The organism is Desmonostoc vinosum, assembly GCF_059505385.1.
In genome coordinates, this window is record NZ_JCACKM010000025.1 from 1 (window position 1) to 48,211 (window position 48,211).

Consider the following 48,211-nt stretch of genomic DNA (forward strand, 5'->3'; position numbering starts at 1 on the left):
ATCAATGCCTGTAATGATTACAGAGCATAGCTTAGAGCTTTTCTTAGTGCCATTCCGTATTAGATGACTTAAGGCATTACTTGAAACTCTACAAACCCAAAGCAGACCGCGAAGGCTATCTTTTTTGTGGTCGCTGGGAGCGTGGTCATTTGCATGAAGATTATGCATCGCTGATTTTTCGCCAAGCATGTCAGAGGGTAGATATTGAAGGAGCTAGTACTCACAGTTGCCGCCGCACAGCACTTACTTTAATGAGCAATGCTGGCATCCCTTTACGGGTGATTCAGGAGATCAGCGGACACCGCAACTTGGAGCAACTGCAAAATTACCTGGAGGTGGAACCTTCACAGGTTAAAGGGGCGATCGCTGCCTTGTCGATGCTGACACCAGTTACAAGGAGTAGCGCTCAAGATGACAACATAACTAGCGATAACACTCAGTTGCTTACAGACCAATAGATCGGGAAATATAGATTAGCTGATCTAAACGCAAAACTATATTGCCAACGCCCCCAAGGCTCAAATCTAGGCTGAGCAGATGACTTGAGCAATTTTACTCCACTTGACCCCAGTCGCATCAAATTGCTACCGAGAAATGGGTAGAAAAACTGCTTAACTTTCATCCGATTTTCAATTCCTCAATTAGCCGTTCGCCCCCTCCATAGGCAACACTTCTTCACTGAGCAAGGTGTAAAATTGCGGTACTAACTCCTCTAGCCGTCGCAGTTGCTGGGCTGCTGTTTCTTCCAGTAACAGCACCGCACACCAGCGCAAATCTGTACTCCAGCGCTTAAGGATACCCTTGACTGCCTCCACTCCCTGGTGAATACCATCCCTCAACATCTGGGCACAGGCTTGAACGAGAGAGCGGTCACCATTATTTGGATCAAAATCCGTAGTATCCACCCCCTCACAATGGGGATTTCCTATACCAATATCGGGGGGGTGGATACCAAACAATTCGCAATTTCCAGTTCGCTGCTTTTCGCAGTTAAAACAATTGCGAAAAGCAGCGAAAAGCCGCGAGTTGCGAATTGCCTAGCGCGTTTCTGCTCCCGATGAGCAATTACATGAAGTGCAAACACCAATTCCCCTTTCGCCAGAGAATAAATCTTTACCTGTTCCCCACGAGGCCCTTCTTTGCGATTTGCCAGCTTCAATCCCAACTGCTCGACCAGAGTGGCAAGTAACCAAATAGGCTGACAGTCGGCAGGAACCGTAAACCCAAGAATCGCCTTGATATGAGCAGCACACTGAATGGCAATCTCTGTCATTCTCACCAATTGAGGATCGTCGGCGGTAATTTCCTCTCCCTTCACTAAACGCTTCAATATATCATGCAGTCCTAGATTGAATCGCGCTAACCAACGAGCTGAATAATTCCCCCAGTCCATAGATAAGGGTAATTTGTCTCGTTCGGAGCGGTCTTTATCCGCAACAATCTTGGGTGGGGAAGGGTATTCCCTATTGCTTTGGGGATCGACAACAGTACCACCTGGTTCTGATAATATAGCTTCCATAGACGCGATCGCCCGAATCAACTTCTCCACCAATTCCTCACTCACCTCCATCCCATAAGAGTCTCGAATCCGAAATTTCTCACATTCATAGACTTCTTCAGGTTTCAAGTAATCTTTGCTCTTACGAGCGCGATACTCACTTGCAGAAATATCATTAGACTTAGCAACAGCACTGTTGTAAGGAGGGTAACAGCAGCGCGATCGCCAAATCAACCTGACAACTCACCCCATCCACTGTACCCAATCGGGAACAGCTGCAAGTCCCTTGACCAAACTTTAGAGCGTCAACGTTCTCAAACTCCAGAATCACGCTCAAATAATATCAATTCAAATATTTATCGAGGGTGCTGCTAAGTTATTCATAGGGTTTAACACCGACCATTGTTTCTATTAACTTGCTTTGCTTAAAGAGCATGACAACGGGAATACCACGAATGCCAACATACCGATCTTTGCAATGAGCTTAATTGCTATTAGGATAAAATCAGGTATTGACAACGATACGGATGACACCACAAGACGCACGAAAATATGCAGCAGCTACCGAGCGCAACCGCGAACCAATTTTAGAAATACTTTTAAAGGTATTACCTGAGAGTGGTATGGTTTTGGAGATTGCTAGTGGTACAGGTGAACACGCAGTTTATTTTGCGGACAAGCTCAGAGAGGGAGGCGCTCATCTTAATTAGCCTAGAAATGCAAGTATTCAACGGCACTGTTCTAACTCATCTACTCACAGCAAAATTCTATGTCCTGCCAACATCTCAATGAACTAACTCTGGAAAACCTGATTCACAAAGCCAACTATCCCGTGTTTCGTTGTGAGGATTGTATTCGGCTCAATGAGCGTTGGGTGCATCTGCGTATTTGCCAGACCTGTGGTAAGATGCTGTGCTGCGACTCTTCCAAAAATCAACATGCACGCCGTCATTATGAACGGACTGGACATCCCGTTATTAGTTCAGCAGAATTAGGAGAAGAATGGCTGTGGTGTTTTGTAGATGAGCAACAGAAGAATTATTGATAAATTGGTTTGAGCTAACAACCCAAAAACTCACCTTATCCACTGCACCCAATCGGGCGCAATTGCAATCAGTTGACCAAACTTGGTCGGATCTATATCCTCGAACGAGAGCATTACACAAAGAGCGATGAGCGCTCTTTGTGTACTGAGTAATTCTTTAAACAACTGCACCCAACTCAAGATTGAATGATTAGGATACTTGACGCAATATGTATGTTGGGTTATCATTCAACCATATGGTTGAATCAAATGTTGCTCTTGACATGGTTTTTGGCGCTCTGGCCGATGCAACACGCAGAGATATTCTCAAGCGTGTATCGAAAAGGGGACACACGATCAGTGAATTAGCAAAACCATATGCGATGTCTTTCAATTAAGTAAATTGGCCTGTCAAAAGACCGATTATGTTTGGAAACACTCGCGGGTTCTGGGGTGTAGGGGGAAGAACTAGCCCCAACAAGGGAGCGATGCTCCAAAGTTAGATCGGGTTTTAATTCTCAATTAAAACAAGTTTTCTGCTCAAAATCCGTCAAGATGAAAGCCTCTTTCTAAGTTCGGCTTCCACGGCTTCACCACCTTTTACAACCACTCCTGGTTTTTCTCTCATTAATGATAAAAAATGCTGAAATGCTTCTTCATCTTGGGGATGGGTTTTGATGTATTGTTTTAATTTATCGTATGACAGACTTAAATAATCGCTCATCGGATCAATACCTCTCCACTGCTAAGTATTTCTACTTCAATTGTTTGTCCTACCAAAACAGCTATTCTTTTGTTTCTCTCATCGTATCTAACTAATTCTATATTTTGTAGAAGGTTGCTAGTACGAACGCAAAAATCAAAGAATGCTTTGAGTTGTTCGATGGTTGGTTCCATTATCGTCTTCAAATAGGTGTTTTTCGATGTTTTTGTCCATGAATTTTTGGCTCTTCGGTAAGTGTTATGCTGAAACACTCGTTAAGGTACTGAGAAACCCTTTAACCGCATTAACTTGATGGCATCAGTCGTCCGCTGGCACTTGGAACTCGGTAGTGAGGTCGTAGCCCAAATCGCAGATGCCAAAAACTACGACTTTCTCTGGACTTACGGCGTGCTGGTTGAGTCGCTCAAGTTCGAGTGCTTGAGGTCGTATTTCATCGAAGAGGATAGGCCAGACGACGACCCGGCCATCGAGGCGCTGTGCAACGAGGTACAATCGCGTGGCGGGTTCACCGCCGCGCGACTTCCAGACAGGGCAGGTGCATTCCAACTTTCGGCTCAACCAACGTGGGGATTGTGTGTGGTTCCGCATCGGGTAACGGTGAGCTGGTCGTTAGCTACCATTCGCATCTATACCTGCACCAGAATAATTCCACTTCCAGGTTAAAGCAGAAGGGTTTGAGGACTTCCAATCATCAATCCAGATGTGGCGACGAGTACTGTAGCTCCTAGCACTAAATGTTTCATCAGGTTGTTAATACGTATACTTGTAGCAGCTAAAGAACTAATTGTATTTACCAAAAGTCATGTTCAATAAGAGCGGAACCAACTAGAAAATCAAAATTCCCTCCACCTCTACTTTTGTTCAGTGTTTCAATTATTTTTTTGGAGTTATCGTCGGGCCACTAACATAACACGAATCTGGCTTCTATTAGTATCCTTCAGTGAACTACTCGCTCCCTACACCGTAACTAACCAATCGCACCCCACAGCCCGACAACCGTCCCCAAAGCTCACCCAGACTTGCCACTGTCCCAAATAGGAGTTCCATATTGGCTCACCATCAGCAACCCCAATAGCTTCACCAACTTTAGCGACTAACTCAGTGTAGAACCGACCAGCACTTTCTAACCCTTGCCGCAGCTTCAGTCTCAATCCCTTCCACCCGACAGCAGTTTCATTTAATGTTTGGGGAATATCGGGTAATGTTGTGTCAGTGATGCATGTTGGTATATCTATATTATTAGTGACTGACACCGAACAATTCGCAATGACGCTCGAGGACTCGCTACCGCTTCGCTAACGCAATTCGCAATTGTTTTAGGAGCAGTCTTGATGAGATACCGATGCTGTAGCGCGATCGCCTTCAACTCCTGCATCCTCTCATCAGAACCCCTCAACTGTTCCCCAGACGCGATCAACTGCAATAAGTTAAGTTTCTCCAACAATAAAGACACCACTCAACATCTGCCCCTTGTTAAAGTCGGGCTTCCAAATCGAATTCTCCCCAGCCTCAGCCTGTGCCTTGGCTCGTTTGGCATCACGTTTTGTCAAAAACTCCCGCCCCAGTGTCAGATAATAGTGCAGCCGCAGTTGAGGATACCACCCATCATCGTCCTTTTCTACTAATTCGGGTGTCACTTCAACTTCATAACGCCGGGACAATTCAGCCTTGCGCTGCTGATGTCGTTCAATAGGAGTTTTCGCACGTTTGTCTTGCAACTTCTTCAATTCGGCATCAGACACCTCAACAGAATTAGCGATCGCCTGACATTCAGTAGCATATAATTCCTTAGAGGCTTCTTTAACTGACTTGATGATTTCTCCACCCTCATCATCTTCTACGTCTTCTGCATCAATCACCGTATAGCCATCCGCAACCAATCCCTCAATCACAGACTCTCGATAGCGCCTCATTTCGGTATTAATTACACAGCCACGTTTCCCCCAGGTCTGTAATGACTCCGGCTGAAAGTTCTGGTCGATAAAACTGTAGTCACAATTGTCAGCTGGCGACAACAGAGCAATGTTAGCCTGTGTGGCAACGTGTTGACTCCGCAATAATCCTCCGATTGAGGTTGAACCATTACCCACAGTACCCATACCGTACTTGCTAACCCAAACGTGACGCTCAACAGTTTCGCGTAATCGTGCTAACATCTGCCGTACAGAATTAACAGGTTGCACTCCCTGGAAAATCCCCCACACTGCATCAAAATGTCCCTTGATGTCAATTGATACACCAGTTTCTAGACTGGGAGAGGCTATTACTAAATCATACTGTGTGAGAATTTCATTGAGATGGGCAATACACCCACAAGCCGGATGGGTGGGGTCAGCCACAGAACCACTGTCAATTCGTAGAATCTTAATGTGTGGGAATTTACGACGAAAACGTTCTTCTAGCGCCTGGGTTCCCCATTTAGATTTAGCTTTCTGAGCAGAACAGCATAATAAATAGTATCCTCCAGTGGCGATCGCCTTATCAAGAGCAGCAATCAAATTCTTGGGGTTATTGCCAGAATAGTTGTAGCACTTGCCAGACTGGGGCTGATAGTTATTTACAATCACAAACGGATTGACGCGATATTCTCCTGCCAAAGAAAGAACGTACTTGACATCGGTATCTGACAAGTCGGCAGAAGATAAGTAAATCTTTCCCTGATTGCTACCCAAGACATTCTGAATCAAAGATTTGAGGTTTTTGAGGATAGAGACACGTCGCTTTTGGACTTCTGTCCCAGAGTTGAGCAAATGCCAGAAAACTTGGTCGCACTCGTCAATAATAATGACATCATTTGACCAGTCGTTAGGGTTGACATGAGCTTGACTTTGTTGATGCAACGAGTCTACACAGACACCGTAGCCCAACAAATCGCCAGTTTCATTTGTGCGAACTTCAGTGACATAGTTAACACCGAAGCGATCGCACAATGCCTCACCCAATTGAATGCGATGGGTAATGATGAGTACCCGCAGCCCCTGGTCGTGTGCTTTGGCAACCTCATGGGTTAACCACTGAGTTTTGCCCGTGCCTTTGGGAGCTTTGAGGACAATTAGTTTTTCGCCAATAGGAGCAATTAGCCCTTCTAAGAATCGTTGGTTGAGTGCGATTGATGGCGGGTAGGTCAACAAAGTGAACAGCTTAATCTCCCATAACTCCAATGCTTCGGCAGTATTGTAGATAGCGTGAAAGGCATCTTGACCTTGAGCAACAATAAAATCATCAACTCCCTTTTCTGGCCCTGGTAAGTCTAGAACTCGAAGTGAACAACCTCAGCAACCAACAGCCGACCCATACGACTGATGGCAGTTCTCACCCGTTGAACAGTCTCCGGCTTGGTATCGCGGTCAAAGCAGATGTTGACAATTCTCCCCTGTGTTGCGAAATGCTTCAAGTCGGGAATTAGGTATGGTTTACCATTGGCTGTACCGTACTCATCAGTGGGTGTGCGATAGCCAGCGTTCACCCCAGGAATTGCGATCGCGGCATAACCAGCAGTGAGTAACGCCCCTGCTTTTTTAACCCCTTCGACAATTGTGACTGGCACATTATGCCGCCAAACCCAATGCCAGAAACCACCCGGATGTTCTAAATCTTCTTGGGTGATAGGAATACCACTACGATTTGAAACTTTCACCCAAATGCGATTCGGTACTAAGAGAAAGAAAGCTCGTGTTTCTTCTCTATATGGATGTTCGTACTTGATGAATTTGTGGATCTTCTGGCGATCGCGTCGGGGATGGTCGGGTTTGAAGCAACCCCAGATCATCAATTTGTAGTTGTTGAGGGGGTCAACGCCACTGCACCACCAGCCGCCTAGTTCAATGTGCTGGTATTTCTTTAAGTCCCTGTCTCGTAGCCGCCCGTCGTTACGGCGGGAGATGTTAGGGCTGTACAACAGATATTCGTATGGTACGTTACTGTCTAGCGATCGCACATTCAGATCAATCAATTCTTCGTCAACGCCACTATTTAACCATTCTGTTAAATGATGAGATTCAAGATTAGTCGCTGTTATAGTCATATTTCCTCCAGTAATAGGCGCATGAAAAAGTAAGCAGGTATGGAGGCATACCGCTTTGGAATACTCAAAAAATAGGCACTGGTTAAAAACCGTTAAAAGAAGTTCAGGACTTGTTGCGATCGCTTGTAAAGGGATTTAGTAGTACACCTGAACTAAGGCACTCAGATATTACACTATTTGGAAAAATTTAGTTGGAACTCAAAACAGAGCAACTGGCAATGTCAGAAATTTATTTGCCCCCAATGTGTGGACGAAAGGTTAGATTGATTCTCGTGGTAACAAACTTGCTCGTCTTGGGAACTTGATGCAGATGGGTGGACTGACAGCCTCTTTGCATCACGAGCAGGCTCCCGTGTTCCAACCAAAAATCAGTAGGCTTTTTCCCTATAGGTTTGATTTGGAATTTACGAACCGACCCCAGGCTCACTGATGCGATCACTGGCTCAAGCCCCATCGATGCCTCATTATCAGAGTGCCAGCCGATACCGTCTTGACCGCTCCTGTACTGATTGCCGATTACGATGCGGAAGCTGTACCCAGTAGCAGCGGTAATCTTGTCACGTAAATTGGCCAGTGGTTCTGTCCAAGGCAGGGGTTTGAGTAGTACGCTTTTAGAGTAGAGGTAATCACAGCCCTCATCCCCATACATCAACTCCAAACGAGGAACGGGCATAGTTTTCCCCAGCATTTTTATTTGGTTTTGTTTCCATTGCAGCCCAAGGCAGTGCTGATACAATTCGTTGGCCTCTTGTTTGCTCAAGAAATCTGGGTAGTAAGTGACTGGTAAAGCCGGGGTTAGTTCATTAAAAAGGGACATCTGAATCGTCATTTTCTTGTTCTCCTTGGGATAAAAGTTGGTGTAATGCCTTTTGTTTTGCTAGTTCTAAGCGCTGCTGTTCTTGGGGTGAGGTTTCGCCAACCAATTGTTCTACTTCCGCCCATTGTCGTTGCTTCAACTGTTCGGTGGTGGTAGCAGGTAACGCCAGGGGTTCATCTTGTCCATGTTGAGACGGACGAAAGCGACGGCGGCGGTACAAAAAGCGGAAATGTCGTTTGTCCTGTGGGGGTAGCTTCCGCCAGATTTCGATATCCCAACCGGGGGGCATGAAGTCGGCTGTTTGAGGCAGTAGATTTTGGATTTGGGCTTGGAGGTCAGCGTTAGCGGAGCTTAACGAAGTTATCGCCTGTTGTATAGCAGGGATAGCTTGGAGTAATGCCAACTGCTCTGCACTGAGAGTTTGTGGTGAATAACCAGTTTGCGACCAGATGAATACCCGCAGTCCTGCCCTGGCAATCATCCGATAATTGTTGAGGGCGACTTGCTTACCTTTGTATTTCCTTGCATCAACTGCGTAGTATTCCAGAATAGTGTGACAAAGTTCGTCAATCACGAACAAGCTATTTTGACTGTCGTTCGTTTCCAACCTCAAACGTTTACCAGCAAATGGTTTTAGCGTTTCTGGAAGGTGATTCGTTTCCGGGTCAGAATTCTCAATTTGTGTTAGCAGATTAGAAATGGCAGAGCTAGATCCTTCGGCTAGTCCACAGAAATTGGATAAAGCTCTCACCGTCATTCCACTGACCCCATCACTACTACGGGTACAAAATCCCAATTCGTCTTTAATTTGAAACGTGAGTGAATTCATACTTTCTCCCAGTTTTTGATGTGTGAAGCGATCGCATGTCAACGTGATTAATGCTTTGGTTATTTTTTAAACGGTTAATTACTGAAAAACATTCATGCCACCGCCCGTACCAAATCTTGTTGACTGACATAACTAAAGCGACTCGCTGCTGTGATCGGCTTGCCCAACAAAGGAGACATGCATTCGATGAGATAAAACCAATGATCGTTCTGCTGCTCAATCCCCAGAACTATGCGATGGTTTGGTCGATCGCCAGCAGTACTCAGCATCACTCTTTGTGTCAACACGAATTCAGGTTTAGCCAGAGTGTGAGCTTGTAGCCTACCCGTACCAATGAAATCGCATCCCCAGGCAGAAATGATTTCGTTGTCCGTAGCAATTGCATACATCCATCTGTCTTTGTGCCAATGGATACCGCAGCAATAACCAAATGTTCTGGAATTCTTGAGGTAGACTCTTTCAAAAAGATTGACCTCAAGGGGAGGGATTTGATTACCCCAAGGTGGGGACATATACCAACAAGTTTCGAGGATAGTGATTTGGTCAATCATGAGTTTTTTTGTTGTTGAGATAGAATCTGTTTCAATCGGTCAAACACGAGTGCAGCGCATTGAGGAACAATCGCGTTACCCAGAGCCATCAGTTGTTGTTTATGTTGTCTTCTGACGGCAAGGTATTGTGCATAGAGTTGGCCATATTCTCGTTGGCAAAAGAGCGTAAGCGCTGCAACTTCTCTACGACTGAGCCGACTGAAGCCGGGGATTGTGGCAGCACACAGCCAATCTGTAAGTCCTGTGTGGGTAAGGAGACATCCACCCAGCCCTGTGGGAAACCCATCATCGCCTCCACTAGATGTACATTGAGCGATCGCCCCATATTCAACTGAGGGGATTTGTTTCGGTTCCCTTGAATGTTGTCGCTGCAATCTGTTTGTTGAGGAGTTACCAACATCACCGCCGCCGACAGATGCAGCGTTTGTCCACTCTTTCTCGTACTGACTCCAGGATGTTCCCCGTCTTGAGCTTTGTGAGTTGGTAGCAATAATCCAGATTCGTTCTCTTTTATGAATGGCTCCCACGGAGGCAGCCGAAACAATTCCCCACTGTACATCAAACCCGCTCTGGGCAAACTCCCAGAGTACACCACTGAAAAATTCACCTCCCTCAGCAACGAGCAGTCCGGGTACATTTTCAACAACTGCCCACTGCGGTCGAATCTCGCAAAGGATTCTAAAGAACTCTCCGAACAGATTGCGATCGTCTTTTGATGCTTTTTGTTTTCCCGCAAGGCTGAAGGGAGGGCAGGGGAGTCCGGCGATGATGCCATCAACTTCTGTAACTCCGACTCTGGTAAGAGACTCAGTTGTAATGTCATGCATGTCGGGAATAATTGGAACTTGTGGAAAGCGCAGATTTAGAACTTGTTGGCAGTAAGAGTTAATCTCGCAAAATGCCACGGTTTCAAAACCGCCGCTGATTGTGTGACCAAGGGTGAAACCGCCAATACCAGAGCAGAGATCAAGGACTTTTTGGGTTTCAAGGGGAGTAATTTGTTCGCTCATCCTTTTCTCCCCACTAAATAATTAATGGCTTCGGAATCAAGAGATGCAATCCGTTTTTTAATTTGATGTGGTGGATTTTCTAGAAACTGTTTGAGATGCCCAGTCCTAACTTCGTAATACTTAGGAGAACGATTATCCGCCTTGAGCCAGCCGCGATTAATCCAGAGGCGTACAATTGATAAATTTAGACGAAGAATACTGGCGATTTGATGACAAGTATAATTGCTATAATCAGTCAAAATTTTAGCCATAAAACCTCTCCAAAACTTGATGCACAGAGAAGATTTAAAAATTAGAATTCAGGGGTCAGAAAAACTTTGAGATTCTTTGCTTATTTCCTACCCCCGCCTTCTTTCTTAACTTCAAGCCACCCCAGTTTTTACTGTTGCTAGCTGCTGCATCCATATCTTGATTGCTGTTAACTCATCAGTTCCATTAACAACAGCTTCAATAACCTGCTTTTGATATGAAGACTCTGCATAGTTGGGATGCTCACACTTGTCTGCTGCCCAAGCCAAACACATCGACTTGATAAGTTCATTCACCTTGGTAATATTAAGTAAGCTTGGACGTTCAACATCTTGAAACTGCAACCACTCTTTAACTAAATCCAATGGATAATCAAGTAAAGTACGAATATTTCTTATTCGTAAATCTTGTGGGTGGATTGATTGATTTACTCCACTAAGTTTCGGCGTTGGTGGAATAGTTGAGGATGTACCACCTAAAAGAGATTGGATGTCATGGATGATGCTTGCCCAGTCTACATCTTTATTCCATTCCCTTTTAATCTTAGTTTTGGTTGCAGCATCGTAAAGATTGCAGAAGACCGTGTTTTCTTCACCAGCAGTAGCAGCAATAATCAGGGGTTTATCAAAGTCTTGGACTAATGATGCAGCCAAAAGAAAGCTTTTAGCGAAGTTGGTTTCTAGCCCAGTTCTAATAACATAAAGTTCATCAGCGCTGACAACAATATCTAACTTCAGATTGTCCTTACCCTTTAATTCTCTAGTTGTCAATCGCAACTCTAATAAATATCCTGTTAACCCTCTTTGTTGTACAGGGATAGTTCTATCCTTATCGATGTCGTAGCGATACCAGAGATATGATTCCCCGCCTAATTCAGCGTTCTTGACATAGAGATAGATGGGTTCTGGTGGATTGCAAAGACCTAGTTTGATTTCAGTATTCATAGTTAATGAAGTGTGGAATAATGAGGTTTATGTAGCAATAGCAATCGCCCTACTAACGACACAATTGAAGGCGATTGCTTTTGTACTAAGCACAAGTCTCTGATTCAGTTCCAGTCTTTTGATTGCCGTCTAGTTCACATTGCAAATAAGACAGTGCAGTTTGAGCATCACCAATTGTCAAGTCAGGATGATAGTTAATAGCCTTGAAATCAGGATGTCTGTCAATCTCGCTGAGGATAAATTTTGCAGCAGCAACCAAAGTATGCAGATTGGGATGAGGCATTTTTCATTACTCCTAATTCTTATGTTTAATTCAACAATCTTCAGCAATCTCTAACAAAAAACCGCACCCGGTATTCTGTATCTGCACCAGTTTTTTATCTAACAAATACTGAATAATTGAATTAGTGAACTGAACGCGATGCAGAGGTGCTTTACCCCCGTTTTTATGCAGAGAGCGTAGTAATAGGGATGAGGAGAAAATACTGAAGTTATTCCAGCATTGGGTGGTTATATTTGAAACTAGTACGCTATTGGATAGGTAATGAGTGGGCTTAGATGCCCACTGTTTCCCTACGCCGCGACTAATTCGGGTACTGGTTCATAATTCTGTAATTGCTGCCAATCCAAGGTGGTCAGTTGGTCAAATGGCAGGTCTAACAGTTGTTCGCAGTCGGTTAACTCAGACACCATCGACAGCAACCGCACTGCGTCAAAAACTGAGTCAGAGTACTGCTGGTGGGCAGAATTACCCCGAATCACCCACCAGTTCCCGTTCGTGTAACCGACTTGTCCCAGCTTCACGCCGTTTTGGTAAATCCCGTCGTCGAGGATTTCAAACCCGTACTTCTGGCACTCATTGAAGATATGCGCCATGATTCGATTCTCGGAGGTGCAAGGTGTTGCTTGTTGTTCTTGCACTGGCAATGTGCCGTCTTTGTAGTGAGTGCAGATGTAGCGATGACAGCGCATTGGGGTGGTGGCACGAAATACTTCTTTATCGTTGACCATAACTACCCAGCGTTGCGTTAAGTGGGTGTCATCATGGGTTATGGAAGCGATTAGTTTGCTATTTGCGTAAATCTCATAATCGAAAGAGGAGATTTCTACAGTCGTAAGTTCTTTAACTTCAATCTTGGCGTTAACCTTAGTATCTGTGGTGTTCTCAGCTTCAGTCTTAAGTTCAGTGGCATCAGTGACTTTTTCAAGCTGGGCGGATTGGTGATTAATGATTGCGTTTACCCAAGTCTCAGCCACTCTCTTGTCCCCGGTGGGTGTAACGCCTAGTTCACTGGCAATTCTTTTGAGGTGAGGGAGGGTGTAACGGGAGAGTGCTTGCTGTGAATAGGTTTGATAGGTCATAATAGAATTTCCTTGAATATAAGGTCGAAAGGCGATCGCGTAAGTTTCTCAGGCTGTAGGCGGTCGTCTTTTGTTTTCCCTGTAATTATCATATTAGTCGCTACGACTAACAAAATCAAGGCTAAGACTAATATATTTTCTGCTAAGATTTACATGATAGTCGATGCTACTAAAGGGGCAAACGCAAGGAGGTGTAAGTTAGATATGCTGATACTTTTAGAAGAATCAATGCCGATCAAGTGGCGCTTGGCTGTATTAATGGCTGATAGAGAGATAGATTATAAAGAGCTTGCCGAGATGACAGGTATGCACCCTGTAACCATCAGCAAGCACAAAAATATTCGTGTAATGCCAGACAGGTTGGAGAGAGAGACATTAGAGAAATACTGCAAAGCTCTTAAGTGCCAACCTGGTGAGTTGTTAGTTTATGTACCAGATGAATCAAAAGACGAAGCGTCATAGCCTATTGCTTTTGACAGGCATTTCAAAGACATTCTTTTCTCTAAGCTTTATCCATCTCATGTGAGCGGGACTTTTACACTTAGATAAAAAAATGACAAACCCACAAGTATTACAGACAGCGATTAACGGAGCAAGCAACAAAAGATTTAAGATGCCTAAGTGGGGATTAGTAACAGAATTTACATTTAATAGCGCTCATTACATTAAAGATTATGATGGGTTATGTGGTAGAATGCACGGACACAATTACAAAGTCCGAATTGAAGCAACATCATCAAAACTGAACTCCTCAGAACATTGTCCTCATCCAGTCATGGTTGTTGATTTCAAAACTTTGCGTTGGGCAAAGCAAGATGTAACAAAAGGAGGACTTGATCATTGTGTTCTTAATGAGGTCATGCCTTCTGAGTATGAAACAACGGGGGATATGATTGCTAAATATATTTATGACGTAACCAAGAAGCGAGTGCCATCTGATTTGCAGTTAAAGGTTGCAATGTCTGAAACACCTAATTCTTGGGTAGAGTATGAAGATGACTAAATCCTCCTTAACAAAACCCTTGGTTTCAACTAACATAATTTCACGCCCTCGTATACTGATTATTACTTCTTGTACAGGAGAAAAGCGTTTTAAACCAGCAAACCAACTAACAATAGAAGATTTTAAAGACACAGAAAGATTAACAGAACGCACAAAATTACTTACAAAATTCTCTTGTCCGTCTGGCCAGATGTACACAGGGCTGCAACATCTACGGGTAATGGAGGGAGTAGATATCCTACGATCGCGCTTTGGAAAAGAAGCGGTAGATGTAAAAATCATCTCAGCAGGTTATGGGCTAATCACTGAAGACAAAGTTATTGTCCCTTACTCCGTCACTTTTAACTCAATGAAAAGTGCTGAAATTTATTCATGGGCAAATTTTATTAAAATACATGAAAGTTTTCAGCAAGCAATTGTTGAATATGATTTAGTGTTTGTATTATTGGGAGATAAATACCTCAGAGCTTTAAACTTACCTGTTGAGACTCATCAAAATCAGACTTTAATATTTTTAGCTTCCAATAAAAGTCTAGATTGTATAATTTCAGGCAATGCCAAATCAGAAGTATTAACTTTTTCTAATGCAGATGCATCGCGCTTTGGCTGTGCTTTAGTAGGATTGAAAGGACAATTACTAAAGTTAATTGCTACTGAAATCAGAGAAAAACCTGATTTATTGGAAGAACTACATAATAATCCCCAAACATTAGAGCAAATTTTAAATAACCAGCCTTATCAATTAGAACTGCCTTTAGAAATTCCATTATTAACAGAAAAAAAATCTAAAACAAAAAAGCAAGCAAAAAATAACAAATTGCTACAAGAAGATTTATCTACTTATTTAGAATTACCATTGGCAGTTAACACGCATTTAGCAATGCAGTATTTCATTCCTGAATGGGATGATAAAGTAGATGTTGGTTATGACTTTTTACAAGATGAATTTAGCCTAAATCGGAAAGCATATAGAGATGATATATATGCTCATGAAATATATTCAAAACCTAATTATCACGGAATTCTAGTATCTAAAGTAGTTGTTGATAAAAGAAAAAGTAAAAGAGCAGACATAGAAAATATAGGAGGTATTCATAATTTTATAAAATTTCAAGATAAAATCATGGGAGATTGTGGAGCTTTTGGATATATTAAGCAGGAAGAACCTCCTTATAACACAGTAGAAATTCTAGATTATTATGAAAAATTAAAATTTAATTACGGAGTAAGTATTGACCATCTAATTGTAGGCCCATTTGCAGAGCCTGGAGTTAGAGAGAAGCGCTACGATTTGACTTTGCGAAATGCAGAAGAATTCATATCAAAACATCAGAAAATTGGATACAATTTTACTCCTATTGGTGTAGCTCAAGGTTGGAGTCCTGAAACTTATGCTGATGCAGTAAAAACCCTGGTTGAAATGGGATATGACTATATTGCTATAGGAGGAGTTGCCAGGACACGAACCATAGAAATTTTAGAAATTTTGAAAGAAGTTTATCAGCATTTAACACCCAAAACTAGATTACATTTATTTGGAGTAGGGCGGATTGATGCTCTTCCTTATTTTCGCCATTTAGGAGTAACTAGTTTTGACTCAGCAAGTCCATTACGTAAAGCTTGGTTTGATGCAATAGAAAACTATCATACTTTAAGTGGTAAAGCCTACGCTGCTGTCCGTATTCCTTTTGTAGATAAGCAGTCACAACGAATTAAGTATTTGCTATCGTCAGGTTATGAACGCGAAACTCTAAAGCAGCTTGAGCAAGAAGCACTGAAAGCTATTCGGGAATACGATAAAGGCAATATATCACTAGATGAATCTCTTGATAAATTACTTGCTTACGATGAGTTATTAGAATTACCTCGCAACGGTAAAGTAAACCCAACAGCTAAAGCTAGACGTTTAAGGCAACACACTCGATTATATAGGGAATTATTAGAAGTAAAACCTTGGCAGGAATGTGAGTGTAAAATCTGCCAAGACTACGGAGTAGAAACAATAATTTTTCGTGGTAATGACCGCAACCGTAGACGCGGTTTTCACAATACTTATGTGTTTTATAAGCGTTTTCAAGAATTTCTCAAGACTGAAAATAATCTTGATAATTTTAATGTTGATAGTACTGAATAATAAATTTGATATAGAGTTAAGATAAACTCAATTTAACTTTATTAAGATAAATATGAATATTGAGCAGAAATTCCTCCCTGTCTTTTCAGTAGACTGGTTAGGTTTATTCAACAGATTAAAGAATTTAGAAGGGAATTATGGGATTCTCGCACCTATTTCATCTAATAAAAGTCTTCTAAGAAATATTCGTGATTTTGGAAAACCCTTTTTTATAGATAGTGGCGTTTTTAGAAATCAAGATTGCCCTTGGTATTATGAAACGCATTCTGAGTACCTTGATAATCGTTGGGTGCGTAAACGAAAATTTGCTTCAGAACAGCATTTGCGGCATCAAGTCAGAGAATATCTAGAACGCTGCGATCAATTCTCGCCTGATTTTATTTTTACACAAGATATTTTTGGAGAGCCATTACTGTCACTATATTTAGCCAGACTAACCTGGGAAGAGTATTGGGAAAAGCAAAGAAACTATACTTTGATTGGTGTTGTTCAAGTAGGATATTCAATTTATAATTGGCAAAAAAAACTTGTTCCTCAATTAAATTCTTGTCCTCCTCATTATGATTCACCCAAAAGCTTCCTAGCTTCTCTAATCAGTGCTTATCGGGACATTGGTTATGATTACATTGCTTTGGGAGGATTGTTGAAAGTTGATAAAACTAGAACTACAGGCTTAAAATTTGGTCTGTCTACAAAGGAGTTCGATGAACTTCTCGCTTGGAGCAGACCAGAATTTGTCTTAGGGGGACTAGCGTTAACTCGCACAGAAGTATTGAGAAAGCACAAAGTCTGGGCAGATTCTACAGGTTGGCTGTGGTGGAATGAGAAATATGACAGTAAGTTTCGTGACAGAAATGGCTTTCAGGAGGTTTTAGAACTAACAGTTGGCTTAGATAATGCCACTTACGGGTGTAACACCTACAAATTCTCGTAAAACTCGATGACAAGCACTAATAGTCGTTTTAGTATTTGAAACAATAGCTTCTCCCTGACTCCCAACTTGTGTAACACCTCGGTCTTGCCATAGTTGATTATTACGTTTCCAGTCTATTTCTTGTAGCCTACTTAGCCACTGGGCGAGGTTTTCTGCTGGAACACCCTCTTGATATAAATCATGGGCTAACATACCTAATGCTTGAAAGATGGGAGCGCTCACCGCTAATGACTCTTGTCTCTGAGCTGCCCGTTCTTCTTTACCTTTTATACTCCAAGGTTTTTGGAGTATAGCGTTTGCTGCTGCTGTCCAGAATGTTGTAGCCCAGTCAATTAAAGATTCTAAATTCTCTTTTGATTGCAAATGTGGAAACATATGCTGGGTTGCAGCAACCAAAGTTGCTAGTGTCAGAAGTTTAGGGTTGTGTTTACCTAAACTAGTTTCAACCATCTCTACGTTGTTATTGAACTGGGGAATCTTTTGGATCAGTTCTTTAGCAATAAAAACTGTAGGTGATCGCTGATCAAATAGATGTGAGAGCGATACACTTGGTCTTTGTACTAAAAGGTTTTGGTCGCGGAATGCTTGGCGTTCTTCCTCCAGCGTCAAGCCTGCGTATATCAACACGCCTATTTCTAACTTTGACAGGATAATTGCATACTCTGACTCATGTTCTTCAATGTCCTGTAACGCTTGACGAATGCCATAGCATCGATGCTGACCGTCTGTTAAGCGCAAACTAACAGAATGGTAAGGAAGGTAGATATTACCATCTCTGTAAGTTGGCGATGGTTGCACGTTAACGCAAATTGGCGGGAAAAAGGTAGTTCCATCCTGGTAAGTTTCCAGGATATATCGGGCTATTGCTTTAACCCGTGTCACGTTAAGTTTGCGTTGGGCAAAGTCCGGTAAATCTGGGATATTCGGGATATAGAGATGACCGTCATTCAGCAATCGTGCAACATCTCCAAAAGTGATGCTGGCGACATAACTCATATGCTCGCACACCTGACCGCGTTGTACAGGCACGCCTTTGATAACCAATTCAAACATTACTTCGCTTTTCCTGTAGGTTAACTTAATTTTTCCTAAGCTTGGATACAAGCATACATGGTAGCAAAAATTATGTTTGTGTATTTATGCTGGGGTGAGATATGTAGCAGCGGTAAAACTATTGCCTCACCAAGCACGGATTCCAGATGAAATTTATCCTCAGTTGTACACAATTAGACACTCATGTGAGCAAATGCTTGCTCCAAATCGAACTAGCGATGCCCCAACCGTACAAGACATCGTAAATGTAGCACTAAAGCGATTGATTAGTGATTGGCAAGACGATGAAAAGCAAAATTTGCTACGTAACGAACTTCTTGAACAACGCAGAACTGCCCGTTTAAGTATGGGTCGGAGAAAAAGTGAGGACAGCTAAAGGTTGTCATCTGATGCGAAATTAACTAATTCTGGCTTACTAGGTTCATCTACCTTACAGTCCAAAAACCATGAGCTTAGACTCTGACACCATTAAACAGCTGGCTGATGAAGTTCTGACTTTCATTGAACAACGGGAAGCAGAACAAGTTGCCTATGGCATTTACGATGTAACAATGGCAGGGGTTGAAGTAATTGATAATTTCAAACCCTCCGAAGACATTGTATTAACTGCTGAAGAAAAAACAGAAGCACTCAGAAAGGCTTTAGCACAACTTGCAAATGACTTGCAAATTATCCGGTTTAACCAGGTAGAGTCTCCTGATGACTGGATTTTTCGCAGTCGAATAGCAGAAACTGTAAGGTTGTTATCAAAACTCCGTCAAAGAATTGTTCGAGATAACAACCTCAAAGCATCGCACCGCATCAGCAATAGCAAGCGTTTAGTAGCAGATATTAAGTTTAGTGTCACTTCTCGTCGCGTACCTCGAAGGAACATTGCAGTGCAAAAGAGCATGACACCTTTACTTAGTGGTAATACAGAGCAACAGCGAACAGCAAACCTACTTTTAGAGGTAATTGACACCCATCTACCGAAGCTACGGGAGATGAGTGGCTTCCAAAAACGAACTTTAGAAAGAATCCTCGAAGCAATCGAGTTAGAAATACAAGAAGGTATTGAAAAAGGTGTTGTAGTTACTGCTAGCACAGGAGCGGGTAAAACCTACGCCTTCTTTTTACCCGTACTCGCCAAGATGGTGCTGGAACGTTGTTTGCGAGGTCGAGAAGGGGTTAAGGCCATTTGCATCTACCCACGAGTTGCACTGTCTGAAAATCAACTTACTGATTTTATTGAAGTATTATTTTATCTCAACCAAGTTCTGGCAAGGCACAATCTTTCAAAATTGACGATTGGGGTAGAAAGTGGTGCAGCAGTTTACCAAATACGGGACTTCCAGGATATAACTCCCGATCGCCAACAGAAACTGTCCAAGATGCGAGGCTGGAGTTTCAGCGAAAAGCCCAGTGGTTATCTATCACCGTTTGCTTACTGTGTAGGTACAGACAGCAAGGCTTGCAAAACCGATAAACAAAGATTGCTCGTCCGTCCCACAGATCCCAAAACTTTAATTTGCCCTATCTGCGATAAGCGATATCCCTTTATACAATTTTCTAGGGATGTCATGGCAGAACATCCACCCGATTTGCTCATTGCTACCACAGAATCACTTCATCGACGGCTGTTATCAACAAAATATCAATACCTGTTTGGTAATGATAAGTTTTGTGCGCCTTCAGTTGTGATGTTAGATGAAATTCACCTACAAACTTCAACTGCTGGGACTCAAGTAGCACTTCTGCTACGACGATTGATGGCAAGGATTCGTTTGGGTAAGCGCGATCGCAACGAACAAAGTAATTTAGCATTTGTAGGGTTGAGTGCCACTATTTCTGAACCAATTGAATTTATTTCTGAGTTATCTGGTATACCTGCTCCTCGCATTAAACGGGTATATTCTCAAGATAATGAAATGCAGACGATTGGTGCTGAACGCTATATATTTGTCCGGGCTGAGGATAACGAAGATACTGCTGTAATTTCAACTTTAATTCAAACAGCAATGTGCGTACTGCACACAATGCCACAACCATCAACAGGTTCAGACTTAAAGCGCTACCGAACATTTGGCTTTGTCCAGTCTTTAGACATTGCAGGTCGCTGGTTATACCAGATGGAAGATGCAGAGAAAATAAAACCAGAACAACGCAGAGAAAGAGAAAGATATAAATCGCAAAAAACGCCTCTTGACCAAAGGCAAATTAGGTACATTCCATTATATGCGTATCGATACCCACCATTTAATCGGCAACTTTTTCCTAACTTCTTTGGTTCCAATTTTAGTTGTAACTGTAATTGTCATAAAAGTAAAAGTCCAGATTTAAATTGTCCATACTTCCAAGCAGGAGAATGCTGGTGGGTACTCAGCCAGAAAGATAAAGCACGTCAAGAATCTCTAAATATTAAACGGAAAACGGGGAGCGATCGCTCAATTACCATCGAACCTAACGATGACTTAATAATTACAACAACTGCATTAGAAGTTGGTTACGATGACGAAGCATTAATGTGTGTTTTACAATACACAGCACCTGCAAATGTCGCTAGTTTTGTGCAACGTAAAGGTCGAGGAGGACGGAAAGTTGGCACGCGACCGATTGTAGTTACGGTACTCAGTCCCTATAAATCTACTGACTTATTTTTGTTTCGTAACGAACACATCCTTACAGACCCTACTTTCCAAAAACTGCCTCTCAATTCTCAAAACCGATACCTGCAAAGAATTCATGGGTTTTACGCTTTCTTTGACTGGTTAGCTTATCAGGCAAGTCGTACAGGAATTGACCTCGAACTCGATAATTTATCTAGGCAAGGGTATGAGTATCTAATAGAGCAAAGTGTGGATTTGGGAGTATTGCTGGAATTTAAAGATTATCTCAAACAAACTTTTGCAATACCAGATGATGCGATAAAACAGGTACTTGACGATGAGTCAGAAGGATTTTTGTGCCAGATTTTCTACGAAGGCTTGATGAAAGGGGTAAATCCGCAGTTTGAGCAAGAAAACAAGCTACGCGTTAATAACACTAGAGCTTTGTTGTATAAGCACTTACCGGAGAATTTATTTTCTGACATCAATTTGCCAGAGGTGCAAGTTGACTACCGTCCCGATAATCACAACCCCAATAAAAAGCCTAACTCTGAAAGCATCAGTTTGGCGGTGAGCGAAACAATCCCAGGTAATGTAACATTTCGCGGTGGCGAGGGTTCAACTTGGATACCACCAGAAATTTCCGATGGTGAACCACCCCGAATAGCCATTAATCGGTACTATAAAATTAGCCCCCTAAACTACCCTCCGAATACAGTTAACTTGCCAACACGGGCGCTGAAGAAAGTAGACATTACTAAAAAAAGTACCAACTTTCTGAATTTATATCGTCCCACTGCGATTAAGCCCAAGCAGTTTAGTCGAGACTATAACTCATCATTTTGGTGGTGTAACCCAGAAACAGGAGAGTTATCTGAAAGCCGTACATCTGAGAATGCAGCGCAAGATACACAATCATTAGCTCATTCCTGTTCGGCTAACGCTATCAGTGCGGTAGCAATTCGCCCTGTCCGAGGTGATACTCCCACGCCCGCATATACCCTTAAGCCTGGTCATTCTTCGCTTAAGAGCGATCCATTAGGGCAAGAATTAATACAACGAGTTGTTTTTTACAGTGACGAAACTGCAAATCTTAATTTATTAGATGTGCAGCGAATTATTTTGGGAAGTGAGTACACGATTAAATTCCACAATTCACCAACTGAAGAAATTCGTGGAGTCGTGGGTTTTACAGCAGATGAGGAAAGTCTAAGCAACTGTGCTTTAGGATACCAGATATTGACGGAGGGAGTTTGTTTTGACCTCAATCCCGATTTGCTAACAAAGCTCCAATTCTCTGCTTCGACACAGAAAAATCTGTGTTATCATGCCATCCACCACGCCTTTGTTAGTGTTCTCACGGTTGAATATCATGAAAACTACTTTGCTGCTGAATATCTTGTTAATGTGCTGCTGACTATAGCAGATAGATGGTGTGGTGGAGAAGGAGGAACACCTGAAGGACTGCATGATTGGTTTACTCGTGGTAATAATCAGTTTGACCGTTGGTTGATAGAAGCAATTAACGAGATACAGCAGTTGTCCCGCAAAAATCAACAAGCTGTTTACCAATTAATAAAGAGTGACAATGATTACTTATCAATATTTTTGAACCTATATGCTGAAATTCATAGCGGTGGATTGCGCTATCAGCAATACTTACGGGACAGCTTTCAGTATAGTCTGACTCAAGCTTTCAAGTCTGTAGCACAAGAAGTTGCAGGTGTTGAGGCACTAAATTACGTTGCAGCATGGACTGAGTTACACGCTGACTTTGAGGGAACTGCTGCTGACCGGATCTGGTTGTACGAAATTGGGATGGGGGGTATTGGTGTAATGCGGGCAACCCATGACTTGCTACGCAACCATGCCGATAAATTCTGGACAACCCTTGCCAACAAAATGACTCGCTGTATCACTGCCCAAGAGGAAGCATTTTTGCGTCATTTATTAGCACAACCTGAGTCTTGGTTAGAAGGATGTGCAACTAGAGTAAATCAAATTATAGCAGCAGGTAAATCTAGCGATCGCCAAAAGAAAATAGAAGAGTTAATGGCACAGGTACGGCAACAACTAGGTATACCTATGCGCCAAACTCAACTCAAAGCTTTACTACGGGTTTTTATTCCCGACTACATTCAGCAACTAGGCGATACACCTCTGGTTAACTGGCGTATTTTTCGGGAAATTAACCACGAGTTTCTTCCCTCGTGTGCTGAACAGTTAGGACGTGACCCTACATTTACTGAAGCATCGGCGCTACTTTACCGCAAAGTAGTTAAAGCTAGGCGTGACAAACAACCACCGCCCTATCCAGAGTTAACACGTTTACTTGAAATTTACGAAGCCGAATATGGTGCTTCGTTACCTGAAGCACGTAAAGCATTTGAAGCAGGGGTAGAACGCCGGATGCTTTTAAATTGTCGCTGCAACTGCTCTAGTTGCTTAGACGACCGCAGTGGCGACATCGAATCACCAGGTTTAAGCCGTCATCTGCTGAACCGTCCTTTACTGACGGAATGGTTAAATCAGGTTCGCACTCCTCAAACCCTAGAATTAGATGGCACTGTAAGCGGTGCTAGCATCTGTGACAGAATGAGTTCCTTGCTGGAAAATGGCTGTCAAACGATTTATTTACGGGTAAAAACCGATAATCTTACGTCCCTCTGTGCCACAATTAGCTACTTGACGGACGCAGGCATCGACACAGATACCGGTATGGTTTACCCAATGATTACTGATATTCAAACCATCTACCCTAACGATTTAAGACCAAACGAAGTACCTGTCATTCAAGTAACAGTTCGTCCTATAAAGTGAGGTTCCGCCAGTGACAAAGCAATTAACTCAATTGCAACTCAGTGGTCAGGCAATGATTTACAACTTTCTGCTCAATGAGATTTTAGCATCACAATTAGAGGGCAGTTACGAGTTTTGGATTGTCTCACCTTGGGTAACAAATTTACGTTTAAAAAAACCCTACTATGTCTCTTTTGGGGAAATTGTAGAGACAAAACAAGAAGCATTACACCTGTTTGACATTCTGCATCAAATGGCCGCCAATGGGGGTAAAGTGTACATCACAGTAGGTAGTGATAAAGAATATCATCCAATATTAAGACAACTCAGCAACAAAAGCGATCGCATTCAGGTAAGGGTACTTTCCAAACTCCATACCAAAGCATACGTTGGTCGTTACGGTGCTATTAACGGTTCACTAAATTTAACTGATGGGGGAGTTAATCAAAATTTTGAACTCTTCACATACAATCATGACGAACGGAGTATTGCTGAATTACGGAATATATGTGTACAGCATTTTGAACAAGGATTACTACTGTCATGACGTTTGGATATCAAATTGAGGCAAAATTGGGAAACGCTGACCAAGTTGGATTGCGTTTGCGGTGTAATGGGCAAACTCAAGCAGTAGAAATTCATCGGGAACTCAGGCAAGCTGAATTTAAAGTTACTAATCCAAGATCATCATATCATGACGATTATACCCACTTTTTTTATGTTACTTCCACAGTCAACAGCCTTGATAGCGTAATGCAAAAAATAGAAGCCCGTATCAAGGTTTCAAACAATGCTAGTGTTGTTACAAAAGAAGCAACTTTAAAAGACTTTAAATCATGGCAAATTCTATTTCGTAAAGCCATCAAAAAATTAAATAACGATCATGTAAATTCTACAAGTTCAGTACAAGAAATTAATCCAAATACCCTCGAACAAAAAATTTCTGCTGGACGGCTCATTGAAGTTGAAGATCATCTACTTCGGCAAGCTGATTTTAATGATAGCAATGCTCTCAGAACATTAATTGCACTTTACGCCAAGACAGAACAGCATGAGCAATTAATAAAACTTTGTCAAGTTAAATATAATAGTATTCTTGCTTTACCTGTTTCTGGAAGGTTGGTAGAGCAGTTGGTAACTGCTTATCTCCAGCATTATCAACAAACAAAAGAACAAGAATTATTACGTTCTGTTCAAGCATTAGCACAAGAATTCTTACCCGAATTAGAGCGGTTACGCCAAGCCAACAGAGTACGAAAACTGTTGCATTTGTCCTTAATCTCTCAAGAACCCCTACCAACAATAGAAGGAGCTACACTCACCGAACAATTGACGCAGTTATTAGAAATTGAACCAGGTGAACGTATTTCCCAACTTGAGAAACTCAAAGATAAATATCCCAAAGCTATTAATGTACTACTTGCTTTAGCTGATTCTTACGTATCAATTGATAATCCTGAATATGCTTTACAAATATATCAATCAATTACCGAAAAGACAGAAGAGTTGCAACAACGTTATGCAGAACTACTTTTAAATATTCAACGCTTCCAAGAAGTAATTGAATTATTACCAAGTGTAATTTATGAACTGTCACCAGCATTGGCAGGATTGCGTGGTGCTGCTCTTTATAACTTAGGGCAGAAAACACAAGCTAGTGAATTCCTAGAAAAAGCATGGCAAGGGGGTGAACGTAGAGTTCAAATTCTGCTACCTTTAGCAAAATTATGGGCTACAGTTGGCGATCCAGTCAAAGCAGGGGAGGTATATCAAATACTGCTAGAAACAGCTGATGAACAATTAACATTGTCAGACCGCGCTTTAATGGCTAGAGTTGCTAATCTTGATGGTTTTGGTGATATTTCTGACGAAGATAAAGTTAGTTATTATGAGTCATGTGTAAATTTTGCTGGAGTACATCTGCGGGATTTATTAGAGGCAGAAGAAATATTAAAAGACAGATTAGATTTGTGGAAGCAGTTACAGAACACATCAGGAATGATCAATGCTTATGCTGACTGGCTAGACTGGCTTGCTAATGTAGGAAAGTGGGAAGATTTAAACAAAGAACTAGACATCTTAAGAAATTTTGCAATCCAACAAAAAATCAGCACTCTCCAGTATTTTGAATTACTTGAAGGACTGGAAGTATATATCAATTTGCAACCCACTTTACGTCAAAGTTTAGTAAATGACTACTTTGGTTTAGCTATTGCTGAAGTAGATAACGCATTACGTCAAGAAGAAGTCGAAGCACCTTTTTTTCAAGATTTAAAACGTGCGTTACTCTGCCTTAACTCGGATTCAGCGAATGAGCTTGTTGAGTATCGCCAACAACGTCGTGCTGAGGCTACTAAGCTGGATGTACAAGTAGCTTCAGATGAAAACACAGTATTAAGAACCCAAAACTTGGCATCTGTACGTCTTGCGTTGGTCGGTGGCCACCAAGCAACTCGACGAGAAGTCATCCGTGAATTGTGCGAAAACTACGGTTTACAAAATTGTGTTGAGGTTGCCCCATCAAGTGAAGCATATATAAGTCGCAGTAATGTACAGTCGCAAATAAGCAACTGTAACTTGATTGCAGTAATTACTGGATATATGGGTCATGATTTAAGTCACATTGTCTCTGACTTAAAAAAAGATGGCACTTTAACAGGTGATGTATTTTTTCTAGCTTGTCGGGGTAAAAGTGGTGTAGTTCGTGCAATTCTTAATAGTGTGCAGTAAGAAAATGGCTGATTATACACGCTCAACATAGTTACAGCACTTTGCGCGACTAACTGGTACAGTAGCAGCAGTGAGAAAAATAGTTTTGGAGTTGCTGGCTTGAGCATAAGAGGACTCCTAGAGACAACAGTTGTACTACTGCCAAAATATTTTTTGGTGAAAACTTGCGGATAAATGCTTTGAGTTGCCACCAGAGGTCATCTGCAACAACATCTCGGATGCAATCCCAGTAATCCAACCTTTTATTTTGTGTAATTTCTGTCTCTGCTTGACTGCTTCGTACTGTTTTTTTTGAGAGTGAGCTTCTGTTTTTGAAGAAATCTGCACATTGCACTCTCACTTAACCTTACCCCTGTCTTTTCTTCCCAATACTCACAGTATTCGGCTAGGGTATAGTCTAGATGTTCTGCTACCATTTCCTCTATCTGTTGTTCATAACCAGATAGTTGGCTCGGTTTTCCTCCAGTTGCTACACTTGGCTCTATTGTCCCTTTTTCTCGTTTTCGCTTCACAAGGTCTTGTACTGTATTTTTATTTACCTTGAATCTTTCTGCTACTTTGCGAATAGATGTATTTCCCGCTTCGTAAACGCTAATAATTTTCTCCCGCAGGTCTACTGAGTAGGGTTTCATCTGATTTTTTACTTTTATCTTCTCAACTACTGTACCAAACCGTTACACAAAGTGCTGTATCTGCAAGACGTTCTTAATGTTCTTATCTTCAAGGGTTTCTAAAAATATTAACCCCGCAGGTTTCACAGATACACACATGGTACTGAGCAATATAGGTCTAAACAACGTTTGACTAAAGGTAGAATGATGGCTAAATCACCTTCTAGACGAAAAAAAGCCACTTCTGCCGCATCCAGTGATTCAGGGCTGCCACTTAAATCAGACAATCCATCTAGATTGTCTCAGGACAATCAGGACTTAGTAACCGTTGAGGTTACTGCTGTTGAAGTCCCAGAACTGACCGAGCAGGAGCAAAGCTTACGCCTGCATCTAGAACGCAAGGTAGAACGGGCGTTTTTTGAAGCAGGAAAGGCGCTGATGGAATTACGCGATCGCAGATTATATCGCTCCACGCATCGCACATTTGAGGACTATTGCCGCGAACGCTTTGGTTTTAGCCGCAGACAGCCCTATCATTTAATGGAAGCTGCGGTTATTTTTGATAATTTGGTGGCAAAATGTGAACGTTCCGTTCACATTTTGCCGACTAATGAGTGGCAAGTTAGACCGTTGACTAAGCTAGACCCTGATACTCAGCCCGAAGCATGGCAACAAGCTGTAGAGTCTGCTAAGGGGAAAGTACCATCTCATCGCATCGTTAAAGATGTGGTGCAAAGAATTATGGAAAGGACAAAAGTACCAAACACTTATCAGCTAGGCGAAGTTTGTCAGATTTTAGCTAAGGACAATCCCTCACTCAGAGGTAAGGGCGGGTGTTGGGCAATTGTTAGCCATGTGGGGGAGTTCAGCTGTACCGTGAGAGTTTGGGATGGAGAACTGACAGTTGGGTTGCAATACCTGAAGTCATTCAATTACCTCGAATCGAAATGTCAGCAAATGCAGTTCCTTTGCGATGGCTGCGCCAACGTCAAGGATGAACGCCTGAGTAGGCTACGGGGAAACGAGAACTTGGAAGATGCTGCCCGTGCTGTACTGAAGCACTTGGGGGAGTTGAAGCGACCGTATTTGACGACTGTTGAGGAGAAGCTGTTAAGTGTGATTGAGCAGGAATATAGGATTGCAGATTAACCGATGATGAATTTTTCTAGGTTGTTGAGCTAATACAAGTAATAATCAAAAAAGCCATAACCCAGTACGCTAAATTAAAAAGCAAAGTCTAAAAAACAGAAAGACTCTCGACAAAACAGAAACAGTGTAAAAAAATTAGCATAAAGATGATTCAACTATGGTGACGACAGCGCCATTGGCAGAAACCAGAACTTTATTGCAAAACATTAGCTGGCAGACATTTAAAACCATGCTGACAGAAATGGGTTCAAAGCGAAACTCCCGACTTGCTTACGACAATGGAATAGTAGAAATCATGACCCCACTAATGCCACATGAGAACTCTAATCGCATTATTGAAGGTTTTGTTCTTGTGCTATGTGAGGAATTTGGACTAGAAGTCAAAAGCGTTGGTTCACTAACTTTAACACGAGATGATTTAGAGAAAGGAGGGGAGCCAGATAGTAGCTACTATATTCAAAATGAATCTTTGGTTAGGGATAAACAAAACATTGATCTAGCAACTGACCCACCACCAGACTTGGTGCTGGAAGTAGAATACTCCAGACCAAAAGTAGACAAGCTAAGTCTTTATGCCGCAATGAAAATTCCCGAATTTTGGCGATACAACTCAATAATTCTGCGGATTTATACACTCAACAACGGACAATACACGGAAGTGGAAGCTAGCCCTACTTTCAGGGGAGTACCAGTTAAGGAAATTCCTCGATTTATCCAAGAAAGTAGAAAAATTGGGCAGTTAGCAGCAAAGCGTGTTTTTCGTGACTGGGTGAGGCAGCAAATCATTGACTCTTCACATTGATCGAGCCAAGGATAATCCCTCACTCAGGGGCAAGGGCGGCTGTTGGTGCATTGTTTCTTACGTGGGTGAGTTCAGTTGCACTGTGAGAACCTGGGATGGAGAATTGACGGTTGGGGTGCAAAACCTGAAATCTTTCAATTACCTGCCCCAGGAATGCCAGCAGATGCAGCTCCTTTGCGGTAAGCGAAGCCATGCCGTTAGGCTTATCGCATCAGTAGAATATATTGCGACACGCTGGAGGAAACGGTCAAAAATCTGTTGCAGTCGTTGGGGAAACTGAACCGTAGTTATTTGACTGCGGTGGAGGAGAAATTGTTGAGTGTTTTGGAATTGGAGTATGAGGACGAGAGAAACACCTGAGCATTTTCGCAATTTGGCATCCAATGTTGTTGGGTTGCAGTTTCAAAGGAGTTAACAACACAACGAGATAGTGAAGAAGTTGTGTAGAAGACACAGCTAACTCCTGGTTAAACTACTTCAAGCCTACTGTACTTCGTCAAAAAACTTTAGTAATCGGTCTACCAAATTATCAGGACGCTCATGAGGAATAAAATGTCCGCAGCGTTCCATTGCGCCACCTTGAACATTAGCTGCAACGCTTTTTAGCATAGTCTTCACGCGATCGCCTAAACTTTTGTCACCCCCGATTGCCAATACGGGAGTTTGAATCTTCTTCTTGGCAAAGGGTTCAGTCTGCTGAATCGAGGAGAAAATTGCTCGGTAAACACCCAAAGCACCGCTTACACCCTCAGCCGCAGCAAAGGTACGTAAATATTCGTCGATGGCGCTAGCCTCAATTGAAGCTGGGTCATGGCAATAGGTACTGTAGAAGTAAGTGAGGAAGTCTCGCTCATGCCCAGCAATCAGCGTTTCGGGTAAGCCCTTCGTTAAGCTAAACGTCCACCACCACAATCCGCCCTCTGCTAGGGTATCAGGAGTAAACTGAAAAATCTGCTGTAGATGCTGTTCTAGTAGTACTGGTTCATCCAGGTAAGCAAGCTTTAGCACTTCATCAGGATGTTCACCTGCATAAATCAGTGCAGGAGGCGCACCCATATCATGCGCGGCAATATAGATTTGCCTAAAACCCAGTTGCGCGACCAGTTGACGGAAATCTTCTGCCAGTGTGCGAGCATCATAGCCACTTTCTGGCTTTTGAGAGTCACCATAGCCGCGCATATCAGGGGCAATCACAGTGTACTTTTGTGCGAGGGCAGGCATAACTTTGCGCCAGCAGTACTGGGTTTCGAGAAAGCCATGCCAAAGCAGCACAGGAGGGCCTTCGCCGCCAATTACATAATGCAGAGTTACACCGTTGGCGATCGCGGTGTGGTGGCTAAATTTTTGATTGAAGTCATCATATTGCATCATTGAGAATACCTTTGATAGAACTTATTTGCTGTTATACACAGGTGAGATGTCCATGTTCATGCGAAAGTCGTAAATCTGGTCGTTGTGTGAACGTAGAATACTGGCACAAGGCAGTGTAATTTGAGTTCCGTTTTTGCGCGTGTAAGTCACATCTGCCTCCCACACAGCTGAGTTACCATCGTCACCAAACCACAGCCCAGTGTTTTCATGATGCATTGCTTGAATAGTTTCAAAGAACTGAGCGAGTGAATCACGAACCGCCTGCTTACCCTCTGCCGGAGGTTGGTTGCTAAAGCGGAACTTGCCGTCATCGGTGAAATTGGCAGCGATCGCATCAGCATCGAGTGTATCAACTGTTTTAAAATAGTTGCGTACCCAATCAGCATTCATTGGTTATTGCCTCATGCATCAATAATGAAATTTAACCGTTTACAGATTGGAAAGCTTTGAGAATTTCTCCTTCTGGAACATGGTTTCCACAAGGCATCAAATCTTTGAAGTTTTTCCAAATCACCACTCTTCGCCATAAATCCGCTTTCACGTCGCAACCGCAGACTTTTAATGAATACCCTGCTGCTCCATCGCCCGTTGTACGCCTGCATCTTCACGCAGATTTTGATAGAAACGGTATAAATTAGAATAGTTAGATAAGGGTTTGGGTAAGTTGTTGCCCCAACGCGTCATGGCAAAGGTATATGGGTCACCGATTGTGCGGCGATCGCCCACGAGATGATCTTTGGCTTCTAGATGTTTATCCAAATGCTGATACACGCGATCAATCAGGCGATACGACGCTTCCTTGACGAATTGCCGAGTTGTCTCACTACCATCGGTAGTGTAGCGCTGCGGCGCAAAGAACGGGAAAAAGGCAGGGTGAACATCGCCAGTGAGAAATGCCAGCCAGCGATCAAGTTCGTAAGCATCCTGTAGTGTGCCATTATCACCGAGCTTGGCGTTTGGATATTTGTGAGCCAAATATTTCAGCAACGCATCGGCTTGGTTCATCACGCCACTGTCGCTATCGATCATGGCGGGAACTTGTCCCAGGGGATTTATTTGAAGATATTCGGGGTCGCTCGGCTTCACCTTTTGTAATTCGTAAGGCTCCCCGATCCATTCCAGGACAATGTGAGGTGCAAGCGCGCAAGTGCCTGGGGCGTAAAACAGTTTGATCATGATGTTTCTCTCAAGAAATAAAGATTAAATTATTCGTTGGCTCAGAGTTCATTTAGCAAGGCACTACCATTGTTAAATGGGCCCAAGGCTGCGACTGCTGCTGCCAATTCCATCACCTTGTGCAACTCTTCCCAAGTCGCGCCTGCTCGCCGTGATGCAATGGCATGAAACCGAGCCGCTGGCGAGCCTTGGGCTAGCAGTATACCAAACAAAATTAGTTGCGTTGTTTTTGTGTCAAAGATTTCTGAGTTAAACGCGTGGGCGCGTAGTTGTTCCGCTAATCTTAAAGCTTCTGGATCAACATCAGAACTAAATTCAAATTTGGCCGCAGGCAATGGTGGCACAGAGCCGAATAAGGAAGCGTAGCTGTCTCGAAATGCTGCCAGATCTGGGGATAAAGAGTGGGTAGACATAATGGTTTCTCTGGGAGTGATTAGCTAGAAAATTGCTTTATGAGTTCTTGGGACGGGGCAACGTTGCCGCGAGCGAGTAAATCCTTGCCCCGTAGTTCTGTCGCAACTCTGGCGATGTTTGCACCGTGATGATGTGCGGCTAACTTCATCTCATCGGTGATGCCGAGCGGTTCCATTGCTGTCCCACCAGAACGCCCATGCACGCCCCAATGCATTCCTGCTACTTGAAATCCTGGCGTAGTTTTTGGCAGCGTTACCAGAATCATCCCACCTGCCGCCATTGCGCCCAATAGCCCTAGTTGAGCCAGTTCGCAGCCTGCCCCACAGTCGCCATAACCGCCACCGACTGTAAACACGCCTCCAACTTTGCCAACCATTTCATCGGTCAACCAAAGCTGTTCGCAAACATCCTCAATGAATTTTTTGATGCGTGAATCGGCGGTTCGGTGACGCATCGGTGAGCCGACGATCAAGGCATCGCACGATCGCACATCATCTTTAGTTGCTTCGTGAGCTTCTTTAAGCTGAACGTCGGTTCCAGCAACTGAATGGGCACCATCGGCGATCGTCTTTGCTAATTGCCGAGTATTGCCGAGTGAGGTAGTATACACAATCAATACCGTTGTCATGCGGTTTCTCGTTGGAATTACGTCTAGTGCAGCAGTGTTAGAGTCTAAGCTTTGGCAGCAGCAATATCGCCTAAAAAACCGTAGAGATCCATGTGTTCTCCAAAGGTACGGTTCATTGCAGGCGTGGTCGCTCGGTCTTCGTCGTGCTTGAGTTCAGCCGCCACTGCAATCCAGTTTGTGACAATCGCTCCAGCTTGTGTCAGGCGCAGCATCGAAGCAAGTTCTGCTGCTGGACTCCAAGTGCCAGATGCGTCAATCACGGCATACACATCATACCCGGCTTTTAAGGCACAAAGGGCTGGAAAGACAAGGCAAACATCCGTTGTAATGGCTGCCATAATCAGCTTCTGGCGATTCGTTTGTTCGACTGCCGAGCGGCACTTGGGATCGTTCCAGAGATTTATGGGCGAGCGATCGTGGATTTCGTGGTCAGGAAAGAGTTCAACAATCTCTGGAATCGTTGGGCCGTTTGGGCCTTTCGCTGAACTAGTGAACAGTACCGTTGGTAGGTCAAATACTTTTGCCGTCTTGGCTAAAGCAATAGCATTGTTCTTCAAGACCTGCTGATTCATACTTTGAACCCCTAAGAAAAGCCCAGCCTGATGATCGATCAGCAGCATGGCGGCATTATCGGGGGTTAACGCTTCATAAAAAGCAGGTTGACTACTTAAAGTCATGGGGCATTCCTTTTGTAATTAAACAAATTAGAGCGGCAACAAAGCCCAGCAGTGTTATCAAAGGCATCACTGTTATCTGCCTTTAGCGGTAAGCAATGATGAATTTGTTTTACCATCATTATTTAGTAGTAGTTTCATCACAGCACTACCCTAAAGGTATAAATCTATTGCTTTTTTATACCAATATTGAAGCTCACTAATACCTTTAAGGTATTGATAATCTCAGTTTAACAATGGAGTTTCGGCAGTTACAGTATTTCCTGACAGTTGCAGAAGAGCTGAACTTTAGTCAGGCAGCGCGGCGGCTCAACATGGCTCAACCGCCACTAACTCGTCAGATTCGTCAGCTGGAACAAGAATTAGGCGTTCAACTATTTAAGCGCAATAGCCGCCGAGTCGAACTGACCGCAGTCGGCAGTGTGTTTGTTGAGGAAGCCCGTCGTATTTTGGGACAAAATGAAATGCAAGTCTTGCTGGGTTTGGTAGCGGCAGGATTAGGGGTGGCAATTCTTTCTGGTGCGGCGAAGCAGTTTCAACGCACCGGCGTAGTCTATCGCCAGTTACAGCCGTCCTCCTCTGAAATCGCGCTGGCTATCGCCTATCAACCGCGCGAACTATCTTCGGTATTGTCAGCATTTCTAGAGATTATTCGGGAAATTTCAGCACCCTTTCAGCGAGGGCAATCATAAGTCTATTGTTAGTGCCGACTGGTAAGATTGTCAAAGACGTTGTGTAGCGCATCATGGAACGGACGCAAGTACCCAACACCTACCAGCTAGGCGAAGTCTGCCAAATCCTTGCAAAAGACAACCCCTCACTCAGGGGCAAAGGCGGGTGCTGGGCGATTGTCAATCAGGTAAACGAGTTTAGTTGCACTGTTAGAACTTGGGATGGTGAGTCTACTGTTGGGTTGCAATATCTGAAGTCATTTAACTACTTACCTACTGAATGCGAACAAATGCAGACGATCTGCGATCGCATTGCTCGAATATATTCCGATTCTCTCTTTGGAGACGGTCAAAAATCTGTTGCAGTCATTGGGGAAGCTGAATCGGGCTTATCTTACGGTGGTGGAGGAGAAGCTGTTGAGTGTAGTTGAGCAGGAATACGGGAAAGATAACTCCCTCAACGCTTAATGCACACATTGGGCTACATCAGGTATTTGACGATTTGTACTTTTGTAAAAATTTCATAGAAAGTTGCGTAAAACTATCAGCTTCAAACTGTGAAATTACATAGTTTCTTTGTCTATTTAGTTTTTCGATTTTTTGGAGGGAAAGAAAATGAAGAAGTTAACCAGTTTGATGATTGTCGGGGCAATATTGTCGATGAGGGCGCCAGCATTGGCCGAAAGTCGTGCGGTTAATATCAGTATTGGCAGTATTGGTGGTGCATTAGATAATGCTGCTTTGCGAACAGTTCGCCAAGTTATCGGGTTTGCGGTCGGTACTGGCACTGTCGATAAATTTATTGTATATAGTCCTAGAAATGGTTCTCCTATTCCCGTCGAAGGTGGGTTAGGAGCTTGTGCTGAAGCTGGCTTCGGTATAACTGATGCCAGATTTAAAGCTTTTATCCAGCAGTTGCGTTCAATTACACCCCGCTCAGGAACCTTCTTAAATATAGAACTTACCGCAAGCTGTACACTCAACTAAGAATGGTGGTACTTAAGCCTCTTGTGTCACTTTTGGAAAATAATTATCAAAGCTTGATTCTGAAACTGAGAGCGATTGGGTTCTCTCCATTTGGTACAAGAGGGTTAAAGGTAAGGGTGGGTATTGGTGCTCCCGTGGTTGCTCTCCATGACTTTAGTTGCACGGTGAAAACCTGGGATGGCGAATGTACTGTTGGGCTGAAGCATCTAAAGTCCTACAATTACTTACCTGCTGAATGTCGGCAGATGCAGGAGATGTGCGGTAAGCGAAGCCATGCCGTTAGGCTTATCGCATCCGTAGGCTACAGGACAGTGGCAAGCTAGAAGCAGCAGCAGAGGCAGTTTTGAAATATTTGGGGGAGTTGAAACGTCCATATTTGAATAAAATGAGAGGAAATAATATGACTCTTAAGCGAATGGACAACGTCGGCATCGTGGTAGAAGCCCTTGATGAGGCCATATCTTTTTTCACTGAGCTTGGCCTGAAGCTCGCCCTTCGAGCCATGGTCGAAGGAGAATGGGCCGGGCGCGTTACCGGACTAGGCACCCAGCGCGTCGAGATCGCCATGATGGTCACTCCCGATGGTCACAGCCGGCTCGAGATCTCACGATTTCTCACCCCGCCTACAGTTGCCGATCACCGGAACGCCCCGGTGAACGCTCTCGGCTACCTACGCGTCATGTTCACCGTGGACGACATCGACGAGACGCTCGCCAGACTCCGCAAGCGCGGCGCGCAGCTCGTCGGCGAAGTGGTTCAGTACGAGTCCTCGTATCGGCTTTGCTACATCCGCGATCCCGAAGGACTTCTCATCGGGCTTGCCGAGCAGCTCGCGTAAAGCGTTCTCGCATTAGCCACAGAACAGCACTTGCCGCAAGGCAAGCGAACTGCCAGTTGGGATACATTCATTGGCGTATAACAATTCGCTTGGAGCGGACGGGCAGTATCTCTTCGTCTATCGTTCTAGTCTTTATTGTCGCTGCTCAAGCGAACCGTTGGTCTGCATTGAGTTATTGGTTAGGACAGTATTGAAAGGCGATCAATTGGAATCAAGTATTACCCTTGCGAATGCGCTCAATTGCAGCGATCGTTGCTGAGTTTGAGGTGGTTCAGGGTGTTTCTGCTTGGGTGGGTTGGTTTAGTGTGCTGTTTGTTAACCAACGGTTTACAAAAACCGGGAATAAGCACGGATGTCACGGATGATGAGTTGTACCGTGAGAAACTGGGATGGCGAGTACACGGTTGGGTTGCAATATCTGAAGTCATTTGACTATTTACCTGCTGAGTGTGAGCAGATACAGTCCTTGAGCGATCGCATTACTCGAATATATTGCGACACGCTCTTTGGAGACAGTCAAAAATCTGTTGCAGTCGTTGGGGAAGCTGAATCGGGCTTATTTGACTGCTGTGGAGGAGAAATTGTTGAGTGTGTTGGAGTCTGAATATGTAGAAAGATAACTTACTCAACGATTAATACACACACTGGGCTACATCAGGCTATTCATGAACTACGACATGGGTCAGTTAACGAAGCGAAACAGATATTAGCAAGGCAGATAGCGGTATTGGCAAATGCGAGGTGTGCTGTTGTAGCTCTATAACCCTCTTTTGTCACTATGTTGAGAGTAAAATTGAAAACAAGGGACGAAACCGAGACAGGGAAAATGAAACAGCCTCGTTGTGCTGCGCCAACAATCAAATTTATAGATGAATATTGTCAGTGGTATAAAAGCCTGTTTTCAGATGTTAGGAGTTTCGAGGCTTTTAAATATCTTCACATAGGCTGTATTTCTGATATAAAACGAAAAACATTACCTGCGATCGCTAAAATTGTAGGATTAGATAATCATCAAGGACTACATCATCTTAACACTATACCTGCAACACTAGACCTAGCTAAATCCCTAAAAAATTTCTCTCAAACAATCACTCAACCAATGTCACTGTCTGATATTTCCCAATGGGATGGGCGGACAGTACGTGAGCGAGAACAAAAAATTAGACAAGCAGCCTTAATATTGGCGGGAGAATGTATTGCAAAGCTATTAGAAAATCTGTCAAAGTCACCCGAAGCAATGAAGACGGGTAAAAACGCGCAAAGCGATGTTTAACAAATCATTGGTAAGGGAAAACAATAAATTTCTCGATTTGCTGCAATGTTGGCACGTGTTGCAATGGAACCTGCCTTACAGTCAGCAATGAAGACAAAGTTTTTGTGTCCAATCACTTTTACTATTTTTTCCCAGGTGGGGAAATATAAAGCGTCATCGGCTCCATTACCTTCAAGCGTTGCACTTACTAACGGCATTCCCATTGGGTCTAGTATTGCCAATAGCTGACGATATTGCAATAAGTCTGGACGTTTATCTTTGGAGTAGCCATAACGCAGTAGATTCTCTTCTGTATCCCTTTGATTTTCATGGTTTACACTAAAGCTAGTTGTATCTGTACGTGCGATTTTTGTTGGTAATTCGTAGGCTCTAATTATCTGTCTTCCTAATTTAATTTCTATGGAATATCGTCTATCCGCTCGGAACTTATTTTTACTTCTGCCTCGCTCATCGATGCACACTATCCCAACCTGACTGCCTGTCCTCACACTACCCTTCAATCATCTACCACAATGCCTTTGCTTCAAAAATTGTCTTAACCATTAGCCTTCAAGGAATTAATTCCTTTTTCCGCTTCAAAATCAGCGAACGCACAGTTATGAAGCTTTTAAGGCGCTGATAGAATTACGCAATCACATTTAATAGTATGTTTGTATTTGATAACCTTTTACTGGCGTAGCAAGGCTAAAGTGATGCAAAAAAATCTCTAGGTTGGGTCGAAGAATGAGACCCAAAACCTTGACCATTGTTGGGTTTCGCGTTGCTTAACCCAACCTACACTTAATGCACAAATTTAGCTGTGCCACGCTACTACTTGGATTAATACATCAGAAATGTCAGTATTTTTTCTGATGACAACTGTAAAAAATATAGTAAATATTAATATCAAATGATATAGCACCCGCTACATCAAAGTATCGGGATTAAGTAGATAACTAATCATGCAAAATAAATTATTTAAGTAAGTTTGCGAGAATAAATACAACTACATTAAGTAATGTAAATAAGTCAAATAAGCTTTTAGTAAAAGCTATTTTTTCAATTGGTATTAGTTAAGCAAGGTAACTATTAATAGTAACAGAATACAGCGATTTCAACCGTGTTGAAAAATGGCTCAATATTTATGCATAGGTACTTAAATGTGAAGAAAGAATCGAGAATTAACTATACGCAAGGACAGCAACTGATTCGTAAACCTCGCATAGAGACACTGAAACTTTTAACATTTGGCTTTGTTATAGCAGCAGTAGTGTGCAACTATCATCAGGCGATCGCCCAAACTACCAATCCTCAACAAACATTACCGCCTAATCGCTTACCTGTCCCTCCGATACCGTCGGATGTACTACCGCAGATACCAGACCAGGAGCAATTACTTCCTCCTCTGCAACTACCAGAACAGCCAACTCAGGGACAGGATGATCCTAATACCAAATTGCGAGTTGATCGCATTGAAGTTGTTGGTAGTACAGTTTTCAAAGCAGAACAGTTTGCCGCTATTACGGCTCCTTTTGTGGGACGTGAAGTATCGTTTGCAGAGTTGTTGCAAGTCAAAGATGCGATCGCCAAGCTCTACACTGATAACGGTTATGTAACAACAGGGGCATTAATTACACCGCAGACAGTAGAAGCCGGAGTAATCAAAATTCAGGTGGTTGAGGGAAGTTTGCAAGAAATCAAAATCGTTGGGAATCGGCGATTGCAAAGTAAATACATTCGCGATCGCATCCAACTCGGTGCCGGCAAACCTTTGAATGTACCCCACTTACTAGAAAAGCTGCAACTACTCCGCCTCGATCCGCGCATTCAAAACCTGTCAGCCGAGTTACAAACGGGTATGCGTCCAGGAACTAATATATTACGAGTCGAGGTTGAAGAAGCAGATACCTTCAAGCTAACAGCAACCTTAGATAATGGGCGATCGCCAAGTGTAGGTAGTTTTCGCCGAGGAATAGATTTGCAAGAAAGCAATTTATTAGGTTTTGGCGATACGCTCAATGTTGGGTACGCCAATACCGATGGTAGTAATACGATCAATGTCAATTACACGCTGCCAGTTAATGCTCGTAATGGCACTGTATCGTTTGGTTTTAATCAGGGTTGGAACCACGTTATTGAACAACCATTTAGCGTCCTTGATATTCTGTCAAATACCCGCTCTTACGAAGTGGGTTATCGGCAACCGTTAGTGCAGAAGCCAACGGAAGAATTAGCGGTGGGGATATCTTTCTCGCGTCAAGAAAGCCAAACTGAGTTAGGTCTTGATAATATTGGCGGGTTTCCGTTATCACCTGGTGCTGATGCAGAGGGAAAAACTAAAATTTCTGCCCTGCGCTTTACCCAGGAATATACCCAACGCAGCAATCAGCAAGTTTTTGCAGCGCGATTGCAATTTAGCTTAGGGGTAGATTGGTTTGATGCCAATGTCAATGATAATGCCCCAGATAGCCGCTTTTTTACATGGCGGGGACAGGCACAGTGGGTGCGGCAGTTAAAACCCGATACTCTGTTTTTGGTTAGGGGTGACTTACAACTGGCAGCCGATTCTTTAGTGCCATTGGAGCAATTTGGTCTAGGTGGGCAACAGACTGTACGGGGATATCGTCAGGATGTATTACTCACAGACAATGGTGTGTTATTGTCGGCAGAATTGCGATTGCCTATTGCCCGTGTTCCTAATATCGGCGGCGTTCTACAACTGACACCCTTCATTGATATTGGTAAAGGTTGGAATAACAATGGTGAAAATCCATCATCTAGTTTGCTGGTGGGTACAGGGTTAGGGCTACTGTGGAAACAAGGCGATAACTTTTCAGCCCGTCTGGATTGGGGTATTCCTCTAACATCAATGGATGGAGAAAAGCGATCGCTTCAAGAAAATGGGTTGTATTTTTCACTCAGCTATTCGCCATTTTAGGAACTTCCAAATCAAAAATATCCAGTACGCTGCTTTAGATTCCAAGCCTGAACGCACCATCTTACTTTCAGGTGTTAACTAACCCTCTGATTTGTGCTTGAAGAGAACATAGTGAATGGAGTTGTTAATAACACCATTGCGGGAACACTAATGTTATCAGCAAAAGGGAGAACTTATCTCATGAGAGCGATCGCTTTTCTATCCACATTCATAACTGGATACTTAACTTCCGTTCTGGCTATACCTGCGAACGCCCAAGTTACTCCAGAAGGTACAGTTAACTCCAGCGTTTCTAAAAGTGGCAACGATTTCACCATCACAAATGGAAGTCGTATCGGTAATAACCTTTTCCACAGCTTTAGTCAATTTTCAGTTCCCAGTAACGGCTCTGCATTTTTCAACAATGCCTCGGACATTCAAAATATTTTTAGCCGAGTAATACCAATTCACGAAAAGCCTGATACAAATAAAGCATCCAAAATAAAACCCCAACCTGTAATAGAAGCAACAATTGATGTGTTAAGTTGCTCAAGACGTTGCCATACAAATTCTCTCAACTCATTCAAAGAGTGAAAGGATTCCCAACTCAAAGACTTTTTAATCTCTTGCCACAAGCGTTCTATCGGATTAACTTGTGGTGTATGCGGTGGTTGAAATAAAAGAATGATATTTTCTGGCACTTGAAGATATTGGCTACAATGAAAAGCTCCGTTATCTAGCTGGAGAATGTGTATATCCTCCTAATATGCAGCCGAAAACTTTTCCAGAAATATGTTGAAACAGGTGGTATTTAAATGTGAAAATTCCCAAATAAAATGTTCTCCAGTTAATGGTTCTACCAAGCCATATAGATAAAAATTGTCTAAGCTGTTCCACATATAACTTGCATAATTAGGGCGGGCAAGATGCCCACCCCACAAGAGTTTTATTTAATTTGATTATGTAATTTAGATGTTTTTTAGCTTATGCATCCATTGCATATTTCCTAAAGGTTTTACCCCTTTTTTGGTAATTAATCTTCCCGGCTCAGTTTTTAACCCTAGTCTACTTTCGTCCCCACACCAATATCTCATCCTTTTTTGTTTAGCTACTGGTAGTACTATGTGTTTTTTGATTACCTCTAAGTAACAGAAAAAATGTGAGAGGAGACAGAAGAAAAGGAAGGATTAATGTGATGGGAGGATTAAGGTATTCAGATAAGAAAAGATTTGTAGAATTTATCGATAAAGGCAATGCAGACAATTTTTATAAAGTCCTAAAAATCTTTTATGAAGAAATAGTTTTTGAATGGGTAGAAGCTGGTAATCAAGCTAAAGATTTTGTGAAAAAAGGAGCAAAAATAGTTATTATTCTTGATAATGCAAGTTTTCACAAAAAATCAGAGTATATCAATAAAATTGAAGCAGAAATGCCAAATATTCATTTGGAGTTTCTCCAGGAATATAGCCCAGATTATAACTTAATTGAATTGGTCTGGCACTCGACAAAGGAATATATTGCTAATCGCCTATTTAAATCAATTGAAGACCTAGAATATTTATTACATCAACTTTTAAATGAAGGAGAGTTAATTATTAAATGGGGACGAAAACTCAAAAATAAAGTCGACGCTGTTATCACAATTTAAATGCACAACAGCTTACTCCTTAGTTATCTGTATCATATCTTTCGTAAATTGGTATAACTGGCGGCAATATCTCCAATAAAGACAGCGAAACAACGAACACAAGGATGGCGGCATCCAAAAAGTCAAGGGAACGGGCGAGTTGAACGGCAGGTACTATGTTTGGGTAATGTTATAGTATCTCTGCGGCTACCTTATGTAGTAGAACGGTCAAAAAAAGCTAGAATCGCAAAGTTTGCTAGAGAAGGTCAGAGACTCAGGTAAACTATCGAATTTTAAAGGGTAATCCTCACGATACTCAACAATTAATCCCAAGTCTTGCCCAACATCTAGAAAATTTTGGTTCATCGCCAAAAGTCGTGACTACAGACAGAGGTGTCTACTCTCAAACAAACGAAAATTACGCTCAACTATTAGGAATCAAAGAAATCGTTTTACCCAAAGGTGGTTATCGAAGTAAAGAACGAATCAAGCATGAAAGAAAAAGAAGTTTTAAAACAGCTCGTCGTTGGCATAATGGAGTAGAAGGACGTATCAGTTTTTTGAAACGGTGTTTTGGCTTACAACGTTGTTTATATAGGGGAGAGTTAGGATTTTGTCGTTGGGTTGGCTGGGGAATTATTGCTCATAATTTAACTATTATTAGTTGAAAAACTCTCAAAAATAAAATAATTTTTTACGGTTTTGTTTGAAAATATTACTATGAATTAAACTTGAAGGCAATTCAATTATATTACACTATGACTAATAGCGGAGGAAAGAGTTAAAATTAGCTTTGTTAATAATCAATAGTTGTATGTGCCAACTATTGATTATTAACAAAGTTTTATATCTGATTTGTTTAGCAGTTTCGCACCGGGAACTAGACTAAACGAATCGCACGTTCTGACAGCATTGCGATCGCTGGCTCAGCACCTACCTCTGGCATTGTTACCAACATCAGCACCCAATACTTTTCGGTTAAGCCAAAAAACAGGTAAATTAAGAGTTGTACCTAAAAACCAGCAGCTAAATGCAACTCAAAAAATTTTCGTTGGTCGCACAAGGAATAGAATCAGGTGAAGTGCTGAAAGCGATAGAAACAGCAATACCAATGTAAACAATTAAGCAAGTATTAGGGCAAACAGATAGTAGGGAGACAAGAAAGCGGAAACATACAATTGATGAGTTAAAAACCCATCTTAATGGTCGTAAAACGCCTATCCGCTCGCTTAATCCCCGCGAAGTTGTTCAGGAAGTTTATGGTTGGCTCTTAGGGCATTGGGCTGTGCGCTTTTTAATGTTCCAAGCCTCTGAGCAAGCCGGGATATCACCTCTAGGTTTGGGTTTTACTGGCACTCTCAAAGTTATTCGTGCCGCTATACCTGAGTTTCAACATACTCCAACCGAACAACTCCCTTTTTTTGGTCATGGTTAATCATGGAGATTTTGGATGAGAAGATTCCGCCTCCGCAGGAAAAAAGCAATCCTCGACTAGTCAAAAAAACTCGTTCCAAATTTCCGTCTAAGAAGCCTATTCATCGTGGCACTGGTACTCAACGTCAGCCACTCAATTTTTCCATTATTAATACTGCTTAATTCTTAACCAAAAAGTATTGCTTCCTACGCGGTAAGCGTTCGTAGAGAAGCTATGCCGCAGGCTTTACGCTCAGTGACCGGAGGCATGAGGAAAGAAGTGTTAATAAAAGTTGAAAATTTTTTTTGCAAAAGCTAAATTGGCAGAGTAATAATAAACTGCGTTCCCTTACTACAGGTTGACGAACAGTTAATTTGTCCATTGTGTTTATCAACAATAATCTGGTGGCTGATAGCTAATCCTAGCCCAGTACCCTTACCTACAGCCTTAGTTGTAAAAGATGGCTCAAAAATTCTAGCTTGCACTTCAGGATGCATACCAAGAGCGTTATCTTCGATGCAAATTGTAACGGCTTGTTGCTGACACTCGACTGATGTAGTAATCATGATGATGTAAGGGATATCCTGATCTGAGCGGTTTTGATGGATGTCATCAAATGCATCAATCGCATTAGCGATAATATTCATAAATACCTGATTGAGTTGTCCAGGATAGCATCTGATTGGAGGTAACTCACCGTATTGTGTGACAACCTCGATTTTAGGGCGGTTTCCTTGGTCTTTAAGTCGATGTTTTAACAGCATTAAAGTACTATTGATTCCTTCGTGAATCTGAAACTCCACCTTAGATGAGATATCAGAGCGAGCAAAGGTTCTCAAAGAAAGGCTGATATCCTTAAGACGACCAATTCCCTGGTGCATTGATAACAAAAGTTTTGGTAAATCCTCCGCCAGATATTCTAAGTCAATTTCTTCAACGAGTTCTTCAACTTCCAGGTCTGGGTATGGTAACTTTTGCTGTTGTAGATTTACCAAACGCAGGAGATCCTTCACATATTCCTCAATATGAGAGTAATTTCCACTAATAAAACCAATCGGGTTATTAATCTCATGACCTATACCTGCAACAAGTTGTCCAAGGGTAGACATTTTCTCACTCTGAATAAGTTGTAGTTGGGTTTGCTGTAACTGTTGTAGAGATTGGGTTAATTCTGCGGTACGTTCTTGCACTCTTTGTTCTAGAGTATGAGTAAGATGGGAGATTTTAAGGTGTAATTTTAATCGAACAATAACTTCTTCCTGTTGGAAGGGTTTAGTAATGTAGTCAACTGCACCAATTTCCAGCCCTTTTACCTTGTCTGTGGTATCAGATAAGGCAGTCATAAAAATGACCGGAATGTTCTGAGTGATGGAATTGGCTTTTAGTCTGCGGCATGTTTCAAATCCATCAATACCTGGCATCATGACATCTAGGAGAATTAGATCGGGAGCAGCGTATTCTACTTGTTCGATCGCCGATTCTCCATCTGTTGCTATGAGTGCTTTCCAGCCATATCCCTGAATCGTTTCAGATAGCACCTTCAGATTATTTGGATTGTCGTCCACCAAAAGGATACGCATTGGTTTCGAGAAAAAATCGTCCATTATTGATGCGACTCCATTGTTACAAATTTTTTGAGAAATTTACGTATTTTTACTGTTTGAAAAGTTGTTGTGAGTTTCGTCAACTCAGCCACAAAAGCAGCTTGTTGCGGATTTAGCTCAATCAACTCTTTTAAAATTTCCTCTATTGCCGAGATATCCCCCATCATTGCTAGATGATAGAGTTGTTGCAAAATACCCTCAGAAGGCAAAATCAATTCACTGTTACCTAGTTGCTCATTGTTGGCAGGTGACTGCTGAGGTTGAGATTGGGTATAGATCCAGTCAACTTTTAAAACCGATCGCAATACATTGATCAATTCATCTATTTGGAGAGGTTTAGGCACAAATGCTGTTGCCCCTGCTTGTAAAGTCCGGTGACGATTGTCCTCAAGTACGTTAGCACTAGAGACAATAATCGGAATAGAACAGGTTTGTGGGCTTTCTTGCAGGTGAACCATCAACTCAAAACCATTCATATTAGGCATGGCTAAATCGAGGAGAATCACATCCGGGTGATGTTCGGTTGCCAGTTTCAACCCATGTTTACCATCTGTCGCTTCCAGGGTTCGACAACCAATTTCTTGCAACAAACTAGTCAACATGGAACGGTGGTTGTCATCATCATCAACAATGAGAACTTGAGGTACACTACCCCGAATCCCGGTGATTTTTTGGTAGCTTGAAGCCGTTTTGCCTTCATTCCATTCGTGGGCAAGCGGTACTGTCAAATCCAGCCAAAATAAACTCCCTTCACCCAGGTGACTCTGTACCTGAATTTGGCTTCCCATCAATGCCAAAATTCTTTGACTGATGGTTAATCCTAAGCCTGTCCCTTCAGAACGCTGACCTGCTGAACCCACTTGCTCAAACGGCAAAAAGATTTTTTCCAGTTGGTCTGGTGACATACCAACACCCGTGTCTTCAATCTGGAAGCGAATTTTGCAATTTGTCCTTTGCGCTTTGTCCTTTGTCATTTGTGGTTTATCCACTTTTGTCGAATGACAAATGACAAATGACTCTTGAGAAATGACATCTACTTTGAACGTTACGCTACCACTGTCTGTGAACTTGATCGCATTACCTAACAAGTTAATTAACACTTGCCGCAGTCGCTTTTCATCTACCTGAATGGCAAGTGGTAGGGAATCGCTGAGCAAAACATTAAAGCTAATTCCTTTTTGCTCAGCTCGGATACCACAAATCTCGGTTACACCATGTAAAAAACTAGGCAAATGCACGCTACTAGTAACTAATTCCAATTTCCGAGCTTCAATTTTTGAGAGATCGAGAATGTCATTAATTAGCATCAGCAGGTGCGAACCACATTGGTGGATAATTCTCACCCCTTCTTGATTTTTGTCTGTGAGATTTAGCGATCGCTCTAGCACCTGTGCATAACCAAGGATGCCATTGAGTGGTGTGCGTAGCTCGTGGCTCATATTTGCCAGAAACTCGCTCTTTGCTTGGTTAGCAGCATCAGCAGCAAGCTTTGCAACAAGCAGTTCATGAGTTCGCTTTTCAACTTTTGCCTCTAAGGTTTTGGAATAATCTAAAAGTTGAGCGTTGGCAATTTCTAATTGCTGGTTCGTTTCTTCTAACTTTTGCTGCTTGTAGGCATTTATCGTTGCAATTACACTGCTAATAAACCCTGCTAGAGCAGGCGTGACCGGAATCAAAATACCAGATAAGAATATGTAGTAGCTACCTCCTATCAACACCCCACTCAAGCCCACAGTTGCCCAGAGAATCTTACCACCGGGAATTTGCCACTTCCCCTTCCCACGCGCACTAGCTAACCATAAACTACCCCCAGAGCCAAGGATAGACCACAAAACAATCCAGACCAACGAAGAGATACCTGAAATTCCGTACAGATTGGTTTTCCCTATTTTTGCCCCTCGTACCAGTTGGAGAGCAATATTGGCATGAATCACCACACCAGGAGTCGGTTTTTGAGCAGATATCAAAGATGAACTGAAGGGTGTGCTAAAGAAGTCATTGGTACTAGCAGCAGTTGAACCAACAAACACCATGCGCGAGCGCATTAAATCTGCGTCAAGTTTTCCTGCTAAGACATCACGCATGGAAACTGTGCGAAATGCAGTTTCTGAACCATGCCAATTCAGAAGAATTTGATAACCTCCGACATCGGCATCACTATAACCTGCTTCTTGATTTTTGAGTGGCTGGTAAATTGCTTTGCCTAATCGAAACTTCTGCTGTTTTTCGTCAATACTTTCTAAGGTAATCTTTTGGGCTTCTAAGTACTTGAGGGCTACATGAGTTGCCAGTCCTGCTTTAATTTTTCCCTCTGACTTAGCATCTTCGGCTGTAAGTAAGGCCCGACGCACATGGCGATCGCCATCTAAAACCAAATCAGCTAATCCCACTTGGTCATTTTTTTTCAACTCCGGTGGGGGATTGACTCGCTCACCAGTAATTTTTTCAACTCCAATTAAATTGGGAGTAGTACGAAAGACTTGCACAAGTTGCTCGTAACCGCTTCCTTCTGGTAAATCCCGATATAAATCTAAACCAATGGAACGGGGTTGTTGTGCTTTGATTTTTTTTAATAATTTTGCTAATGCCCAGTCAGGAACAGGCCATTTACCGACCGATTGAATATCCTGCTCATCAATGGTGACAATTACAACTTCATCAGCTATTTCTGATTGCGATCGTAGTCGCACCCATTCATCACGAAGTTTCCATTCTGGCAAATTGAAAAGTCCCAACGACTGACCAATCATGACTGTGAGGGCAACGCTTGGAGTAATAATTAAAACGCTGCGAGTGCTTTGAATCAAAGTTTGGAATTTACGCCACATGCCATACAGTTAATTTATTTTGGTTAGTCGATATGAGGCATTACTTATTGGTGTCAACTTCAGGTTAAATCGGCAGTTAGAAACCTCGTCTACACAGACAAAACCCACCTCCGTGGGTTAAAAAATTAATTTTCTCTTATTTATCCAGAACCCCTGTAGAGACATTGTGATACAACGTCTCTACATTCATTTTCACCAGATGTCTAATACCTTCTTAGTTTGCAGATATCACTAATGGAGCCGTTGCAATCTCTTTCAAGCTAACTGAAGTCAGAAGTTCTTCCCATTGCTTAATAACGGTTGCATTGTTGGGTTGTTCTGCGTATGATGCCGCAAGTGTTGCTACACAGTCATACCAAACTCCATGTTTACCAAAAGCAGTTGCCCGCTTCAATGCATCTTGCTGTTGTATTGCCTCTGCTAGTTCACTACTGAGTGGAATGCGTTGAATCCAACCATCAACATAGGGTGTACTCGGACTGAGTTTTCCATTAATGTTCAGTGCCAAGAACCATTGATAGTTTTTACCAACGACTAAAGCGGGTGCATCAGCAGGTAATTTAATGGCGTAGGCGAAGCCCGTCGTAGACATCGCCCCTGTTTTTCCAGCAACTGGAATAGTCACTTGATACTGGGTTTTACCAGTTTCATCCTTAAGGCTGAATACGGCTTCTTGAGCATTGGAAGCAGGGATATACACCATCACAGTCGGACGTTCAGACACCGTTGTGCCATAAAAACTCTGAGGTAGGAGTGCAATTAGCGCGGTTGGGCTTGTTGCTGCTACGGTCGAAGGATTCAAGTAGTAAGTGCCAACGCGAGAAGCCCCTCCACTTGCTTGTTGAGGAGCGCCGTTACCTTTCTTTGGAGTAAACAGATTACCACGGGAAGCCCCTCCACTTGCTTGACTGGGCGCACCATTTCCTTTCTTTGGAGTAAACAGATTACCACGGGAAGCCCCTCCACTTGCTTGACTGG

General features: G+C 42.6%; 49 protein-coding genes and 7 pseudogenes. 26 read left to right on the forward strand and 30 right to left on the reverse strand.

Translation table 11 applies throughout. From position 1 onward, the window contains the following. Nucleotides 1-80: 80 nt before the first annotated feature. Nucleotides 81-458 carry a tyrosine-type recombinase/integrase gene (locus AC5JMF_RS02940; protein WP_495794231.1) on the forward strand — a complete coding sequence of 126 codons (378 nt, stop codon included), beginning with the start codon at nucleotides 81-83 and terminating at the stop codon, nucleotides 456-458. 183 nt (nucleotides 459-641) lie between these two features. Here AC5JMF_RS02940 and AC5JMF_RS02945 read toward each other — a convergent pair whose 3' ends face one another. Then, nucleotides 642-905: a hypothetical protein gene (locus AC5JMF_RS02945; protein ID WP_495794232.1), complete on the reverse strand. Its 264-nt coding sequence runs from the start codon at nucleotides 903-905 to the stop codon at nucleotides 642-644. A gap of 20 nt (nucleotides 906-925) precedes the next feature. After that, nucleotides 926-1,732 carry a hypothetical protein gene (locus AC5JMF_RS02950; protein WP_495794233.1) on the reverse strand — a complete coding sequence of 269 codons (807 nt, stop codon included), beginning with the start codon at nucleotides 1,730-1,732 and terminating at the stop codon, nucleotides 926-928. Between the two features lie 293 nt (nucleotides 1,733-2,025). Here AC5JMF_RS02950 and AC5JMF_RS02955 point away from each other — a divergent pair. Then, nucleotides 2,026-2,181, forward strand: a pseudogene (locus tag AC5JMF_RS02955) (DUF938 domain-containing protein); the annotation flags it as partial. Between the two features lie 86 nt (nucleotides 2,182-2,267). Beyond that, the gene (locus tag AC5JMF_RS02960; RefSeq protein WP_495794234.1) at nucleotides 2,268-2,543 is read left to right on the forward strand and encodes a UBP-type zinc finger domain-containing protein; all 276 of its coding nucleotides are present in this window, start codon (nucleotides 2,268-2,270) and stop codon (nucleotides 2,541-2,543) included. A 529-nt stretch (nucleotides 2,544-3,072) separates the two neighbouring features. Here AC5JMF_RS02960 and AC5JMF_RS02965 read toward each other — a convergent pair. From AC5JMF_RS02965 to AC5JMF_RS03025, 13 genes are all read right to left on the reverse strand, one after another. Further along, entirely contained in the window at nucleotides 3,073-3,246 is a 174-nt protein-coding gene (locus AC5JMF_RS02965; RefSeq protein ID WP_495794235.1) for a DUF6887 family protein, read from the reverse strand. Further along, the gene (locus AC5JMF_RS02970; RefSeq protein ID WP_495794236.1) at nucleotides 3,243-3,419 is read right to left on the reverse strand and encodes a DUF6888 family protein; all 177 of its coding nucleotides are present in this window, start codon (nucleotides 3,417-3,419) and stop codon (nucleotides 3,243-3,245) included. The genes AC5JMF_RS02965 and AC5JMF_RS02970 overlap by 4 nt, the downstream gene beginning before the upstream one ends. A gap of 783 nt (nucleotides 3,420-4,202) precedes the next feature. Then, a complete protein-coding gene (locus AC5JMF_RS02975) occupies nucleotides 4,203-4,499 on the reverse strand; it encodes a hypothetical protein (RefSeq protein WP_495794237.1) in 297 nt (98 codons plus the stop codon). 174 nt (nucleotides 4,500-4,673) lie between these two features. Further along, nucleotides 4,674-6,377 carry a plasmid replication protein, CyRepA1 family gene (locus AC5JMF_RS02980; RefSeq protein WP_495794238.1) on the reverse strand — a complete coding sequence of 568 codons (1,704 nt, stop codon included), beginning with the start codon at nucleotides 6,375-6,377 and terminating at the stop codon, nucleotides 4,674-4,676. A gap of 119 nt (nucleotides 6,378-6,496) precedes the next feature. Continuing rightward, nucleotides 6,497-7,270 carry a DUF3854 domain-containing protein gene (locus tag AC5JMF_RS02985; RefSeq protein ID WP_495794239.1) on the reverse strand — a complete coding sequence of 258 codons (774 nt, stop codon included), beginning with the start codon at nucleotides 7,268-7,270 and terminating at the stop codon, nucleotides 6,497-6,499. Nucleotides 7,271-7,499: 229 nt separating this feature from the next. Then, a complete protein-coding gene (locus tag AC5JMF_RS02990) occupies nucleotides 7,500-8,099 on the reverse strand; it encodes an alpha-ketoglutarate-dependent dioxygenase AlkB family protein (protein WP_495794240.1) in 600 nt (199 codons plus the stop codon). Next, a complete protein-coding gene (locus AC5JMF_RS02995; RefSeq protein ID WP_495794241.1) occupies nucleotides 8,074-8,916 on the reverse strand; it encodes a hypothetical protein in 843 nt (280 codons plus the stop codon). Before AC5JMF_RS02995 ends, AC5JMF_RS02990 begins: the two co-directional genes overlap by 26 nt. 92 nt (nucleotides 8,917-9,008) lie before the next feature. Beyond that, nucleotides 9,009-9,467, reverse strand: coding sequence for a DUF1392 family protein (locus AC5JMF_RS03000; protein WP_495794242.1), 459 nt, complete (start codon nucleotides 9,465-9,467; stop codon nucleotides 9,009-9,011). Beyond that, nucleotides 9,464-10,477 carry a DNA cytosine methyltransferase gene (locus tag AC5JMF_RS03005; protein WP_495794243.1) on the reverse strand — a complete coding sequence of 338 codons (1,014 nt, stop codon included), beginning with the start codon at nucleotides 10,475-10,477 and terminating at the stop codon, nucleotides 9,464-9,466. Before AC5JMF_RS03005 ends, AC5JMF_RS03000 begins: the two co-directional genes overlap by 4 nt. Next, on the reverse strand, nucleotides 10,474-10,728 hold the full coding sequence (locus AC5JMF_RS03010) for a hypothetical protein (protein WP_495794244.1): 255 nt from the start codon (nucleotides 10,726-10,728) through the stop codon (nucleotides 10,474-10,476). The genes AC5JMF_RS03005 and AC5JMF_RS03010 overlap by 4 nt, the downstream gene beginning before the upstream one ends. 111 nt (nucleotides 10,729-10,839) lie before the next feature. Further along, nucleotides 10,840-11,670 (reverse strand): hypothetical protein, encoded by an 831-nt coding sequence (locus AC5JMF_RS03015; protein WP_495794245.1) that lies wholly within the window; start codon nucleotides 11,668-11,670, stop codon nucleotides 10,840-10,842. 85 nt (nucleotides 11,671-11,755) lie between these two features. After that, nucleotides 11,756-11,953: a hypothetical protein gene (locus AC5JMF_RS03020; protein ID WP_495794246.1), complete on the reverse strand. Its 198-nt coding sequence runs from the start codon at nucleotides 11,951-11,953 to the stop codon at nucleotides 11,756-11,758. A gap of 290 nt (nucleotides 11,954-12,243) precedes the next feature. Then, nucleotides 12,244-13,032: a hypothetical protein gene (locus AC5JMF_RS03025; protein WP_495794247.1), complete on the reverse strand. Its 789-nt coding sequence runs from the start codon at nucleotides 13,030-13,032 to the stop codon at nucleotides 12,244-12,246. A 228-nt stretch (nucleotides 13,033-13,260) separates the two neighbouring features. On the opposite strand from AC5JMF_RS03025, the gene AC5JMF_RS03030 reads away from it, so the two are divergent. The 4 genes from AC5JMF_RS03030 to AC5JMF_RS03045 all read left to right on the forward strand — a co-directional run bounded on the left by AC5JMF_RS03030 (nucleotide 13,261) and on the right by AC5JMF_RS03045 (nucleotide 17,103). Then, a complete protein-coding gene (locus AC5JMF_RS03030) occupies nucleotides 13,261-13,494 on the forward strand; it encodes a helix-turn-helix domain-containing protein (protein ID WP_495794248.1) in 234 nt (77 codons plus the stop codon). A 151-nt stretch (nucleotides 13,495-13,645) separates the two neighbouring features. Further along, nucleotides 13,646-14,035, forward strand: a complete 390-nt coding sequence (locus tag AC5JMF_RS03035; protein ID WP_495794285.1) for a 6-pyruvoyl trahydropterin synthase family protein — start codon at nucleotides 13,646-13,648, stop codon at nucleotides 14,033-14,035. Further along, the gene (gene dpdA, locus AC5JMF_RS03040) at nucleotides 14,028-16,169 is read left to right on the forward strand and encodes a tRNA-guanine transglycosylase DpdA (RefSeq protein WP_495794249.1); all 2,142 of its coding nucleotides are present in this window, start codon (nucleotides 14,028-14,030) and stop codon (nucleotides 16,167-16,169) included. The genes AC5JMF_RS03035 and dpdA overlap by 8 nt, the downstream gene beginning before the upstream one ends. A gap of 52 nt (nucleotides 16,170-16,221) precedes the next feature. Further along, nucleotides 16,222-17,103 (forward strand): hypothetical protein, encoded by an 882-nt coding sequence (locus tag AC5JMF_RS03045; protein ID WP_495794250.1) that lies wholly within the window; start codon nucleotides 16,222-16,224, stop codon nucleotides 17,101-17,103. Here AC5JMF_RS03045 and AC5JMF_RS03050 read toward each other — a convergent pair. Beyond that, nucleotides 17,059-18,156 (reverse strand): DNA sulfur modification protein DndB, encoded by a 1,098-nt coding sequence (locus AC5JMF_RS03050; RefSeq protein ID WP_495794251.1) that lies wholly within the window; start codon nucleotides 18,154-18,156, stop codon nucleotides 17,059-17,061. The genes AC5JMF_RS03045 and AC5JMF_RS03050 overlap by 45 nt on opposite strands. Before the next feature lie 76 nt (nucleotides 18,157-18,232). Between AC5JMF_RS03050 and AC5JMF_RS03055 the strand changes: the two genes are divergently transcribed. The 4 genes from AC5JMF_RS03055 to AC5JMF_RS03070 all read left to right on the forward strand — a co-directional run bounded on the left by AC5JMF_RS03055 (nucleotide 18,233) and on the right by AC5JMF_RS03070 (nucleotide 26,270). Further along, nucleotides 18,233-18,532, forward strand: coding sequence for a hypothetical protein (locus AC5JMF_RS03055; RefSeq protein WP_495794252.1), 300 nt, complete (start codon nucleotides 18,233-18,235; stop codon nucleotides 18,530-18,532). A gap of 70 nt (nucleotides 18,533-18,602) precedes the next feature. Further along, nucleotides 18,603-23,561 carry a DEAD/DEAH box helicase gene (locus AC5JMF_RS03060; RefSeq protein ID WP_495794253.1) on the forward strand — a complete coding sequence of 1,653 codons (4,959 nt, stop codon included), beginning with the start codon at nucleotides 18,603-18,605 and terminating at the stop codon, nucleotides 23,559-23,561. A 10-nt stretch (nucleotides 23,562-23,571) separates the two neighbouring features. Further along, nucleotides 23,572-24,087 (forward strand): phospholipase D-like domain-containing protein, encoded by a 516-nt coding sequence (locus AC5JMF_RS03065; protein WP_460339626.1) that lies wholly within the window; start codon nucleotides 23,572-23,574, stop codon nucleotides 24,085-24,087. After that, nucleotides 24,084-26,270, forward strand: a complete 2,187-nt coding sequence (locus AC5JMF_RS03070) for a hypothetical protein (protein WP_495794254.1) — start codon at nucleotides 24,084-24,086, stop codon at nucleotides 26,268-26,270. Before AC5JMF_RS03065 ends, AC5JMF_RS03070 begins: the two co-directional genes overlap by 4 nt. A gap of 49 nt (nucleotides 26,271-26,319) precedes the next feature. Here the strand turns inward: AC5JMF_RS03070 and AC5JMF_RS03075 are convergent, their stop codons facing one another. Together AC5JMF_RS03075 and AC5JMF_RS03080 are read right to left on the reverse strand one after the other, a co-directional pair. Further along, nucleotides 26,320-26,508, reverse strand: coding sequence for a hypothetical protein (locus AC5JMF_RS03075; protein WP_495794255.1), 189 nt, complete (start codon nucleotides 26,506-26,508; stop codon nucleotides 26,320-26,322). Between the two features lie 4 nt (nucleotides 26,509-26,512). Further along, nucleotides 26,513-26,902, reverse strand: coding sequence for a helix-turn-helix domain-containing protein (locus tag AC5JMF_RS03080; RefSeq protein ID WP_495794256.1), 390 nt, complete (start codon nucleotides 26,900-26,902; stop codon nucleotides 26,513-26,515). A 186-nt stretch (nucleotides 26,903-27,088) separates the two neighbouring features. Here AC5JMF_RS03080 and AC5JMF_RS03085 point away from each other — a divergent pair, with 186 nt between their 5' ends. Both AC5JMF_RS03085 and AC5JMF_RS03090 read left to right on the forward strand, forming a co-directional pair. Next, on the forward strand, nucleotides 27,089-28,030 hold the full coding sequence (locus AC5JMF_RS03085) for a hypothetical protein (protein WP_495794257.1): 942 nt from the start codon (nucleotides 27,089-27,091) through the stop codon (nucleotides 28,028-28,030). Nucleotides 28,031-28,187: 157 nt separating this feature from the next. Then, complete coding sequence (locus AC5JMF_RS03090; protein ID WP_495794258.1) at nucleotides 28,188-28,832, forward strand: Uma2 family endonuclease; 645 nt, start codon at nucleotides 28,188-28,190, stop codon at nucleotides 28,830-28,832. A 19-nt stretch (nucleotides 28,833-28,851) separates the two neighbouring features. Here the strand turns inward: AC5JMF_RS03090 and AC5JMF_RS03095 are convergent, their stop codons facing one another. The 7 genes from AC5JMF_RS03095 to AC5JMF_RS03125 form a co-directional block, all read right to left on the reverse strand. Continuing rightward, entirely contained in the window at nucleotides 28,852-29,025 is a 174-nt protein-coding gene (locus AC5JMF_RS03095) for a hypothetical protein (RefSeq protein ID WP_495794259.1), read from the reverse strand. A gap of 290 nt (nucleotides 29,026-29,315) precedes the next feature. Continuing rightward, nucleotides 29,316-30,203, reverse strand: coding sequence for an alpha/beta fold hydrolase (locus AC5JMF_RS03100; protein ID WP_495794260.1), 888 nt, complete (start codon nucleotides 30,201-30,203; stop codon nucleotides 29,316-29,318). A gap of 21 nt (nucleotides 30,204-30,224) precedes the next feature. Continuing rightward, nucleotides 30,225-30,593, reverse strand: coding sequence for a nuclear transport factor 2 family protein (locus AC5JMF_RS03105; protein ID WP_495794261.1), 369 nt, complete (start codon nucleotides 30,591-30,593; stop codon nucleotides 30,225-30,227). Nucleotides 30,594-30,761: 168 nt separating this feature from the next. Further along, nucleotides 30,762-31,379 carry a glutathione S-transferase family protein gene (locus AC5JMF_RS03110; protein ID WP_495794262.1) on the reverse strand — a complete coding sequence of 206 codons (618 nt, stop codon included), beginning with the start codon at nucleotides 31,377-31,379 and terminating at the stop codon, nucleotides 30,762-30,764. A gap of 41 nt (nucleotides 31,380-31,420) precedes the next feature. Then, nucleotides 31,421-31,792, reverse strand: coding sequence for a carboxymuconolactone decarboxylase family protein (locus AC5JMF_RS03115; RefSeq protein WP_495794263.1), 372 nt, complete (start codon nucleotides 31,790-31,792; stop codon nucleotides 31,421-31,423). Nucleotides 31,793-31,812: 20 nt separating this feature from the next. After that, the gene (locus tag AC5JMF_RS03120) at nucleotides 31,813-32,421 is read right to left on the reverse strand and encodes a flavodoxin domain-containing protein (RefSeq protein ID WP_495794264.1); all 609 of its coding nucleotides are present in this window, start codon (nucleotides 32,419-32,421) and stop codon (nucleotides 31,813-31,815) included. Nucleotides 32,422-32,465: 44 nt separating this feature from the next. Then, nucleotides 32,466-33,098, reverse strand: a complete 633-nt coding sequence (locus AC5JMF_RS03125) for an isochorismatase family protein (RefSeq protein ID WP_495794265.1) — start codon at nucleotides 33,096-33,098, stop codon at nucleotides 32,466-32,468. 233 nt (nucleotides 33,099-33,331) lie between these two features. On the opposite strand from AC5JMF_RS03125, the gene AC5JMF_RS03130 reads away from it, so the two are divergent. The 7 genes and pseudogenes from AC5JMF_RS03130 to AC5JMF_RS03160 all read left to right on the forward strand — a co-directional run. Beyond that, nucleotides 33,332-33,787, forward strand: coding sequence for a LysR family transcriptional regulator (locus tag AC5JMF_RS03130; RefSeq protein WP_495794266.1), 456 nt, complete (start codon nucleotides 33,332-33,334; stop codon nucleotides 33,785-33,787). 53 nt (nucleotides 33,788-33,840) lie between these two features. Further along, nucleotides 33,841-34,197: a hypothetical protein gene (locus AC5JMF_RS03135; RefSeq protein WP_495794267.1), complete on the forward strand. Its 357-nt coding sequence runs from the start codon at nucleotides 33,841-33,843 to the stop codon at nucleotides 34,195-34,197. Between the two features lie 184 nt (nucleotides 34,198-34,381). Then, complete coding sequence (locus AC5JMF_RS03140) at nucleotides 34,382-34,753, forward strand: hypothetical protein (RefSeq protein ID WP_495794268.1); 372 nt, start codon at nucleotides 34,382-34,384, stop codon at nucleotides 34,751-34,753. A 400-nt stretch (nucleotides 34,754-35,153) separates the two neighbouring features. Further along, nucleotides 35,154-35,591: a VOC family protein gene (locus AC5JMF_RS03145; RefSeq protein ID WP_495794269.1), complete on the forward strand. Its 438-nt coding sequence runs from the start codon at nucleotides 35,154-35,156 to the stop codon at nucleotides 35,589-35,591. Between the two features lie 230 nt (nucleotides 35,592-35,821). Continuing rightward, complete coding sequence (locus tag AC5JMF_RS03150) at nucleotides 35,822-35,956, forward strand: hypothetical protein (protein WP_495794270.1); 135 nt, start codon at nucleotides 35,822-35,824, stop codon at nucleotides 35,954-35,956. Further along, a complete protein-coding gene (locus AC5JMF_RS03155) occupies nucleotides 35,953-36,195 on the forward strand; it encodes a hypothetical protein (protein ID WP_495794271.1) in 243 nt (80 codons plus the stop codon). The genes AC5JMF_RS03150 and AC5JMF_RS03155 overlap by 4 nt, the downstream gene beginning before the upstream one ends. A gap of 222 nt (nucleotides 36,196-36,417) precedes the next feature. Beyond that, nucleotides 36,418-36,627, forward strand: a pseudogene (locus AC5JMF_RS03160) (IS701 family transposase); the annotation flags it as partial. A 242-nt stretch (nucleotides 36,628-36,869) separates the two neighbouring features. On the opposite strand, the pseudogene AC5JMF_RS03165 reads toward AC5JMF_RS03160, so the two are convergent. Then, nucleotides 36,870-37,325 (reverse strand): annotated as a pseudogene (locus AC5JMF_RS03165) (IS1634 family transposase); the annotation flags it as partial. Nucleotides 37,326-37,987: 662 nt separating this feature from the next. On the opposite strand from AC5JMF_RS03165, the gene AC5JMF_RS03170 reads away from it, so the two are divergent. Together AC5JMF_RS03170 and AC5JMF_RS03175 are read left to right on the forward strand one after the other, a co-directional pair. Continuing rightward, nucleotides 37,988-39,781, forward strand: a complete 1,794-nt coding sequence (locus AC5JMF_RS03170; RefSeq protein WP_495794272.1) for a ShlB/FhaC/HecB family hemolysin secretion/activation protein — start codon at nucleotides 37,988-37,990, stop codon at nucleotides 39,779-39,781. Between the two features lie 180 nt (nucleotides 39,782-39,961). Continuing rightward, on the forward strand, nucleotides 39,962-40,354 hold the full coding sequence (locus tag AC5JMF_RS03175) for a two-partner secretion domain-containing protein (protein ID WP_495794286.1): 393 nt from the start codon (nucleotides 39,962-39,964) through the stop codon (nucleotides 40,352-40,354). On the opposite strand, the pseudogene AC5JMF_RS03180 reads toward AC5JMF_RS03175, so the two are convergent. Further along, a pseudogene (locus AC5JMF_RS03180) lies at nucleotides 40,345-40,515 on the reverse strand (transposase); the annotation flags it as partial. The gene AC5JMF_RS03175 and the pseudogene AC5JMF_RS03180 overlap by 10 nt on opposite strands. A 395-nt stretch (nucleotides 40,516-40,910) precedes the next feature. On the opposite strand from AC5JMF_RS03180, the pseudogene AC5JMF_RS03185 reads away from it, so the two are divergent. From AC5JMF_RS03185 to AC5JMF_RS03200, 4 genes and pseudogenes are all read left to right on the forward strand, one after another. Next, nucleotides 40,911-41,408 (forward strand): annotated as a pseudogene (locus AC5JMF_RS03185) (IS630 family transposase); the annotation flags it as partial. Between the two features lie 260 nt (nucleotides 41,409-41,668). Next, a pseudogene (locus tag AC5JMF_RS03190) lies at nucleotides 41,669-42,055 on the forward strand (transposase); the annotation flags it as partial. Between the two features lie 187 nt (nucleotides 42,056-42,242). Then, entirely contained in the window at nucleotides 42,243-42,467 is a 225-nt protein-coding gene (locus AC5JMF_RS03195) for a hypothetical protein (protein ID WP_495794273.1), read from the forward strand. Nucleotides 42,468-42,534: 67 nt separating this feature from the next. Next, nucleotides 42,535-42,822: pseudogene (locus AC5JMF_RS03200) on the forward strand (IS4 family transposase); the annotation flags it as partial. Between the two features lie 293 nt (nucleotides 42,823-43,115). Here AC5JMF_RS03200 and AC5JMF_RS03205 read toward each other — a convergent pair. The 3 genes from AC5JMF_RS03205 to AC5JMF_RS03215 all read right to left on the reverse strand — a co-directional run. Then, nucleotides 43,116-44,405 carry a hybrid sensor histidine kinase/response regulator gene (locus tag AC5JMF_RS03205; protein WP_495794274.1) on the reverse strand — a complete coding sequence of 430 codons (1,290 nt, stop codon included), beginning with the start codon at nucleotides 44,403-44,405 and terminating at the stop codon, nucleotides 43,116-43,118. Further along, nucleotides 44,405-47,233: a CHASE2 domain-containing protein gene (locus tag AC5JMF_RS03210; protein WP_495794275.1), complete on the reverse strand. Its 2,829-nt coding sequence runs from the start codon at nucleotides 47,231-47,233 to the stop codon at nucleotides 44,405-44,407. Before AC5JMF_RS03210 ends, AC5JMF_RS03205 begins: the two co-directional genes overlap by 1 nt. A gap of 214 nt (nucleotides 47,234-47,447) precedes the next feature. Beyond that, nucleotides 47,448-48,211, reverse strand: a 764-nt coding sequence (locus AC5JMF_RS03215) for a DUF928 domain-containing protein (RefSeq protein WP_495794276.1), incomplete at its 5' end; no start/stop codon positions are given.

Coding starts and splice junctions, on each gene's coding strand:
- AC5JMF_RS03135 (WP_495794267.1), top strand. CDS start 33,841: ATGGAACGGACGCAAGTACCCAACACCTACCAGCTAGGCGAAGTCTGC.
- AC5JMF_RS03170 (WP_495794272.1), top strand. CDS start 37,988: ATGCATAGGTACTTAAATGTGAAGAAAGAATCGAGAATTAACTATACG.
- AC5JMF_RS03095 (WP_495794259.1), bottom strand. CDS start 29,025: ATGGCTTCGCTTACCGCAAAGGAGCTGCATCTGCTGGCATTCCTGGGG.
- AC5JMF_RS03035 (WP_495794285.1), top strand. CDS start 13,646: ATGCCTAAGTGGGGATTAGTAACAGAATTTACATTTAATAGCGCTCAT.
- AC5JMF_RS03155 (WP_495794271.1), top strand. CDS start 35,953: ATGATGAGTTGTACCGTGAGAAACTGGGATGGCGAGTACACGGTTGGG.
- AC5JMF_RS03115 (WP_495794263.1), bottom strand. CDS start 31,792: ATGTCTACCCACTCTTTATCCCCAGATCTGGCAGCATTTCGAGACAGC.
- AC5JMF_RS03120 (WP_495794264.1), bottom strand. CDS start 32,421: ATGACAACGGTATTGATTGTGTATACTACCTCACTCGGCAATACTCGG.
- AC5JMF_RS03080 (WP_495794256.1), bottom strand. CDS start 26,902: ATGAAACCCTACTCAGTAGACCTGCGGGAGAAAATTATTAGCGTTTAC.
- AC5JMF_RS03110 (WP_495794262.1), bottom strand. CDS start 31,379: ATGATCAAACTGTTTTACGCCCCAGGCACTTGCGCGCTTGCACCTCAC.
- AC5JMF_RS03085 (WP_495794257.1), top strand. CDS start 27,089: ATGGCTAAATCACCTTCTAGACGAAAAAAAGCCACTTCTGCCGCATCC.
- AC5JMF_RS03210 (WP_495794275.1), bottom strand. CDS start 47,233: ATGTGGCGTAAATTCCAAACTTTGATTCAAAGCACTCGCAGCGTTTTA.
- dpdA (WP_495794249.1), top strand. CDS start 14,028: ATGACTAAATCCTCCTTAACAAAACCCTTGGTTTCAACTAACATAATT.
- AC5JMF_RS02995 (WP_495794241.1), bottom strand. CDS start 8,916: ATGAATTCACTCACGTTTCAAATTAAAGACGAATTGGGATTTTGTACC.
- AC5JMF_RS03045 (WP_495794250.1), top strand. CDS start 16,222: ATGAATATTGAGCAGAAATTCCTCCCTGTCTTTTCAGTAGACTGGTTA.
- AC5JMF_RS03000 (WP_495794242.1), bottom strand. CDS start 9,467: ATGATTGACCAAATCACTATCCTCGAAACTTGTTGGTATATGTCCCCA.
- AC5JMF_RS03150 (WP_495794270.1), top strand. CDS start 35,822: ATGCGCTCAATTGCAGCGATCGTTGCTGAGTTTGAGGTGGTTCAGGGT.
- AC5JMF_RS03020 (WP_495794246.1), bottom strand. CDS start 11,953: ATGCCTCATCCCAATCTGCATACTTTGGTTGCTGCTGCAAAATTTATC.
- AC5JMF_RS03090 (WP_495794258.1), top strand. CDS start 28,188: ATGGTGACGACAGCGCCATTGGCAGAAACCAGAACTTTATTGCAAAAC.
- AC5JMF_RS03060 (WP_495794253.1), top strand. CDS start 18,603: ATGAGCTTAGACTCTGACACCATTAAACAGCTGGCTGATGAAGTTCTG.
- AC5JMF_RS03130 (WP_495794266.1), top strand. CDS start 33,332: ATGGAGTTTCGGCAGTTACAGTATTTCCTGACAGTTGCAGAAGAGCTG.
- AC5JMF_RS03070 (WP_495794254.1), top strand. CDS start 24,084: ATGACGTTTGGATATCAAATTGAGGCAAAATTGGGAAACGCTGACCAA.
- AC5JMF_RS03125 (WP_495794265.1), bottom strand. CDS start 33,098: ATGACTTTAAGTAGTCAACCTGCTTTTTATGAAGCGTTAACCCCCGAT.
- AC5JMF_RS02965 (WP_495794235.1), bottom strand. CDS start 3,246: ATGAGCGATTATTTAAGTCTGTCATACGATAAATTAAAACAATACATC.
- AC5JMF_RS03105 (WP_495794261.1), bottom strand. CDS start 30,593: ATGAATGCTGATTGGGTACGCAACTATTTTAAAACAGTTGATACACTC.
- AC5JMF_RS03050 (WP_495794251.1), bottom strand. CDS start 18,156: ATGTTTGAATTGGTTATCAAAGGCGTGCCTGTACAACGCGGTCAGGTG.
- AC5JMF_RS03100 (WP_495794260.1), bottom strand. CDS start 30,203: ATGATGCAATATGATGACTTCAATCAAAAATTTAGCCACCACACCGCG.
- AC5JMF_RS02960 (WP_495794234.1), top strand. CDS start 2,268: ATGTCCTGCCAACATCTCAATGAACTAACTCTGGAAAACCTGATTCAC.
- AC5JMF_RS03015 (WP_495794245.1), bottom strand. CDS start 11,670: ATGAATACTGAAATCAAACTAGGTCTTTGCAATCCACCAGAACCCATC.
- AC5JMF_RS03025 (WP_495794247.1), bottom strand. CDS start 13,032: ATGACCTATCAAACCTATTCACAGCAAGCACTCTCCCGTTACACCCTC.
- AC5JMF_RS03010 (WP_495794244.1), bottom strand. CDS start 10,728: ATGGCTAAAATTTTGACTGATTATAGCAATTATACTTGTCATCAAATC.
- AC5JMF_RS02985 (WP_495794239.1), bottom strand. CDS start 7,270: ATGACTATAACAGCGACTAATCTTGAATCTCATCATTTAACAGAATGG.
- AC5JMF_RS03005 (WP_495794243.1), bottom strand. CDS start 10,477: ATGAGCGAACAAATTACTCCCCTTGAAACCCAAAAAGTCCTTGATCTC.
- AC5JMF_RS03140 (WP_495794268.1), top strand. CDS start 34,382: ATGAAGAAGTTAACCAGTTTGATGATTGTCGGGGCAATATTGTCGATG.
- AC5JMF_RS02990 (WP_495794240.1), bottom strand. CDS start 8,099: ATGACGATTCAGATGTCCCTTTTTAATGAACTAACCCCGGCTTTACCA.
- AC5JMF_RS03175 (WP_495794286.1), top strand. CDS start 39,962: ATGAGAGCGATCGCTTTTCTATCCACATTCATAACTGGATACTTAACT.
- AC5JMF_RS03145 (WP_495794269.1), top strand. CDS start 35,154: ATGACTCTTAAGCGAATGGACAACGTCGGCATCGTGGTAGAAGCCCTT.
- AC5JMF_RS03205 (WP_495794274.1), bottom strand. CDS start 44,405: ATGGACGATTTTTTCTCGAAACCAATGCGTATCCTTTTGGTGGACGAC.
- AC5JMF_RS02970 (WP_495794236.1), bottom strand. CDS start 3,419: ATGGAACCAACCATCGAACAACTCAAAGCATTCTTTGATTTTTGCGTT.
- AC5JMF_RS03030 (WP_495794248.1), top strand. CDS start 13,261: ATGCCGATCAAGTGGCGCTTGGCTGTATTAATGGCTGATAGAGAGATA.